The sequence below is a fragment of the Kitasatospora sp. NPDC001527 genome (genome assembly GCF_040298605.1).
Lineage (GTDB): Bacteria > Actinomycetota > Actinomycetes > Streptomycetales > Streptomycetaceae > Kitasatospora.
In genome coordinates this window covers 1-57,671 of the sequence record NZ_JBEPAM010000034.1, presented here as the reverse complement: position 1 = coordinate 57,671, position 57,671 = coordinate 1, and the positions used below count along the sequence as shown (strand labels likewise).

Sequence of the window (57,671 nt, the reverse complement as noted above, 5' to 3'; positions counted from 1 at the left end):
CCGGATGACCGCCGCCTGGAACCTCGCCGTCGGGCCGCCCGCCGAGCCCGCGCCCGTCATCGGAACGACCGCCGGAGCGACCGCCGGAACGACCGCCGGCGACCCGCCCGTGCCGGACCCGCTCGCCGCCGACCTGCAGCTGCGCGACGGCGACCTCGCCGCCGTCACCGGCCCGGACTGCGTCCTGCAGTCGGTGCGGCTCGCGCTGACCACCGCGCTCGGCACCGACCCGCTGGACCGGGGCTTCGGCTTCGACGGCCTGCGGGTGCTCGCCGAGGAGCGCACCCCCGAGCTGGTCCGCGAGCGGATCCGGGTCGCCGTCCTCGCCGTCCTGGGGCGCGACCCCCGGGTGCGGCGTGTGCTCGACGTCCGGGTCGACGACCCGTCCGGCGCCGACCGGGCCCTGGTGGTCGGCGCGGTCCTGGAAACCGACACCGGCGCGGTGCTGCCGGTGACCCTCACCACCGGAGTGCAGCGTGCCTGACCAGTCCGCCCCGACCGCCCCGTCCGCCCCGTCCGCCGCGGACCAGCAGCTCCAGCCCGGTGAGGCCCTGTACGGGGTCACCGACCGGGGCTTCGTGCCCAAGCCGTACGCCCGCCTGGTGACCGAGCGCTTCGAGCTGGCCCGCGAGGTGTTCGGCGCCGACCTCGACCTCGGCCCCGGCTCGGTGATCCGCCGCCTGCTGGAGGTCACCGCGCTGGAGGACGCCCGCACCTGGTCGGCCCTGGCCGGCTCCTACGACGACGCCTTCGTCTCCACCGCCGGCGGCGACGCGCTCACCGCGCTCGGCGCCGAACTCGGCCTGCCCCGCCCGTACCTGGAGGCGGCCGGCGAGCTGCGGCTCACCCTGCGCGGCACGCCGTCCGCGCCGGTCGTGGTGCCGCGCGGGGTGCGCCTGCTGACCCCGCGCGGCGACGACGTCGCCACCGACGCCCGGGCGGAACTCTCCGTCCAGCAGCGGCAGGTCACCGTCCCGGTGGTCGCCTTCCGCCCCGGGCCGGAGGGCAATCTCGACCCGGCCAGGACCGAGCAGCGGATCACCACCTGGAACCCGCAGGACCCCTGGCGCACCGAGTTCCTCGCCGGTCCGGGCAGGGCGGGCGCCGAGATCGAGATCGACGGCGCCGCCGCCCGGCTCACCGGCGGCGAACGGCACTGGCCCGACGACCGCTACCGCCGACTGCTGCTGCGCGCGCCGCGCTCGCTGTGGAACGCCGAGGCGATCCGGCTGGCCGCCGCGCTGGTGCCGGGCGTGCGCCAGGTCCAGGTCAGCGACGTCTACGGCGGCCTGGACATCCACCAGTCGATCTTCGGCACGCTCGACGGCAACTTCATCGACCGGCTGTTCGGCGACGAGGCCACCGCGGCCAGCCCGTTCGGGCTGAACGTCCTGGTGGCGCCGACCCCGGCCGCGATCTGGGGCGGCCCCGGCGGCGGCGGACTCCACGACGCCGTCCGCAAGGCGATCGACGACCTGCGCCCGCTCGGCGTGGTGCCGCGCATCCAGCCCGCCGTCGAGGTCGGCGTGCTGCTCTCCGCCCGGCTGGTGCTGCGCGGTTCCACCACCCCGCCCGACCAGCTGAAGGCCCGGCTGCTCACCCGGGTCGCCGAGTACGTCGACGGGCTCGGCTTCGGCGAGGAGGTCCGGCACGCGGCGGTGCTCGCCGCGATGATGGCCGAACCCGGCATCGCCGACGTCGCCGGCCTCACGCTCGCCAAGTACCCGCCCGCCCTCGGCGCCGCCGCGGCGCCCGCCGCCGGCCCCAACCTGCGGCTGGCGGCCAACGAGATCGCCGTGCTGGTCGAGGACGCGAAGGGGCTCACCCAGTGACTTCCCCGCCGATCCCCACGATCACGGAGGCCCCCGCCGCCGCCCACCGCGCCATGGCGGACCACCTGCCCGCCCCGCTGCGCGCCGCCGTGCAGGACGAGCCCCTCCCGCTCACCGCCGCGGACGGCCGCCTCACCGGCCGGCTGCCCGCCGGGCCCGGCCGCCCGCTGATACTGGCCGGAGCGGGCCGCGACCTCGCCGAACGCGGCCTGCGGCTGACCGCCACCGTGGCCGGCACCGCCCTGCCGCCCCTGCTGATCGCCCCGTACACCGAGGCCGACGCGCTGCGCCCGCTGCCGCTCGGCGCTACCTGGCCGCCCGGCGCGCCGTTCGAACTGGCCGCCGCCTGGCTGGACGGCGACGGCACCGCCCGCCCGCTGCCCGCCGCCGAGGCCGCCGACCTGCTGCGGGTGCGCTGCCTGGCCGGTACCACCGCCCGGCTGCTGTACGTGCTCGGCGCGCCCAAGGCCGAGATCCGCCGCACCGCCCGGCAGATCGCCGCCTCCCGCACCCTGACCGGGGCCCGCTCCGGAGCCCTCGACGGCCTCGGCGCCGAACTGGGCGCGCCCCGCTTCGCCGAGCGCCTCACCGTGCGCCCCGACGGCGCCGCCGTCGAGCCGGCCCGGGAGGGCGACGAGGACTACCGGGCCCGCCTCGCCGTGCTGCGCCCCTGGGCGGTCCCCTCGCCGCAGGGCCTGGCCGGGCTGCTCAACGGCGCGGCCGGGGAGGGCGGGGCGCTGGCCCGGTTCGCCGTCCCCGCGCCGTTCGGCGTCGAGGACAGCGCCAACGGCCTGGCCATGGCCTTCCGGGTGGTCGCCCCCGGTGGCGAGGCCGACCGGCTCGCGGTGCTCGACCAGGTCCGTGCCGTCCACCTGGTCCAGCCCGGCCCGGACGGCGACGCCGTGCACGCCGCCCGGCCGCGGTCGGCCGACCGCCGGGCCCGCGACGAGCAGCTGCGCGCCGCCCTGCGCACCGGCTGGACCTTCGCCGACCGCGCCGCCGTGCGGCCCGCGCTGGCCCGCGGCCTGGCCGCCGCCCTGGTCCGGCTGGCGGCCTGCCGCCGGGCCCTCGGCCTCGCCGCGCCCGGCACCGTGCTGAGGGTCCAGGACGCGGCCGGCGGTAGCCGCTACGAACTCGGCGTCGGCGCCGACCTGACCCCGCTCACCGCCGCCGAACTCACCGCGCTCGCCGCCCGGCTCCGCGCCCCAGGCCCGGCCGTGGACCCGTCCGTCGCCCCGGAGATCCGCGCGCTGATCGCCGAACTGCGCCCGCCCGCCGACCCGGCCGACGACCCCGACGGCCGCTGGCTGCTCGCCCCCTGCGGCCTGGCGACCGTGCACCGGCTCGCCGAGGACCGCCTGTTCGTCTCCCACCTGCCGCTGCACGGCATGGCCGTCGACCTCGACGCCGACCTGCTGCGGGCCCGGTACGCCGCCCGGCAGGACGAGCGCACCCACGCCGTGCTCGGCGACGGCCTGGCCGCCGCGCTGCGGGCCTGGGCGCCGGACGGCGCGGGGACGGCCGTCCCCGCCGACCGGGCGGCGGCCGTGCAGCGGCTGCGCGCCGAGGCCCAGCAGCTGGGCGCCGCCGACCCGGCGGTCGCCGCGTTCCGGGCGGCCGGGCTGCCGGCGGTCGCCAACCCGGTCCCGGCCCTCGAACAACTGCCGTCGCTGCCCGCCGAGTTGTACACCGTGATCACCCTGCCCGGGCAGCTCGGCACCGACCTGCTCGCGGGCCGGGCCGAGGCGGTCGCCAGGCTCCGCCGGCTGGTCGGCCTGCTGCGCGACCAGTGGCTGGTCTCCGCCCTGCCGGTGGTGCTCGCCCCGGCCGGCGGGGTCCGCACCCTGGCCCTGGTGCTCGGCGCCGTCCCGCTGCCGCAGGTCGGCACCAACCTCAACCGCCGCCGCGCGGTGGGCTTCCGCTGGCAGACCGTGCCGCTGCGCGGCTCGCTGACCCTGTCCGCCACCACCGGCCCCGGCACCACGGTGCGCACCGCCGACGGCGGCGCCGGCGTCGTGGTCGCCCTCGGCTACGCCCGCCGACGGCGCACCGACCCCTACGAGTTCAGCGTCGACCTGCCCGGCGGCACCCTCGGCCACCGCGAGTACGAGGCGCTGATGAACCTGCTCGACCGGGTCCACCCGGCCGGCATCGCGGTCGACACCTCGCCGATCCGGCGCGGCCGGGTCGTGCTGGGCAGCGGCCCCGACCCGACCCCGCTGAGCCCCGAACAGTCCCGGCTCTACCGGGACTACCGCCCCGGCCGGGGCCGCCTCGCCGACCGGGTCTTCAAACCGATCACCGCGGGACTCCAGGTCGGCGTGCGCGCCACCGTCCGCGTCGACACCTACCTCAAGCCTCGCCAGGGGGAGAAGCCGTGACCCAGCCCGTCCCGCCGATGCAGCGGCCCCGCTACTTCGACTACCAGTTCCTGCGCGCCGACGACTTCGACACCGAGCAGCGCTACCACCGCTCCCGCCGCGAGCTGCTCACCGCGCTGTTCTACAGCCCGGGCGTGGTCACCGGCCTCACCGTCACCTGCACCGACGCCGGCGTCACCGTCGCCGCCGGGCACGCCGTCGACCGGCAGGGCCGGCTGATCGTCCTGCCGGCCGCCGCGCAGGTCCCGGTGCCGGGCGCGGGCGACCTCACGCTGCTGGTCACCGTCCGCTACAGCGAGCGGGCCACCGACCCGAGCGACGAGACCGGCGTGCCCGGCGAGACCCGGTGGACGGAGGAGCCCAAGGTCGAACTGACCGGCGCCGCCGGAGCGGACCAGATCGTGCTCGGCACCTTCCGCCGGGCGGCCGGCAAGGGCACGGTCAGCGCCACCGGCCGGGTCGCGGCCGGCCTGGTGATCCCCGGCCAGTACACCGTGAAGGGCACGCTGACGGCGGAGGGCGACATCACCGGCGCCAACCTGGCCGGCAAGGACGTCCGGGCCACCGGCGCGATCGTCCCCTCGGTCGGCGGCACCGCCGCCAACGGCATCATGTTCCCCCGCGACCCGGGCGGCGGCACCGGTGACGAGGCGTTCCTGCGGTACTTCCCCTACAACGGGGAGAACACCCAGCTGGTGCTCGGCAACGGCAACGACCCCGACGACCTGATCGACTTCTTCCAGGCGGCCAGGACCCGCCTGCGGATCGGCGGCGGCATGCTGCACACGGGCAAGCTGGACGGCAACACCGCCGTGCAGGGCGAGGTCCTCGGCGCGCTCGGCTTCCACGGCAGCGGCGTCCAGCACGCCCAGTTCTCCTTCCGGGCCGGCCGCGGCTTCGAGTTCGTCGACCGCAGCGCCGACTGGCCGTCCCTGGACTACGCCGCCGACAGCAAGCCCTACGCCGACGTCTACGCCCGCAACCTCGCCGTCAACGACGTCACCGCCCGCAACCTCGCCGTCAACGACGTCCGCGCCACCGGCGACGTGTACGTGGGCCGGGACAAGACCCTGGTCGGCAGCGGCAACCTGCACCTCGCCGGGCCCGGCAAGACGGTCGTCAGCAACCAGTACTTCGGCAGCAGCGGCCTGCTGCACGTCCAGGGAGGCCTGTCGGTCGGCGACTACGAGCCGGCGCTCAACCGGGTCACCGCCTGGGACGCCAACTTCGGGGGCGGCATCTACCTCGGCGGCACGATCGGCGACCTCGGCAGCGCCGCCGTCCGGATGTACAACAACGGCGACATCCGCTGCACCGGGATCGTCTACGCCAAGGAGAAGAAGTTCCTCATCGACCACCCGCTCGCCCCCGAGGAGAAGTACCTCCTGCACACCGCGCTGGAGGGGCCCGAGAACGGCGTCTACCAGCGCGGCGAGGGCCGGCTCGCCGACGGCCGGGCCGTGGTCGAACTCCCGGACTACTTCGAGGCGTTGACCCTGGCCGAGGGCCGCACGGTGCAGCTCACCCCGGTCTTCGAGGACGACGACGAGCCGCTCTGCGCGCTGGCCGCCTCCCGGGTGCGGGACGGGCGCTTCACCGTCCGCACGGTCGACGGCTCCAAGGCCTCGCACGCCTTCTGCTGGGAGGTCAAGGCCGTGCGCGCCGACATCGAGCGGCTGGAGCCGGAGGCCGACAAGGCCGCGTTCGACCGCCGGCACGAGGCCGCGGCGGCGCCCTCCGGGGAGCCGGCATGAGCGCCGCCCCCGGAGCGGGCTCCGTCACCGCCACCCCCGGCACCACCCCGGCCAACGGCACCTGGGCCGCCGTCAAGGTCACCACCGAGGCGGCGTCCAGGCTGCGGGTGGACGGCACGGCGCCGCTGCTCGCGGCGAGCGGCGCCTTCCACTTCACCTCCAACAGCGGCGCGCTGGACAGCACCGTCGCCCTCGCCGCCGCCGACACCCGGCTGCGCTGCGACGGCCGGCCGGTGCTGCTGGCCGGCGACGCCAGGTCCGACACGTACGGCAACACCCTCACCGCGGCCTCGCCCGGCCGCCTGCGGACGGAGCGGCGTCCGGCATGATCCCCCAGGTCACCGTGCCGGTCCGGCTGCGCCTCGACGCGACGGCCGCGGCCGGGGGCTCCTACCGCCCCCGGCTGCGGGCCGCGCTCGTCCGGGCGCTGGCCCGGGCCACCGCCACCGCGCCGGTCGGGACGGCGGCGGCGCCCTCCTTCCGCTGGTCCGGACCCGGCACGGCCGGGCTGCCGGCCGGCGTCCGCGCCCGCGTGGAGCGGGAAGTCAGCGCGCTGATCGAGGAGTTGACGGCGCCGGCCGCCCTGCCGGCCGCGGCCGCACCGGTCGCCGGGGGCACCTCGGCGGACCCGGCGGCGGACCGGGCGGCGGACCGGCCCGGTGCCCTCCCGCGCGGCTTCAGCCTGCGCCCCAACTCCGCGTACGACCTCGCCGAGGAGGGCCGCCCCGCCCTCTGGCTCACCGAGTCGATGAGCGTCCGCGAGGCGGCCCGCCGCCTCTACGGCCGCCCGGACGACTGGCGGCTGCTCGTCTACTGGTACAACCGCGACCTCTGGGCCGCCGAACACGACCTCTCCCGCCGCCCGCCGGAGGTCGCCGACCGCCCGCTGCCGGCCGGCGCACGCCTGCGCGTCGAGCCGGGCCTGCTGCCCGCGCCGCTGCGCGCCGGGGTGCTCGCCGCCGCGGCCCTGCGCGAGGCCGGCGAACTCGACCACACCGGCGGCGTCCGGCTGGTGGTCGAGGGTTCCGGCGGGCCCGGCGGCGGCCCGGTCCCGCGCGGCAGCACCGTGCGGATCGGCCTGCGGCTGCCCGAGGACGCCTACCCCGTCCGGGCCGAGTGGCGGCTGCGCCCCGACCCGGCCTACCGGGCGCTCGGCGGCGGCCTGGTCGACGCGGTCCGCACCGGACCCTCCGGCGACCTCACCGGCCCGCGGAACACCGAACCCCACCGGTGGGACCTGCCCGCCGACGCCACCGGTGTGCACGTCGTCTCCTGCCGGCTCTTCCGGGACGGCGAGTTCTGGCAGGAGGTCTGGACCTCCCTGCTGGTGCTGGACCCCGGGGACCTCGCCCGGATCGTGCTGCGCTCCGGCGCCGCCGCCCCGCCCGGCCTGGCCGCGCTCCGCGCCGCGCTGCAGTCCGCGTACGACGAGCGGATGCGCGTCCTCGCCGGGCCCCGGGAGAAGAACGGCCCGGGGCCCTACCTGGCCGCCGAACCGCAGGGCCCGGCGACGCCGGGCAGCGAGGTGCGCTACCAGCTGCTCTGGACCGACCACCCGGGGGAGGAGGTGCGGCTGCGCTGGCAGGTCCGCGCCCTGGACCCGCCGCCGCCCGGGGAGGTGCGCAGCCCGCTCGGCCGGGGCGAGGCGGCCGTCTCCCCGGGCCTGCTCAGGCCCGGGATCCCGACCGGACGGCTCGCACCGGGCCGGGCCTTCAACGACTTCTGGCAGGTCCGCTGGGCCGACCTGCCCGGCCGCTACGAGATCGGCTGCGAGCTGACCTGGAGCCAGGGCTCGCACCGGGTGGTGCTGGAGCAGCGGGTCGCGGTCGAGCCCGGCAGCCGCCCGGGGGCCGCGCCGGAGAGCCCGCGCGCCGCCCGGCAGCGGCTGACCGAGGACCTCGCCCTCGTCGACCGCACCCTCGCCCGCGGTGAGGCGGTGCCGCTGCGCGCCGCCTGGGTGGCGGGCGAGGGCGAGCCGACGGCCGTCCCGCTCCAGCTGTACGTCACCACCGCCCCCGACGCCCCGGCCGCCGGGGTTCACCTGCGGATCTGGGACCTCTCGCCCTCCGGGCGCCGCCGGTACTACGAGGGCGGCGGCGACACCCCGCAGGAGGCGCTGGACCGGGCGCTCGCCGACCTCGCCCGGGTGCCCTACCCGAAGGGCGCCGTGCTCGCCGAGACCGACGGCTTCACCCTCGCCGGGCAGGCGTTCCCGGCCCGCGCCGTCGCGCTGCGCTGCTCCGGGGACATCCCGCTCGCGTCCTTCCTGTCCTCCGCCTCGACCTTCCTGTTCGTCGGCGGCGCCGTGCTGTCGATCGCCGGCGCCCCGTACGCCGGCGCCCCGCTGATCGCGCTGTCGCAGGTCGGCGGGGCCGCGGCGGCCGTCGTGCGGCTGCGCGACCGGGCGCTCTCCGGGGAGCTGCACGCGGACCAGCAGACCCTGCTGGACGCGCTGGACCTCGGCGGCAACCTCACCGGGGCGGTCGGCAGGGGGGCCCAGGTCCTGCGGATCACCAGGGGAGCCGGGGCGCTGGCCTTCGTCGCCCGGGTGGACGGCGCCCTCGGTACCACCCAACTGGTGGTCGCCGACGTGGACCTGGCGCTGCGGCTGGACGCGGCGGTGGCGCGCGGCGAGCAGCGGGAGGTCCTCGGCTTGCTGGGGGAGGCGGCCGCGTCGGGCGCCCTGCTGAAGCTGGGCGCGTCGGCCGAGGGCGCCGCGCTGGACGGCGGCGGCGCCGCCACCGGCTCCCCGGTGGTGCTGCGGCAGGCCACCCCCGACCCCCGCTTCGTCGCGGCGCTGCCGGCCGAACTGCGGGACGGCGTCGAGGTGTTGGAGGGCGGCGGGCGCACCGTCCGGGTCCACTACGAGTACGACGCCCTGGGCCGCGCCAGGGTGCGGATCGCCGCCGGCCCGGACGCCACCCCCGAGGACGCCGCGGCCCACCTGGCCACGATCCGCGAGGTGCGGAAGTACCAGGGCCTGTCCGGCGGGACGGCGATCGTCATCGAGCAGGTCAGGGCCCTGATCACCGGCGAGTTCGTGCCGGAGCCGGGCACCCGGGCCTGGGACGCCAGGGAGGAGATCAGGAAGCTGACCCCGATGATCGCCGCCGAACGGGACCCGGTCAGGGCCGCCCACCTGCGACGCCAACTCGCCCGGCACGAGAGCGTCCTGGCCGCCCGGAGCACCGGGCAGGGCGGCGTGATCGCCGCCGAGGACCGGCCCGGCCGCAAGCGCGGCGAGGGCCCGGTGCGGCTCTACTCGTCCGAGGGCCAGGCGCTGGCGGTGGCGCGCAAGCAGCGGGTCGACCAGGCCCTCGGCCGTTCGCGGGCCGCGGGCACGGAGCACTTCGCGGACGCGGACGCGGCCCGCCGGGCCCTTGAGGCCCATGCCGCGGCCCGGCCGCCGCGCCCCGCCGCGCTGGCGGAACGGATCACGCAGATCGGCAGGCTCGCACCGGAGGACCGCTTCGAGGCACTCGACGCACTGTCGGCGGAGGGAGGCCGTTCGGCCGGGGAGGTGACGTACCTGGAGTGGCTGGGACGTTCCTGGCGGCTGCGGCAGGCGGTCGACGAGGCGGAGGGCGCGGCGAGGTCCGCCGCGGCGGAACAGGTCAACCTGCGGACGGTGAGCGAGGCCCTCGCCGACGAGGTGCGGGAGAAGAGCCGGTCACTGATCGACGTGATGCGCAAGGAGGGACGGAACTACCGTGACCGGAGCCGGACCTCGTTCGACGAGGTGATGGGCGAGAAGGCCTGGAAGCGCCTGGTCGACCGGGAGGTCGAGGCGAAGAAGCCACGGCCCGGGCTGGCCACCGACCACCTCGTCGCCCTCGACCGGATCACCAAGCTGGACGAACTCGTCCCGCTGCTGCGCCTGTACGCCGAGGCCGCGCCCGCCGTCCAGGAGGAGCTGTACCGGGCGCTGCAGGCCCTCGGAGACCACAAGGACAACCTGCGCCGGATGGGCCACTCCGCCAACAGCAGCAAGAACAACCGCAGCTGGCACGAGATCACCTACGACGAGGCGGCCCGTTTCGGCTACACCACGCGCCAGGTGGACGAGATCCGGGTGGCGGAGGACAAGGCACTGGCGGCGCTGCTGCGGCGGATCGAGGAGCTGCGGACGCACTACACGCCCCTGGTGCGCGGGGACGCCGCCGGGCGCTGAGCCCGGCCCGCTGCACGCGCTCTGCACGCGCTCTGCACGGCCCGGGCGGCACGCTCGGCGGAGCACGGACGCGGGCCGGGGGACGGCCGCGCGGCACGGAACGAAGGGGGAAGTACCGCGATGAAGTTCGTCAGTCGCGCCGAGTGGGGCGCCCGGGCGGCCCGCAACGGCCACCCGGCGGTGCCGGCCAACCGGGGCGTCAAGGTCCACTACCTGGGCGGCCCGTACAGCGCCGACGAGCACGGCACCTGCGCGGGGTACATGCGCAAGGTCCAGAACAGCCACATGGACGGCAACGGCTGGTCGGACTTCGCGTACAACCTCGCCGTCTGCGAGCACGGCTGGGTCTTCGAGGGCCGCGGCCGGAACGCGCAGAACGCGGCCAACGGCAACACCGCGCTCAACCGCGACCACTTCGCGGTGCTCGCCTTCGTCGGCGACAGCGGCCACACCGGCCCGACCGCCGACCAGGTCGCCGGACTGCGCGACGCCATCGCCTACCTGCGCGCCAACGGCGCCGGCCGGGAGATCCGCGGCCACCGGGACGGCTACGCCACCGACTGCCCGGGGGCGCCGCTCTACCACCTGGTCACCTCCGGCGCGCTGGAGCCGGGCGCGGGCCCCGGTGCGGGCACCGGCACGCCCGGCGAGGGCGGCTGGGCGCCGTTCCCGGGAGCGGAGTGGTTCCGCACCGGCCCGCGCAGCCCGCTGATCACCGCGATGGGCCGCCGCCTGGTGGAGGAGGGCTGCGGCGCCTACCAGCGGGGTCCGGGCCCCCAGTGGAGCGAGGCCGACCGCCAGAGCTACGCCCGCTGGCAGCGCAAGCTCGGCTACGCCGGCACCGACGCCGACGGCTGGCCCGGCGCCTCCTCCTGGGCGCGCCTGCACGTCCCGAAGTCCTGATCTCCCGCCGCCCGTTCCGCCGTACGGACCCTAGTCCTCCGGGAGGTGGGCGAGCATGCGCTCCATGCCGCCGATCCAGTTGGCCCGCAGGGCGGCGATGGCGCCCGGCAGGTCGTCCTCCAGGAGGCGGCGGGCGATCTCGCAGTGCTCCTCCGACTCGCGGGCCACCGGCTCGTCCTCGGCGACGACCAGGTTCTCGTAGCGCCGCATCCCGGCCTTGACCCGGGTGAGCAGGTCCAGCAGGCGTTCGTTGGCGCAGCCGCTGAGCAGCAGGCCGTGCCACTCGTCGTCGCGCCGGTCGACCGTGGCGTGCTCGGCCACCTGGTCGGGGAAGCCCTGGGCGAGGTCCAGCAGCCGGGGCGCGATGGTCCGCAGGTGGTCCGGGTCGGAGGACTCCAGCGCCAGCGCCTCCAGGGCCGCCACGATGGCGACCAGTTCGCGGAACTCCTTGCGGCTGACCGGCGCGAAGCGGAAGCCGCGCCCCTGGCTGCTCTCCAGCACGCCCTCGCCCGCCAGCGCGATCAGCGCCTCGCGCAGCGGGGTGCGGCTGACGCCGAGTTCGGCGGCCAGCACGGCCTCGTTGACATCGGTTCCCGCCGCGAACTCGCCGCGGGTGAGCCGGTCCATCAGCTCGTCACGGATCTGCTCGCGCAGCGGACGGCGTTCGATCGCCATCGCGTCCCCCAACCTCCGGATTCGAAGCACACCTCTTGACCCGCCCCAGTGTACTGCACTATGCATTTTGAATACAAAATGCGGGACGACGCGGAACGGGGTCTCCACGACCCCGGGGGAGAGGCGCAGCATGGGCCTGACACGGGTGCCGGGTCTGCTGTTCGGCGGTGACTACAACCCCGAGCAGTGGCCCGAGGAGGTGTGGCGGGAGGACGTCCGGCTGATGGCCGAGGCCGGCGTCAACCTGGTCACGGTCGCGGTGTTCTCCTGGTCCCGGCTCGAACCGGCGCCGGGGAGCTACGAGTTCGGCTGGCTGGACCGGGTGCTGGACCTGCTCCACGCGCACGGCATCGCCGTCGACCTCGCCACCGCGACCGCGACCCCGCCGCCCTGGCTGGTCCGCGACCACCCGGAGGTCCGGCCGGTCGACGCCGCCGGCACCCGGCTGGAGTTCGGCTCGCGCCAGGGCTACTGCCCCTCCTCCCCGGTGTTCCGCGCGGCCACCGTCCGGCTGGCCCGCGCGATGGCCGAGCGCTACCGGGCGCACCCGGCGCTGGCGATGTGGCACGTGAGCAACGAGTACGCCGACCACACCGCCGAGTGCTTCTGCGAGGAGTCCGCCCGGGACTTCCGCCGCTGGCTCCAGGAGCGCCACCACTCCCTGGACGGCCTCAACGCCGCCTGGGGGACGTCCTGCTGGGGCCAGCACTACACCGACTGGACGCAGGTGGAGCCGCCCCGCAAGGCGCCGGGGCCGGTCAACCCGGCCCAGCTGCTGGACTGGCGGCGGTTCTCCAGCGACGCGCTGCTCGCCTGCTTCGAGGCCGAGCGCGCCGTCCTCAAGGAGCTCACCCCGGACGTCCCGGTGACCACCAACTTCATGAGCGTCCTGCGCGACCTCGACTACTGGACCTGGGCCGCGGCCGAGGACGTCGTCAGCGACGACGCCTACCCGGACCCGGCCGACCCGCGCGCCGCGGTGAAGGCCGCGCTCAGCTACGACCTGATGCGCTCGCTCAAGCGCGGGCCCTGGCTGCTGCTGGAGTCGGCGCCGAGCGCGGTCAGCTGGCGCGCGGTCAACGTCCCCAAGGACCCGGGCGTGATGCGGCTGCACGGCCTGCAGGCCCTCGCCCACGGCTCGGACGGCGTGATGTTCTTCCAGTGGCGCCAGGCCAGGTACGGCCCGGAGAAGTTCCACTCGGCGATGCTCCCGCACGGCGGCACCGGGACCCGCCAGTGGCGCGAGACGCTCGCGCTCGGCGCGGACCTGCGGCGGCTGGCCGAGGTGGCCGGCACCACCACCCGGGCCGAGGTCGCGCTGCTGCTCGACTGGGACAGCTGGTGGGGGCTGGAGGCCCCCGAGTCGATGCCCTCCGACCGACTGCGGCTGCACGAGCTGCTGCTCTCCTGGTACGCGCCGCTGCACGCCCGGGGCATCGCCGTCGACCTGGCCCCGCCGGGGCGCGACCTGTCCGGCTACCGGCTGGTGATCGCCCCCAACCTCTACCTGTGCACCGCCGAGCACGCCGCCGCGCTGGCCGCCTTCGGCGGGCAGTTGGTGGTCGGCCCGTTCAGCGGGGTGGTCGACCCCGACGACCAGGTCCACGACGGCGGCGCGCCCGGGCCGCTGCGCGAGCTGCTCGGGGTGCGCGTCGAGGAGTGGCGCCCGCTGCCGGACGGCGTCACCCAGGAGATCGTCACGGCGGACGGCACCCGGCTGCTCGCCCGCACCTGGACCGAGTGGCTCTCCACGGACGAGGCGGACGTGCTGGCCCGCTACCGGGGCGGTCCGCTGGACGGCCGCCCGGCCGTCACCCGGTGCGGCGCCGCCACCTACCTGTCCTGCCTGCCCGAGGACGTGACCCCGCTGCTGGACGGGCTGCTGTCCGCCGCCGGCGTCACCGGGGCGCACCTGCCCGCGGGCGTCACCGGGCCGCACCTGCCGGCCGGCGTCGAGGCCTGCCGCCGCGGCCCCTACCTCTTCCTGCTCAACCACGGGACCGAGCCGGCCACCGTGTCCCTGCCCGAAGCCGGGACCGACCTGCTGACCGGCCGTCCGCTGCCCGGCGGCCCCGTGACCGTCGGACCACGCGACGCCGTGGTCCTCAAACCCCGACCGACGACGCCCTGAGGAGTGTTCGTGGCCCACCCCTACATCCCCAACGCGGGGCCCGAGACGCGGGCGGCGATGCTCGCCGAGATCGGCGCCCCCGACGTCGCGGAGTTCTACCGCGACATCCCCGCCGACCTGCGGCTGGACCGCCCGCTGGAACTGCCCGCGCCGTTCGCCGACGAGCACGGCCTGACCCGGCACGTGCGCGGCCTGCTGGCCCGCAACACCGACCCCGCCGCGCTGCTGAGCTTCCTCGGCCACGGCTGCTACCCGCACTACGTCCCGGCGGTCTGCGACGAGGTCAACGGCCGCGGCGAGTTCCTCACCGCCTACGCCGGCGAGCCCTACGAGGACCACGGCCGCTTCCAGGCCCTCTTCGAGTACGTCTCGATGATGGCCGAGCTGCTGGAGATGGACGTCGTCAACGTGCCCACCTACGACGGCTACCAGGCGGCCGGCACGGCGCTGCGGATGGCCGCGCGCCGCACCGGCCGGGCCCGGGTGATGGTCAGCGGCGCGCTCGCGGCCGACAAGCTGGCCAAGATCCGCGACTACCTCGCCCCGGACGTCGAGGTGCTGCTCGCCCCGGTGGCGGACTCCGGCGAGATGGGCGAGGTCCGCCTCGACGACACCTTCGCCGCCCTCTACCTGGAGACGCCCACCGTGCACGGCGTCGTGGAGACCCGCGGCCGCGAACTCGCCGAACTGGCGCACGGCGTGGGAGCCCTGCTGGTGGTCGGCACCGACCCGGTCTCGCTCGGCGTGCTCGCCCCGCCCGCCTCCTGGGGCGCCGACCTGGTCTGCGGGGACATCCAGTCGCTCGGCATGCACCCGCAGTACGGCGGCGGGCAGGCCGGCTTCATCGCGAGCCACGACGACGAGCGGATGGTCGCCGAGTTCCCCTCCCGGCTGTTCGGCATCGCCCCGACCGCCGTCCCCGGCGAGTACGGCTTCGGCGACGTCTTCTACGACCGCACCTCCTTCGCGGTGCGCGAGGAGGGCAAGGAGTGGGTGGGCACCGCGGCCGCCCTGTGGGGCATCACCGCCGGCGTCTACCTCGCGCTGATGGGCCCGCAGGGGCTGCGCGAGCTCGGGGAGACGGTCCTCGCCCGCACCCGGTACGCGATGGGCGCGCTGGCCGCCGCCGGGGCCGTGGTGCGCCACCAGGAGTCCGTGCACTTCCGGGAGTTCGCCGTCGAGGTGCCGGACGCCGACGCGCTGCTCGCCGCCCTGCTGGAGCGCGGCATCCTCGGCGGGGTGCGGCTCGGGCCCCGGGAGGTGCTGGTCTGCGTCACCGAACAGCACTCCATCGCCGACATCGACACCCTCGCCGCGGCCGTCGGGGACGTCCTCGCCGCCGCCCCCTCCGCCCCCGCCGCCCCCGCCGCTCCTGGAGACGCCAAGTGAGTTCGCACGACGCACCCGAGCCGTTCGCCACCCTGCCGGTGGCGCCCAAGCCCGCCCTGCGCCGCTTCCACCAGGCCCGCTGGGACGAGGAGATCGTCTTCGAGCTGTCCCGGCCCGGCCGGCGCGGCGTGGGCGTGCCCGCCCCGGACGCGCCCCTGGTCGAACTGCCCGAGGCGGTCGCCCGCCGCACCCCGCCCGCGCTGCCCGAGCTCTCCCAGAACCAGGTGGTCCGGCACTACCTGCGGCTCTCCCAGGAGACCCTCGGCGCCGACTTCAACATCGACGTCGGCCAGGGCACCTGCACCATGAAGTACAGCCCCAAGGTCAACGACTCCTTCGCCCGCGACCCCCGGGTGGCCGCCCTGCACCCGCTGCAGCCCGAGTCCACCGTGCAGGGCGTGCTGGAGATCTACTGGCGGCTGGAGCAGATCCTCAAGGAGATCTCCGGCATGGCCCGGGTCTCCCTGCAGCCCGGCGCCGGCTCCGCCGCGATCTACGCCAACATCGCGATGATCCGCGCCTACCACGCCGCCCGCGGCGAGGGGCACCGGCGCGACCAGGTGATCACCACGATGTTCTCGCACCCCTCGAACGCGGCCTGCGCCAAGGTCGCCGGGTACGAGGTGATCACCCTGATGCCGGACGCCGACGGCAACCCGGACATCGAGGCGCTGCGCGCCGCCGTCGGCCCGCGCACCGCCGCCCTGCTGATCACCAACCCGGAGGACACCGGGATCTTCAACCCGCGGATCCGCGAGTTCGTCGAGCTGGTGCACGCGGCCGGCGGCCTGGCCTGCTACGACCAGGCCAACGCCAACGGCATCCTCGGCATCACCCGGGCCCGGGACGCCGGCTTCGACCTGTGCCACTTCAACCTGCACAAGACCTTCTCCACCCCGCACGCCTGCGGCGGCCCGGCGGCCGGCGCGTGCGGCGTCTCCGAGGCACTGGTGCCGTTCCTGCCCGGCCCGGTGGTCGACCGGGTCGCCGGCGACCGGGCGGGCGGGTCCTTCACGCTCACCGCCCCCGAGCGCTCGGTCGGCAAGATCCGGCCCTTCCTCGGGGTGACCCCCAACGTGGTGCGCGCCTACGCCTGGGTGATGGCGCTCGGGGCCGAGGGCCTGCGCGAGGTCGCCGAGACGGCCGTGCTCAACAACAACTACCTGCTGGCCAGGGTCGCCCGGATCCCCGGTGCCTCGGTGCCCTGGGCCGAGCGCCGGCGGGTCGAGCAGGTCCGCTACTCCTGGCAGCAGCTCGCCGAGGAGACCGGTGTGCACTCGGAGGAGATCGGCATCCGGGCGGCGGACTTCGGCGTGCACTACTGGACCAGCCACCACCCGTACGTGGTGCCCGAGCCGTTCACCCTGGAGCCGACCGAGTCCTACTCCCGGGAGGACCTCGACGAGTACGCGGCGATCCTCGCGCACGTCGCCGACGAGGCCCGCAAGGACCCGGAGTTCGTCCGGGGCGCGCCCTACCGGCAGACCGTCCACAAGACCGACCCGGTCACGCTGGACGACCCGGCCCAGTGGTCGCCCAGCTGGCGCGCCTACCTGCGCAAGCACGGCGCGAAGCGGCCGGGATGATCGTCGGCCTGATCGTGAACCCCGTCGCGGGCCTCGGCGGCGAGGTCGCCCTCAAGGGCAGCGACGGGGCCGACGTCCAGGCCAGGGCGCTCGCGCTGGGCGCCGTCCCCCGGGCGCGGGCCCGGGCCGCCGCCGCGCTGCGGGCCCTGCGCCTGCGGCGCCCGGACGCGGTGGTGCGCACCGTGGCCGGGCCGATGGGGGAGGACAGCGCGCTCGCGGCGGGTGTGCGCCACGAGGTCGTCCACCGCCCGGCGGGCCCGGCCACCGGCGCGGCCGACACCCGGGCGGCGGTGGCGGCGCTCGCGGACGTGGACCTGCTGCTGTTCGCGGGCGGCGACGGGACGGCGCGCGACGTCCTGGACGCCGGGCCGCGCCCGCCGGTGCTCGGCGTGCCGGCCGGGGTGAAGGTCTACTCGGGCTGCTTCGCGGTCAGCCCGGCCGCGGCCGGCGCGGGCGCCGCCGCCTTCGACGGGCGCACCGCCGAGGCCGAGGTGGTCGACCTCGACGAGGAGGCGCACCGGGCGGGCGGCGTCGGCGCCCGGCTGTACGGGACCGTGCGGGTGCCGGCCGCCCGGGCCCGGCTGAGCGGGCGCAAGACCGGCTCCTCGGCGGCGCCGCCGGGCTCGGCGGAGTCCATCGCCCGGGCGGTGGTGGCGGCCATGCGGCCCGGCACCGCGTACGCGCTCGGGCCCGGCGCGACCACGCTCGCCGTGGGGCGGGCGCTCGGCCTGGAACTGACGCCGCTGGGCGTGGACGTCGTGCGGGACGGCGCCGTGCTCGACCGCGACGTGACGGAGCAGCGGCTGCTCACCCTTGCCATGTCACAGGTGACGCATGGCGTGCTGTCGGTGATCGGCGGCCAGGGCTTCGTCGTCGGGCGCGGCAACCAGCAGTTCAGCCCCCGGGTGCTGGACGCGCTCGCCGGGATCGTCGTGCTCGCCACCCAGCAGAAGCTCGCCGCGCTCGGCGGGCGGCCGCTGCTGGTGGACACCGGCGACCCGCTGGCCGACGCCGCGCTCGCCGGCCACGTCCGGGTGGTCACCGGACACCGTGAATCCGTGCTGTACCGCATCCAGTCGGCGAGTGAGGAGCTCCCATGAACAACCCCACCGGAACCCTGCGCAACAAGGTCGCCATCGTGACCGGCGGTGCCTCCGGCATCGGCCGGGCCACCGCCAGGCTGTTCGCCGCCGAGGGCGCCGCCGTGGTCGTCGCCGACCTCGCGGACGCGGGCGAGGTCGTCCGCGAGATCGAGGCGGCGGGCGGCCGGGCCGTCGCGGTGCGCGCCGACGTCTCCTCGGAGACCGACTGCGAGCGGGTCGTCACCATCGCCGTGGAGACCTACGGCGCCCTGCACGTGCTGTTCAACAACGCCGGGATCATCCGCCGCCAGACGGCGCTGGAGATCTCCGCCGACGACTGGGACCGGGTGATGGCGGTCAACGTCCGCTCCGTCTACCTGATGTGCCGCTTCGCCGTGCCGGCGATGACGCAGGGCGGCTCGATCATCAACACCGGCTCCGGCTGGGGGCTGAAGGGCGGCGCCAACGCGCTCTCCTACTGCGCCTCCAAGGCCGCGGTCGTCAACATGACGCGCGCCCTGGCGATCGACCACGCCGCCGCCGGGATCCGGGTCAACTCGGTCAACCCGGGCGACACCATGACGCCGATGCTCCGCGACGAGGCGCGCCAGCTCCAGGAGGAGTGGGCGGCCTTCGAGAAGGACGCCGCCGACCGGCCGATGGGCCGGGCCGGTGCGCCGGAGGAGATCGCCGCCGCCGTGCTGTTCCTGGCCGGGGACGCCAGCAGCTACATGACCGGCTCGGCGCTCGTCGTCGACGGCGGCGGCCTCGCCTGACCCCACCCCCGCACGTCTGACCCCACCCCCGCACGTCCCACCCCACCCGTACCACCCACCTCATCCCCTCACGAAAGCCCAGGAGGCATCCGATGTCCGCTTTCAGGAGAAGAACAGCCCTGGTCGCCGCCGCGCTGGCACTGGCCACCACCGTCTCCGCGTGCAGCGGCACCAACGGCGCGGGCGGCGCCGGCGGCGGTGACAAGGCCGACGGCGGCAAGGTCACCCTGCGCTGGTCGACCTGGGGCTCGGCCGAGGACACGGCGGTCTTCAAGGCCTTCACCGACGAGTTCGCCAAGAACCACCCCGAGATCACCCTCAAGCTGGAGCAGGTCGCCTCCTACGACGACTACCAGCCCAAGCTGCTCACCCAGCTCACTTCGAAGACCGCCCCCGACGTCTTCTACGTCGGCGACGACTACATCGGCAAGCTCGTCGCCGACGGCGTGCTCTCCCCGCTCGACGACAGGCTCGCCGGGCCGGACAGCCGCAGCAGGCCCGCCGACTTCTTCGAGGGCATCTACGGCGGTGCCAAGAAGGACGGCGTCACCTACGGCGTCCCCAACGACACCAACCCCGAGGTGCTCTGGTTCGACAAGAAGGCCCTGGCCGCCGCCGGCATCACCGAGGACCCGGCCGCGCTCAACGAGGCCGGCCAGTGGACCATGGCCAAGTACCTGGAGATGAACGCCAAGCTCAAGGCCGCCGGCCTGATCGGCTCGATCTTCTGGAACTGGTACGGCGCCAACTACAGCGTGGTCAACGGCTTCGGCGGCAAGGTCTGGGACGGCGGGAAGTTCGTCGCGACCACCGACCCGAAGACCCGCCAGGCGCTCAAGACCCTCGCCGACGGCTACCGGGACAAGACCTTCGCCTCCGCCGACCTGCTGCCCGAGGGCAACGGCGCGGCCACCCAGTTCGTCAAGCACAAGGCCGGCTTCTACGCCGGCGGCCGCTGGGTGATCGAGGGCATCGACAAGGGCGGCGACCGCGCGAACTACGACATCGTGCCGTTCCCGTCCGAGTCCGGGCAGCCGATCCCGGGCGCCGTCGCCGCCTCCTACCTGGCCATCAACAAGGACAGCAAGCACCAGAAGGAGGCCTTCACCTTCCTGACCGAGTTCGTCAGCAAGGAGGGCCAGCAGCTGCGGCTCAAGGGCGGCAGCGGCGTGCCGTCCGTGCGGGGCGCCGAGAACCTGGTGACCGACGCCAACTACCCGCCGCACGCCAGGACCTTCCTGGACGTGCGCGACCGGGGCTTCGCCAACTTCCCGGACGAGGTCGCCGTCCCCGGCCTGACCAAGGCGATCAACGACCAGCTGATGAAGATCTGGGAGGGCAAGACCGGCTTCGACGAGGGCATGGCCCAGCTGCAGACCCTGGTCGACGGCATGAAGGGCAAGCAGGGGTGAGCGCCGTCACCGAGACGGCGGCCCGGCGGCGCAAGCGCTCCGCCGCCGGGCCGGCCCCGGCCGCCCCCGCCGCGCGCGGCCGCGAGCCGCTCTGGCGCCGCCGTGACCGCCGGTGGGCCCTGGTCTTCCTCGCCCCCCAGCTGCTCGGGCTGCTGGTCTTCCTGGTCGGGCCGCTCGGCTTCGCCGTCGTCCTCTCCTTCATGCGCTGGGACGGCCTCGGCGACGCGACCTGGGTCGGCCTGGAGAACTTCCGCACCCAGCTGACCGACCCGGAGTTCGGCCGGGCGGTGTGGAACACCCTCAAGATCGGCCTGATCACCGTGCCCGGCGGCCTCGCGCTGGCGCTGCTGATCGCGCTCGCCCTGCACGGCGTGCGCGGGCGCACCGCCTACCGGGTGGTCTACTTCCTGCCCGTGGTGACCAGCTCGGTCGCGGTCTCGGTGATCTGGCAGATGATCCTCGGCGGCGGCGCCGACGGCATCCTCAACGGCACCGTCCACGACCTGTTCGGCATCACCCTGCCCGACTGGCTGGCCGACCCGGACTGGGTGGTGGTCGCCGTGGCGGTGGTGACCGTCTGGTCCTCGCTCGGACTCAACGTGGTCATCTTCCTGGCGGGCCTGGCCACCGTCCCGGTCAACCTGCTGGAGGCCGCCCGGATCGACGGCGCCGGGCCCTGGCAGACCCTGCGCTCGGTCACCCTGCCGCTGCTGTCGCCCACCGTCTTCTTCACCGTGGTGGTGTCGGTGATCAGCTCCTTCCAGGCCTTCGACCTGGTCTACGTGCTGGTCAACCCGGACCACAACGAGGGCGCCCAGACCATCGTCTACAAGGTCTACCAGCAGGGCTTCCGGGAGTTCCACTTCGGCCTGTCCAGTGCCGCCGCGCTGCTCCTGCTGCTGCTCACCCTGATCGTCACGGCGGTCCAGTTCCAGGCGCAGAAGCGCCTCGTCCACTACGAGTCCTGAGGCGCCGCCATGACCGTCCGCCACACCACCGCCCCCCGGCAGCTCCTGCTGCACACCGGGCTCGTCCTCGGTGGCCTGCTGATGCTGTTCCCGTTCGTCTGGATGGTGCTGACCTCCTTCAAGGGCGTCAGCCAGATGATCAACGAGCCGCTGTCCTGGCTGCCCTCGCCCTGGCGCGCGCGCAACTACCCGGACGTGCTGAACGAGGTGCCGATCGGGCGGGCCTACTGGAACAGCATGTACATCGCGGCGGTCACCGTCGCCGCCACCCTGCTCACCGGCGCCATGGCCGCCTACGCCTTCGCCCGGATCCCGTTCCGCGGCTCCGGGCCGCTGTTCGGTCTCTTCCTGGCCACCCAGATGGTCCCGGCCCAGGTCACCATCGTGCCGCTGTACATCATGCTGGCCAAGCTCCAGCTGATCGACTCCCACCTGGCGCTGATCCTGCCGGCCATCGCCAACCCCTTCGCCGTGTTCCTGCTGCGCCAGTTCATCCGGGCCGTCCCGGTGGAGCTGGAGGAGGCGGCCCGGATCGACGGCGCCGGCCGCTGGACGATCTTCTGGCGGATCGTGCTGCCCAACATCCGGCCCGGCCTGTGGACGCTCGGCATCATCGTCTTCCTGGCCAGCTGGAACAGCTACTTCTTCCCGCTGGTGTTCCTCAACTCCTCGGAGCTCTTCACCGTCCCGCTGCTGCTCGACTCCTTCAACTCCCAGCGCGGCGGCATCGACTACGGGCTCACCGCGGCACTGTCCGCGATGACCGTGGTGCCGATGCTGATCGCCTTCCTGGTCGGGCAGCGCAAGATCCTCAACAGCATGGCCTCCTCGGGCCTGGGAGGGCGCTGATGTCCCCGTCCCCTTCGTTCGGCGTCGAACTCGACCTCGTGGAGCGGCCGTTCACCGAACGCGGCGCGCGTCTGCTGGTCACCGCCGGCCCCGGCCCGGCGGACGGCCTGCGGGTCGCCCGGGCCGAGTACGAGACCCCGCTCGCCGAGACCACCGAACTCACCGGACTCCTGGTGCACGACGCCGACGGGCGTCCGCTGCCCGTCGTCTCGGCCACGCCCGTCGAGGTGGCCTTCGCCGGCGGCGTCTCGCTGCTGTTCGCCGACCCGGCCACCCTGGTGATCGCCGGGCACGGCGCTCGGGTCTCCTGGCGGCTGCCGGACGGCACCGGGCGCACCCTCGCGCCGGACGGCTGCCACGTGCTGGCCGGCCCGCCCGGGCGGTGGTCCGCCCCCGCCGTGCGGGCCGCCGCCGAGGCCCGCTGGGCCGACTGGTTCGCCCGGATGCCGGCCGTCCGCCCCGACCTCGCCGAGCGGGCCCGGATGGCCTGGTGGACGCTGGCGGTCAACCTGCTGCCGATCGCGGGCCGCGAGGGCCTCGTGCCGTCCAAGTACGGCTACGTCGGGGTCTGGAACTGGGACGCGCTGTTCCACGCCGTCGCGCTGCGGCACGGCGACCCGGCGCTCGCCCGCGACCAGATCCTGCTCTTCCTGGACCACCAGCTGCCCGACGGCCGGCTGCCCGACGTGGTGCACGAGCACGGCGTGCTCGCCGACACCACCGACCTGCCGCGCGCCGACCACGCCCGGCTCGCCGAGCACGTCGGCAGCGCCAACGGCGCGCGCCCCGAGCGCGCGCCGGTCCCGGTCACCAAACCGCCCCTCGCCGCCTGGGCCGTCTGGAAGGTCCACCGCAGCGACCCGGACCCGGCCTTCCTGGAGGCCGTCTACCCGCGGCTGGTGCGCGCGCACGCGTGGTGGTTCACCGCCTCCGACCCGGACGGCGACGGCCTGCCCGAGTACCTGCACCCGTACTCCTCCGGGCTCGACGACAGCCCGGTCTGGGACTACGGACCGCGGGCCGAGCCGCCCGACCTCAACTCCTACCTCGTCCTGGAGGCCGACCGGCTGGCCGACATCGCGGCCGCCCTCGGCCGCCCCGCCGAGGCCGCCGGCTGGCGCGAGCGCGCCGCCGCGCACGCCCGGCTGCTGGTCGACCGGCGCTGGGACGGCACCCGCTTCACCACCCTGGCGGCCGGCGCGCCGGTGCCCGTGCGCACCGCGCTGGACCTGATGCCCCTGTTCACCGGCCGGCTGCCCGCCGGGATCGCCGCCGTCCTGGAGCGGACCCTGCGCTCACCCTCCTACTGGGGCGAGCGGCCGGTGCCGACCGTGGCCTTCGACGACCCCGCCTTCGACCCCGAGGCGATGTGGCGCGGACCGGTCTGGCTCAACGTCAACTACCTGCTGACCGAGGGGCTTCATCGTTCCGGCTTCCCGGAGACCGCCGCCGAGCTGCGCGAGCGCACGCTCGCCATGGTCCGCGACGGGGGTGGCCTCTACGAGTACTGGAACCCCCTGACCGGCGCCCGCGCGCCCCGCGCCACCTCCGGCTTCGGCTGGTCGGCGGCGCTCTTCCTGGACCTCGCCAGGGCTGTCCGATAATCCGACTGTCCCTATTCTCCCTTCATCGCCCGACGCACCGTCACTACCCTTTGCCTGCGAACGGAGGCCCACCTCGACAGGGACGGAGCACCGACCATGCGAACCCGGCTCAGGCACACCCTCGTCCTCCTCGTGACCACCCTGCTGGCCGGGGCGGCGGCGCTGACCGCCGCGGCCCCGGCGAACGCCATCGTCGGCGGCACGCCGGCGAGCGCCGGACAGACCCCCTATCTCGTCTCGCTGGCCCGCGGCGCGCACGTCTGCGGCGGCACCGTCCTCGACGCCACGACGATCGTCACCGCCGCCCACTGCGTCGCGGGCACGGACGCCGGCGTGCTCACCGTGCGGGCCGGCAGCCTCCAGCACGCCTCCGGCGGCGCGCGGGTCAAGGCCGCCGCCGTCGTCGCGCACCCCTCCTACAGCTCCGCGACGCTCGACTACGACCTCGCCCTGGTGCGCCTGGCCGCCCCGCTCGACGCCACCGGCATCGCCGCACTCCCGCTCGCCGCCACCGGCAGCGACCCCTCCTCCGGCCGGGCCCAGGCCTCCGGCTGGGGCGCCACCGCCGAGGGCGGCCCGCTGTCCGCCGCCGCCCGGATCGTCACCGTCCCCCTGATCGGGCGCGACGCGTGCCGCCGGGCGTACGGGCCCTCCGTCGTCACCGACCGGATGATCTGCGCGGGGGAGGACGCCGGCGGCAAGGACGCCTGCCAGGGCGACAGCGGCGGCCCGCTCGTCCAGGGCGGCGTCCTGGTCGGCGTCATCTCCTGGGGCGCGGGCTGCGGGCGGCCCGCCACCGCCGGCGTCTACACCCGGATCGGCGCGCTGCGCCCCTGGATCGACGCCCACCGCAACGGCTGACGGCCCGGCGGCCCCGGCGGCCCGGCGGCCCGGAATCCCGTTGCGCGGGCGGCGGCGGGCCGGTGATGATCCGTGGCATGACCGCCGACGGCACCGCGCAGGACCTGCGCCCCTACCCCAAGATCCCGGCCCGCGGCGGCGTCGCGGCCTCCGGCGCCCGCGTCTGGGCCGCGGTGGAGAAGGTGCACGGGGCGCACTTCGCCGTCGTCTGCGACCGCGGCGGCGTGCGGCCCGCCAAGCGGCGCGAACTCCTCGCCGACGAGGCGCTCGACGACTTCTTCGGGGTCAGCCGGATCTGGCCCGCGCTCGCGGTCGCGGCGGCCCGCTTCGCGGCGGCGGCGCGGGCGGGCGCGGGCGCGGACCCCGGCGCGGTGGTGACCGTCTACGGCGAACTCGCCGGCGGCGGCTACCCGCACCCCGGGGTGCCCGCCGTCGACGGGGTGCGGCCGGTGCAGACCGGCGTCTGGTACGCGCCCGGCCTGCACTGGCTGCCCTTCGACGCCACCGTGGAGACCGCCGGCGGCCCGTGCTGGCTCGCCGACGACGCGCTGCGCGGGGCCGCGGCCGCCGCCGGGCTGCCGTGCGTCCCCGCCCTCGGCCGGGGCGGGCTGACCGCGCTCCAGGAACTGCCCGCCGTGTTCCCCAGCCGGGTCCCGGCCCTGCTGGGCCTGCCCGCGCTGGACGGCAACCCGGCCGAGGGCTACGTCCTCAAGCCGGCCGGGGCCTGGCCGCCGGAGGCCGGGGCGCGGCCCCTGCTGAAGGTCAAGCAGCCCGCCTTCGCCGAGGACGAGCGCTTCGGCGGCGCCCGCCCCTACCTGCCGCCGCCGGACGGCGCGGCCGGCGTCCCCGCCTGGCTCCTGGTGCGGGCCACCGCGCTGCTCACCCCCGCCCGCGCGGCCGCCGCCGTCAGCAAGCTCGGGCCCCGCACCCCGGCGGCCGCCGTCGCCGAGGAGATCGCCGCCGACCTCACCGGGGAACTCGCCGAGGCCCTCGGCGGCCTGCCGCCCGAGACCGGGCGCGCCCTCCGGCGGGCCCTCGCCCCGGCCGCCCTCGCCCTCGCCCGCTTCGACGCCGAGGACCGGCGCGCCGCCTGACCCGGCCGCGCCCCGCCGCGCTCGCGCGCGGCCCTTCTCAGACCGGCACGGCCGTACGGTGGCGTGCGCGGGGTTCCGGTGGGCGGACCCAGGCGTCGAGGACGGCGGCGGAGAACAGGCCCAGCCCCCGGGCGCGGGCCCGGAGCAGGTCGCCCGGGGTGTCGACGTCCAGCCGCAGACCGGGACCGGCGGCCAGCAGCGGCTCCCCGGCGCCGGCCGCCCGGTCGAAGGAAGGGGCCAGGTCGGCGGCGCGCAGGGCCGTCACCGCGGCGGCGCCGGTGCCGGTGTGGTCGGCGACCCGGGCCCGCCGGTGGCGCCGCGCCTGCGTCAGTGCCTCCGCCAGCTCCTGGGGCCGCAGGGTGGGCAGGTCGGAGGCGAGCACGGCCACCGGACGGTCCGGGGCGAGCGCCGCGGCCCCCGCGAGGGCGGCCGCGTTCGGCCCGGCCCGCCGCCCCTCCGGCACCACCGCCGCCCCGAGCGTCTGCGCCTGCCGGGCGGCCAGCGGATCGTCGGTCACCACCAGCACCGGCCCGACACCGGGCGTGGCCCGCACCGCCCGCAGCGTGTCCAGGTAGAACGCGTGGGCCAGCTCCGCGTGGTGACGCCCACTGTGCCGGGCCAGCCGCTGCTTCGCCACCCCGAAGGGCCGCACCGGCAGCACCACCGACCAGAGCACACTCTCCCGATACGGCTCAGCTGTCATGCGCCCACCCTCCGGCCCTCCGCTGGAGGCCGCCTCCATCTCCGCTGGAGTCCCGGTCGTGCCCGGCCCGCCGGGCGCGAACCGTTGCGTCGGCGGGCCGCTTCCATTTACCTTTGCTTTCAAAGCAAACGATGGGAGCGCCCTCATGAGCTGGAACGAACGGATCATCAAGGAATTCCGGGAGAACAACGGGAAGGTGGGCGGCATGTTCGAAGGCGCCCCGATGGTGGTGCTCACCACCGCCGGCCGCCGCACGGGCAAGCCGCACACCACCCCGGCGGTCCACCTGTACGACGACGGCCGCTACCTGGTGTTCGCCTCCAACGCCGGCGGCCCGGAACACCCCGACTGGTACCTCAACCTGGTCGCCTCGCCCCAGGTCACCGTGGAGACCGGCACCGACGAGGGGCGGGTGAAGCCGTTCGCCGCCCGCGCCGTCGTGCTGGAGGGCGAGGAGCGCGACCGGCTGTACGAGCGGCAGTGCGCCGTCGACCCGGCCTTCCGCGAGTACCAGCGGAAGACCGACCGGATCATCCCGGTGGTCGCCCTGTACCCGCTGGACCTCGCCGGCGACGAGGAGCGCAACCGGATGATCGGCCGTCAGCTGATCGCCCACCACGACGAGTTGCGCGCCGAGATCGCCGAGGTCCGGGCCGCCGTCGAGAGCGCCCTGAACGGCGGGGCCGCCGACCGCCCGGGCGCCGACCTCGCCCGGCAACTGCACCGCCGCTGCCTCGGCTTCTGCTACGGACTGCAGATGCACCACACCCGCGAGGACGGCGCCTTCACCGCCTTCGAGCGGCAGTTCCCGCACCTGGTGCCCGCCGTCACCCGGCTGCGCGAGGAGCACAGGACGGTCGAGCGGGCCCTCGCCCGGCTGGAGGAGCTGCTGGAGCGCGGCCCCGCGTCCGACGGCGGCGACGTCGCCGCCCTGCGGGCGGAGGTCGACGGGGTGATCGACGGCCTGGAGGAGCACTTCGCCTACGAGGAGGAACACCTGCTCCCGGCGCTGGACGTGCGCCGGCCCTCCTGACCGCTCCCGTCCGCCCGCGCCGTGACGGCCCCGCGCCGTGACGCGACCGGGCCGTGACGGGGCGTCGGCCGGCGGTCATACTGGGCGCCGGACGCGGGGAGGAGCGGTCGGTGGAGCGGACGTTGCGGGGGGTCGCGGCACTCGCCGAGGCGGTCGTGGAGGTCGGCGCCGCCCCGCTGGGCCTGGACGTGCCGGTCACCGGGCTGGACGTGTTCGACCGGGCGGAGCCCGGCGCCGAACCGGGCGCCCTGGTGGTCGCCGTCGGAGTCGACCCGCGCTCGGAGCGGGCCGAGGCGCTGGTCCGGGCGGCCGGACGCGACCGGGCGGCGGCGGTGGTGTTCCGCGAGGAGGGCGCCGGTGCGCCGAACGAGGCGCTGCGGGCCGCCGCGGCCGAGGCCGGCACCGCGGTGCTGCTGCGCCGGCCGTGGGCCGACTGGGCGCAGCTGATCGGCACCCTGCGGGCCGGGCTCGCGGTGGCCGGGGAGGCCGAGGTGGCCAACGTGCCGCTCGGCGACCTGGACGCGCTGGCCGAGGCGCTCGCCGCGCTGGTGGGCGGCGCGGTGACCATCGAGAGCCCGGACTCCCGGGTGCTCGCCTACTCCTCCGACAACCGGGACGTCGACGACATCCGCCGCTCCACCATCCTGGCCCGCCGGGTGCCGGCCGAACGCCGGGCGGCGATGCGCGAGGACGGCTTCCTCGCGCTGCTGCGCCGCACCCCGGGCGCGCTGCACCGCCGGGCCGACGGCACCGCCCCCGAACGCGCGGCCGTCGCGGTGCGGGCCGGCGAGGAGGTGCTCGGCTCGCTGTGGGTCGCGCCGACCGGCCGCCCGCTGCCGCCGACCGTCGCCGAGGCGCTGCGGGCGGCGGCCCGGATCGCGGCCCCGCACCTGCTGCACGACCGGGCCCGCCGCGGCGGGGAGCGCGCACTGGTGCGGGAGGCGGCCCGCGCCCTGATGGCCGGTCGCGGCTCGGCGGACCTGCCGGCCGCCCGCACCGGACTGCCGCCGGCCGAGCCGTGCGCCGTGCTGGCGCTCGCCGTCGCCGCCGGGCCCGGGCCGGACCCGGTCGCCGGCGGGCGGCTGGCCCGCTCGGCGCTCGCCGCCTGCGCGCGGCGCGGCCACCCCGCCGTGGCGGTGGCCGCCGACGACGGCGCCCGGGTGCTGCTCGGTGGTCTGGACCCCGACCCGCGGCTCGCCGCCGACCGGCTCTCCCGGCTGGCCGGCGCGCTCGCGCGGGACCTGTCGGAGGAGTTCGGCCGGCCGGTGCGGATCGGCGTCGGCGAGGTGCGCGCCGCCCTCGACCGGGCGGCGGAGTCCGCCCGCACGGCCGCCCAGGCGCTGCGCGCGCTGCGGCTGGGCCGCTCCCCGCGGCTTCCCCCGGCCGCCGGGATCGGCGAAGTCGCCGACACCGTCGCCCTGTTGGGTTTCCTGGACGCGCTGCGCGAGCACCCGCCGCCCGGGCCGGACGGCTCGGTGGCGCGGCTGGCGGCGCACGCGGCGAAGCCGGGGGAGGAGGTGCTGCTGGACACGCTGCGCGCCTACCTGGAGCACGCCGGGGACGGCGCGCGGGCCGCCGCCGCGCTGGGCGTGCCCGCCAGCACCTTCCGCTACCGCCGGCAGAAGGCCGAGCGGCTCAGCGGCATCGACCTGGACGACCCGGACGCCCGGCTGCTCGCCCAGCTGCAGCTGCGCCTGCTCGCCCTGGACGCCGCCGAGCGCGACTGACGTGGTCGTGGGCGGCGACGATCCGGCCCCGCCTTCACCTCCGCACGCCAACCCCGGCGGGCCGGCCCGCGGGCGGCGCCGTCCGGTCGGGTGACGCGGGGCCGTCGCCGGGAATCCGCGCCGTGGGACGAAGACGCGGCCCTCGCCCGCCCGGCAGCCTGGTGCCGTACCCGGGGCGATCCCGTCCCCCGCTCCGGGCGTCCGCCCGCCCGCCGAGCCCGTGGAGCGTGACCCGATGACCCTGCCCCAGCCCGCCGCCCCCGGACCGGACGCCGCCGGACCGGCCGCCGGACCCGCCGAGGTCGGCCCGGACGCCGCCGCCCGCCGGGAACTCGTCCTGCGCGAGGCCGTCCGCCGCCGGCTGCTCGACCCGGAGGACGCCCTGCTCGCCGCCTTCGTCGACCTCGACGGCGTCGCCGCGAGTGTCGCCGCCCTGCGCGGCGCCTTCCCGGCCGAGGCCGACGTCCTGCACGCCTTCGCGGCCAAGGCCAACTGCCTGGTGCCGCTGCTGTCCCGGCTGCGCGAGCTCGGCATGGGCTGCGAGGTGGCCAGCCCCGGCGAGCTCGCCCAGGCCCTCGCCGCCGGCTTCGACCCCGCGCGGATCGTCCTCGACTCGCCCGCCAAGACCCGCCGGGAGCTGGTCCGGGCCCTGGAGCTCGGCGTCGCCGTCAACATCGACAGCTGGCAGGAGCTCGACCGGGTCGACGACCTGCTTCGGGCTGGCACCTCCGCCTCCCGGCTGGGCGTGCGGGTCAACCCGCAGATCGGCGGCGGGACGATCGGCGCGATGAGCACCGCCACCCCCACGTCCAAGTTCGGCATCCCGCTGGCGGACGAGGGCAACGCGAAGCGGCTGGTGGAGGCGTTCCGCGCCCGCCCCTGGCTCAGCTGGATCCACGTCCACGTCGGCTCGCAGGGCTGCCCTCTGGGCCTCCTGGCCGAGGGCGTCGGCCGGGCCGTCGCCTTCGCCGAGCGGGTCAACGCCGAGCTGGGCCGCCGCCAGGTGACGGGCATCGACCTCGGCGGCGGACTGTCCGTCAACTTCGCCGACGACACCACCGCCCCCACCTACGCCGACTACGTCGGACGGCTGCGCGCGCACGCTCCTGAGCTGTTCGACGGCCGCTACCGGGTGGTCACCGAGTTCGGCCGCTCGCTGCTCGCCAAGAACGGCTTCACCGCCGCGTACGTCGAGTACACCAAGGTCGCCGGGGGCCGCTCGATCGCCATCACCCACGCCGGCGCCCAGGTCGCCACCCGCACGGTGTTCATGCCGGACGCCTGGCCGCTGCGGATCACCGCGCACCACCCCTCGGGCGCCGCCAAGGAGAGCGGCGAGCCGGTGCCGCAGGACGTCGCCGGGCCCTGCTGCTTCGCCGGCGACCTGCTGGCCAGGGCCCGGCCGCTGCCGCCGCTGGAGCCGGGCGACCTGGTCGCGCTGCTCGACACCGGCGCGTACTACGCGAGCACCCACTTCCAGTACAACAGCCTGCCCGAGCCGGCCGTGCACGGCTTCACCGTGGACGCCGGGGGCGCGGTGCACTTCGAGCCGCTGCGCCGGGCCCAGCCCGTCGAGGAGCTGATCCGGCCGGTCGGCTGACCCACGACCGGGGTCACGATCCGGTGACGGAGCGTCAAGACAGCAGACCGGAAGGGGTTCCCGGACGGCGCGGCGCGGGTATCACCCTGCCGCGACCGCCGTCCCCTGCCGCGGTGCGACAGCCTCAGCTCGTCGAAGGAGGCCCCGTCATGTCCACCCGAACCCCCACCGGTGCCCGACCCCCCGCCGATCCCGAGGCCCAGGACGTGCGCACGGTGCGCCGCCTGCGCCTCGGGATCGGCCTCCTCGGCTTCCTGCTGCCGATCGTGCTGCCCGTCGGCAACAGCCTCACCTCCGCCCGGATCGCGCTGCTCAGCTCGATGAGCGCCTCCTACTACACCCACATGCGCAACGTCTTCGTCGGCGGCCTGTGCGCCATCGGCGTCTTCCTGATCTGCTACCGCCACGACCGCCGGGAGGACCGGCTGAGCTCGGTGGCCGGGGTGCTGGCGATCGGGGTGGCGCTCTTCCCCACCGAGCCGCCGGACTCCGTCACCGCGCACCCCAGCGGCGCGCAGACGGCCGTCGGCATGGTCCACCTCGCCTTCGCCGCGGGGCTGTTCGGCGTGCTCGCGTACTTCTGCCTGCGGCTGTTCGCGGACTCGCCGGCCGGCGGAGGGCGGCGCCCTGCCCGTGACTGGGTCTACCTGGTCTGCGGCTGGGTGATCGTGGCGGGGATGGCGACGGTCGCCGCGGCCGGGCTGCTCCACCTGGCCCGGGACTGGCCGCTGACCCTGCCCTACCTGGGCGAGGCGGTCTCCGTGCTCGCCTTCGGCGTGGCCTGGCTGGTGAAGAGCGAGGCGCTCACCGGCCTCGCCCCGCGCCCCGCCCGGGCCGCCACCGCGGGCCCGTAGGTGCCGGTGCCCCCGGGTGCCGATGGCAGGATGCTTGCGGCCGGTGTCGGACCGGCCGGGGCGTGCCGCGGCGCCCGTCGGCACCGCGGGGGAGCGGAGGAGAGGCCGATGGGCCGCAGGAAGCACCACGTGGCCGTGCTGGTCCTGGAGGGCGCCAAGCCGCTGGACGTGGGCATCCCGGCCCAGGTGTTCTCCAGCCGGCCGAGCATGCCGTACACCGTGCGGGTCTGCGGCCCGGCGCCCGGGCTGGTGGCCGGCGGCGACGGCCTCTCCTACCACGTGGCCGAGGGGCTGGAGGCGGTCGAGCACGCCGACACCGTCTTCGTGCCCGGCTACCGCGACCCGGCCACCACCGAACCCCCGGCGGCCGTCGTCGAGGCGCTGGTGGCCGCGCACCGGCGGGGCGCCCGGCTGGCCGCGATCTCCACCGGCGCGTTCGCGCTCGCGGCCACCGGACTGCTCGACGGCAAGCGGGCGACCACCCACTGGCACTACGCCAAGGCCCTGGCGGAGCGCCACCCCCGCATCCGGGTCGACGAGAACGTGCTGTTCGTCGACGAGGGCGCCGTGCTCACCTCGGCGGGCGCGGCCTCCGGCATCGACCTCTGCCTGCACCTGGTGCGGCGCGATCACGGCGTCGGGCTGTCCAACCACGTGGCGCGGCGGCTGGTCGCCGCGCCCTACCGCAGCGGCGGCCAGGCCCAGTACGTGCCGCGCAGCGTGCCCGAGCCGCTGGGGGACCTCTTCGCCGACACCCGTGAGTGGGCCCTGGAACACCTCGCCGAGCAGCTGACCCTGGAGGGGCTCGCCCGGCACGCCCGGGTCTCGGCGCGCACCTTCTCGCGGCGGTTCGTGGAGGACACCGGCTACACGCCCATGCAATGGGTGCTGCGGGCCCGGGTGGACCTCGCGCGCGAGCTGCTGGAGCGCACCGACCTGGGGGTCGAGCAGATCGCCGACCGGGTCGGGCTCGGCACCGGGGCGAACCTGCGGCTGCACTTCCACCGCGTCCTCGGCACCTCGCCCACCGAGTACCGGCACACCTTCGCGGCCCGCTCGGAGGACTGAACGCGGCGCGGGCCGGCGCCGTCGCGGTCCGGGCGCCCGTGCGGGGTGTGCCCGATCGTGCAAAAGCGGGGCGCATTCCGCCCCTTCGGGGGCCGCGCTGACTATCGTTGGCGCCAGAAGTGGTCTAGTCCAACCCTCAGCGCTCTCAACTGGACGCCACCGCAAAGAATCTGACGATCCGACGGAGAAGCCCGCGCCATGCAAAGAGTCTGCCTCGCCCTGCCCACCATGCGGACCTGTCCCGACACCATCGTGGACCTCGCCGAGGAGGCGGCCTACGCCGTCGCGAACTTCGGGGTCGAGGTGCACCTCCTCGTCCTCGACACCACCGACACCACCGACGCCGCCGGATTCGCGAAGAACGCGGAGGCGGTGGCCTCGCTGCCCCCCACCCCGGGCGTCTTCGTCCACCACCTCGGCGAGGCGCGGCAGCGGGAGTTCTTCCGCCGGGTGACCGAGCGCTCCGGCGCCGCCGACCCCGAGGTGCTGCTCGACATGATGGTCCCGCAGGACGTCGCGTACGGCTCCTGCGTCAACCGGATCTTCCTGGGCGCGGCCGCCCTGGGCTGCACCTCGGCGCACCTGCGCAACGACGACGCCGACTTCCAGGTCCTCGACGGGCAGAAGGTCTTCCCGATCCACCACGAGCTGCTCTCGATCGGCAAGCCGGCCGGCGAGGCGGTGGCCGGCGTGACCCGCTCCGAGCTCGACCCGGCGGACGCGGACAAGCCGGTGATGCTGGTCAGCGGCTCCTTCATGGGCGAGCTCAACGTGGACATCGGCGAGATCCGCGAGCTGGACCCGGAGGTCTACCGCGACATCGTGCGCCTGTGGACCCCGCCGGTGTGGCCGGACGAGGACCGGGACGCGATGGTGGACGTCTCCTTCAAGGGCACCGGCACCGAGCCGTTCACCGCCGACCATTCCGTCCTCGGCGTGCCCGACATCTGGGACGTCTTCATGTGCAACGTCGCCCTGGACCACCGGGGCTACGAGGTGCTGCCGCTGCTGCCCTCGGTCCGCACCCTCGGCTGCGACTACGCCCTGCTGCACTCCCTGGTCCACGCCAAGCTGCCCGGCGTCGTCCACAACCGCCACATCGTCAACTACTACACGCCCGAGCGCCGCACCGGCGCCGGCTTCGTCCCCTACCAGCTGGGGTTCGTCAAGCTCCTGCTCTCGATGCTGTACCTGTACCCGGTCTACGGCGGGATGATCGACCTCGGCCGAGGGCTGCTGGACGAGCGGCACGGGCTGAAGGGCGAGGCGATCCTCGACCTGGTGCGCGGCAGCGTCGACTGGGACCGGGCCGGGAACGAGCACTGCCTGGACGTCCTGGACCGCTCCTACCGCAAGCTGGGCGGCAAGTACGCCGAGCTCGCGGACGTGGTGGCCGGGCGGCGTGAGCAGCTCCTGGACGAGGCGCAGGAGGACGCCCGGCGCTGGGCGGTCCTGATCGAGGCCTGGGCGCCCCTGGTCGCCGCCGCCCGCGCGGAGGGGCTCGCCACCGCCTAGCCAGGCGGAACCGGCAGGTGGCCGTCCGGGCGGTTCCGGGGCGGCCACCGGGTCGTGCTCGTCCGCAGGGCCGCCGGAGGGTGGCGGGATCCTTGCGGTCGTTGGCGGGGATGCTGGCGGGATCCTTGCGCACCATGTCGATCCGGCCCCTGTCCGGTCCGCTCCGACCGGTCGATGATTGAACCGTCATCAAACGACCGGAAGATCCGGAACGTCCGGAGCGCACCGGAACGACCGAGGGAGCCCTCATGACCCGCATCGCCATCAACGGCTTCGGCCGCATCGGCCGCAACAGCCTGCGCGCCCTGGTGGAGCGCGGCAGCGAGCTGGAGGTGGTCGCCGTCAACGACCTCACCTCGATCGACTCGCTCGCCCACCTGCTCCGCTTCGACAGCTCGCTCGGCCGCTTCCGCCGCCCGGTGCGGGTCGAGGGGGACGAGCTGGTCGTCGACGGCCGCCGGATCAAGGTGCTCGCCGAGCGCGACCCCGCCGACCTGCCGTGGGCCGGACTCGGCGTGGACATCGTGCTGGAGGCCACCGGCCGCTTCACCTCCGCCGAGGCCGCCCGCGCCCACCTCAAGGCCGGGGCGCGCAAGGTCCTGGTGAGCGCCCCGTCCGACGGCGCCGACGTCACCCTGGCCTACGGCGTGAACACCGACGCCTACGACCCGGCCGGGCACGTGATCGTCTCCAACGCCTCCTGCACCACCAACGCGCTCGCCCCGCTCGCCTCCGTGCTGGACGAACTCGCCGGCATCGAGCACGGCTTCATGACCACCGTGCACGCCTACACCCAGGAGCAGAACCTCCAGGACGGCCCGCACCGCGACCCGCGCCGTGCCCGCGCCGCCGGCGTCAACATCGTGCCGACCACCACCGGCGCCGCCAAGGCCATCGGCCTGGTCCTGCCGAACCTCGACGGCAAGCTCTCCGGCGACTCCATCCGGGTGCCGGTCCCGGTCGGCTCCATCGTCGAGCTGAACACCACGGTCGAGCGCGAGGTCACCCGCGAGGAGGTGCTCGCCGCCTACCGCGCCGCCGCCGACGGCCCGCTGAAGGGCATCCTCGACTACGCCGACGAGCCTCTGGTCTCCAGCGACATCACCGGCGAGCCGGCCTCCTCGATCTTCGACGCCGCCCTGACCCGGGTCGACGGCAAGCACGTCAAGGTGGTCGCCTGGTACGACAACGAGTGGGGCTTCTCCAACCGGGTCATCGACACCCTGGAGCTGCTCTCCCGGGGCTGACCCGCCCGCGCGCCGGTATCGCTGCGGTGATGTGACACGGGTGTTGCGTCCCCGTGGCGATCCTCCGGCGGCCCTTGAGCGGCCCCGGCCGCTGTGTGACGGTGGACGGCACGCCCGGCGGGACACCCGCCGGGCGGGCAGAGCCGACGAAAGAGGACACCGTGCCGACCCGTGAACAGCCCCTGCGGAAACTGGGATTCCTGACCATCGGGCTGTTCGATCCGGCCGACCCGGCCCAGGGCCACGAGTCGACGCTGCGGCTGATCGAACTCGGTGAGCGGCTGGGCTTCGACAGCGCCTGGGTGCGCCACCGCCACCTGCAGTACGGCATCTCCTCCCCGGTCGCCGTGCTCGCGGCGGCCACCCAGCGCACCAGCCGGATCGAGCTGGGCACGGCGGTGATCCCGGTCGGCTGGGAGAACCCGCTGCGGCTGGCCGAGGACCTCGCCACCACCGACCTGCTCTCCGGCGGCCGGCTCAACCCGGGCGTGAGCGTCGGGCGTCCCGGTCACTGGGAGCGGGTGGCCGGCGCGCTCTACCCGGACACCGCCGAGGCCGAGGACTTCGGCTACCGGCGGGTGAGCCGGCTGCTGGACTTCCTGCGCGGCGAGCGGCCGGCCACCGACTTCAGCGGGGTCGAGGGCATCGAGGTGTACTCGGACAAGGTCCAGCCGGTCTCGCCCGGCCTGGCCGACCGCTTCTGGTACGGCGCCGGCAGCCTGCGCTCGGCCCGCTGGGCCGGCGAGCAGGGGCTCGGCCTGCTCACCAGCAACGTGGTGCGGGCGGAGGAGGCGGAGGACTTCGCCGAGATCCAGCGCTCGCAGATCGCCGCCTTCCGCGCCCACCACCCGCTGGGCGCGCGGGCCCGGGTCTCCCAGGGGCTGGTGGTGATCCCCACCGACAGCGCCACCGCCGACCAGCGGGCCCGCTACCACGAGTACGTCCGCGGCCGGACGGCCCGCACCACCTCCCCGCAGGGCCCGGCGCGGGTGATGTACGCGCGGGACCTGGTCGGCGGCTCCGCCGAGATCGCCGAGCGGCTGTACGCCCACGCCGCCTTCCGGGAGGTGGACACGGCGGTCTTCGCGCTGCCGTTCACCTTCGGCCACGAGGACTACGTCCAGATCCTCACCGACATCGCCACCGTCCTCGCCCCGCTCCTCGGCTGGAAGCCCGCCGCCGGGGCCTGAGCCGGCCCGGCGGCCGACCGGTCGCCCCGGCGCGCGGACCGTCAGAGGCGCTCGGGCACCGGGTTGCCGACGGCCTCGATCGCCCGCCGCACCGGGACCTTCAGGAGCACGGCGAAGCCGATGACGAAGAACACCAGCAGCGAGACGATCGCCGAGCGGTAGCTGCCGGTGACCTGGTAGGCGAGGCCGAAGACCAGCGGCCCCATCCAGCTGGTGCCGCGGTCGCTGATCTTGTAGAAGCTGAAGTACTCCGCCTCCTTGCCGGGCGGGATCAGGTGCGAGAACAGCGACCGCGACAGCGCCTGGCTGCCGCCGAGCACCAGGCCGATCATGCACGCCAGGACGTAGAACCAGAGCGGCTGGTGAGCCGGCATGAAGTAGCCCAGCGCGAGGATGACCACCCAGCCGGCCAGCGAGCCCAGGATGGTCCGCTTGGCGCCGTGGCGGTGGGCGATCCGGCCGAGCAGCAGCGCGCCGCCGATCGCCACCACCTGCACCAGCAGCACGGCGGTGACCAGCGCGGTCTGGTCCAGGCCCAGCTCCTCGCTGCCGAAGAGCGAGGCCTGCGAGACGACGGTCTGGATGCCGTCGTTGTAGCAGAGGAAGGCGGCCAGGTAGAGCAGGGTGAGCGGGTGGCGCCGCATGCCGCGCAGGGTCCGGCCGAGTTCCCGCAGGCTGCCGGCGGCGGGCTCGTCCTCGGCGGCCCCGGCGGCGCGCCCCGGGAGCACCCCGGCCCGGGACGGCAGGCGCAGCATCGGCACGATGGTGAACAGCGCCCACCACAGGCCCGCCGAGGCCAGGCAGATCCGCACCGCGGTGCCGGAGGAGATCCCGAACGCGTCGTGCCCCTGGAACAGCACCAGGTTGGCGATCAGCAGCAGTCCGCCGCCCGCGTAGCCGTACGCCCAGCCCTTGGAGGAGACCGCGTCGCGCTCGTCGGGCGTGGCCAGGCCCGGCAGGTAGGCGTAGGAGAGCGCCACCGACACCGCGTAGGCGAGGTTGGCGACGACCAGCAGACCGCCGCCGAGCAGGTAGCGGTCGCCGTCGAGGAAGAACATGCCCATCGTGGCGGCCGCGCCGAGGTACGCGAAGCCGCCCATCAGCTCCTTGTGCCGCCCGGTGCGGTCCGCGACCGTCCCGGCGACCAGCATCGCCGCGACCGAGAGCAGCACCGAGAAGGAGACCGTGTAGGGGTAGAACGAGCCGGCGCGGATCGACAGCCCCAGCGGGTGCACGTCGCCCTGCGCGTCGGCGGCCTCCTTGGCGATCGAGGTGAGGTACGGCCCGAGGAAGACCGTCAGGACGGTCGAGGAGAAGGCCGCGGTGGCCCAGTCGTTGACGTACCAGCCGAACTGTATGCGGCGCAGTGCGCGGCCGTCCTCGCCGGTGGCGGCCGCCGGGTGCTCCGGGCGGTGGGTCGTGGTGCTCATGGTGTTCCAATCCCCGTGCTGGAGCCGGTGCCGCCGGGGTGCCAGCGGCCGCGCTCGCGGAGGACGTCGCGCAGGACGTCGATGCGATCGGCCATGATGCCATCGACCCCCAGGTCGAGCAGAGAGCGGATGCGTGTGGCGTCGTCCACAGTCCAGACGTGAACCTGCAGGCCGAGGCGGTGCGCGGCGCGCACGAAGGCCCGGTCGACCACGGGGACGCCCCGGTGCCGCTCGGGCACCTGCGCGCAGACGCCGGCCCAGGGCGCCCCGGTGCCGCGCAGCAGCGGCCCGGCCAGCGAGCGCAGCCGCAGCCGGGCGACCTCGCGGGGGCCCAGCGAGGTGGCCAGCCGGGGTCCGGCGGCGGCGCGGACGGCGGCGAGCCGGCTGTCGGAGAAGCCGCCGACGCAGACCCGCTCCCAGGCCCCGGTGCGGCGGATCGCCTCGACCAGGGGTGCGACGGCCGGCGCCGCCTTGACGTCGATGTTGAAGCGGGCCGCGGGGAACGCGCCGAGCAGGTCCTCCAGCAGCGGGACCGGCTCGGTACCGCCGATCCGGGCCTGCCGGACGGTGCGCCAGGGGAGTTCGGCCACCGCTCCGGCGCGGTCGGTGACCCGGTCGAGCCGGTGGTCGTGGAACGCCACCAGCACGCCGTCGGAGGTGGTGTGCACGTCGGTCTCCAGGTACCGGTACCCGAGGGCGACGGCGGCCTCGAAGGCGGCGAGCGAGTTCTCCGGACGGCCGAGGTCGCCGCCGCGGTGCGCGAAGGCGAGCGGCCCCGGATGGTCGAGGAAGGGGTGCATAGGGGCTCCGTGGTGCGAGGGTCGCGTGACATTTTTACACCTGGTGTCAAGCTGTAACGCCCACCGGGGCCCCGGGGCCGCCTATCATGCCGGTGCGGCGGGGCCGTCCGGTGTCCGCCGCGTCCATTGCCCAGGTACCGCCCCAGAGAGGAGCCCCGCGAGTGGGTAGCACTGTCGAGACGCTGGAATTCCAGGCCGAGACGCGCCAGTTGCTCCGGTTGGTGATTCACTCGATCTACTCGAACAAGGACATCTTCCTGCGCGAGCTGATCTCGAACGCCTCCGACGCACTGGACAAGCTGCGGCTGGAATCACTGATCGACTCCGGCCTCGACGCCGACACCTCCGACCTCCACATCGCCCTGGAGGCCGACCCGCAGGCCCGGACGCTGACCGTCCGCGACAACGGCATCGGCATGAGCCGTGACGACCTCGTGGAGCTGATCGGCACCATCGCCAAGTCCGGCACGGCCGGTCTGCTGGAGAAGATCAAGCAGACCGAGGACGCCGCCGCGGCGCAGAGCCTGATCGGGCAGTTCGGCGTCGGCTTCTACTCGGCGTTCATGGTCGCCGACCGGGTCACCCTGCTGACCCGCCGGGCCGGCACCGAGGCCGGCACCCGGTGGGAGTCCGACGGCGCGGGCACCTACGAGATCCAGGCCGTCGACGGCCTGCCCGTGGGCACCTCGGTCACCCTGCACCTCAAGCCGGCCGACGGCGAGGACGGGCTGGCCGACTACCTGGCGGAGTGGAAGATCCGCCAGATCGTCAAGCAGTACTCGGACTTCATCCGCTGGCCGATCCGGATGGAGAGCGAGCGCACCGACGCCGAGGGCGCCACCGACCGGCAGGTCGACACCCTCAACTCGATGAAGGCGCTCTGGGCCCGCCCGCGCAGCGAGGTGACCGAGGCCGAGTACACCGAGTTCTACCAGCAGATCAGCCACGACTGGCTGCCCCCGGCCGAGACCGTCCACATGCGCGCCGAGGGCACCTTCGAGTACGAGGCGCTGCTGTTCATCCCCTCCCAGGCGCCGTTCGACCTGTTCTCCCGGGACGCCAAGCGCGGCGTGCAGCTGTACGTCAAGCGGGTGTTCATCATGGACGACTGCGAAGCGCTGATGCCCGACTACCTGCGCTTCGTCAAGGGCGTCGTGGACGCCCACGACCTCTCGCTGAACATCTCCCGCGAGATCCTCCAGCACGACCGCCAGATCCGCGGTGTGCGCCGGCGCCTGGTGAAGAAGGTCCTCGGCGCGCTGAAGGACGTCCAGGCCAAGGACGCCGAGCGCTACGCCAAGCTCTGGGACCAGTTCGGCCGGGTGCTCAAGGAGGGCCTGATCGAGGACGGCGACAGCACCGAGGCCCTGCTGGAGCTGGTGTCCGCCGCCTCCACCCACGACGCGGAGCGCACCACCACCCTGCGCGAGTACGTCGGGCGGATGAAGGAGGGCCAGGAGGCGATCTACTACCTGACCGGCGAGGACCGCGCCACGGTGGAGAACTCCCCGCACATGGAGGCGTTCGCCGCCAAGGGGTACGAGGTGCTGATCCTCACCGACCCGGTCGACGAGGTGTGGGTCGAGCGGGTGCCCGCCTTCGACGGCCACCGGCTGCAGTCCATCGCCAAGGGTCAGGTCGACCTCGACGAGCCGGCCGACGGGGACGAGGCGGCCGGGACCGAGAAGGCCCGCCGGGAGCAGGAGTTCGCCGCCCTGCTGCCGTGGCTGACCGAGACGCTGTCCGGGCAGGTGAAGCAGGTCCGGCTCTCCTCGCGGCTGACCACCTCGGCGGCCTGCGTCGTCGGCGACGCCCAGGACATGACGCCGACCCTGGAGAAGATGTACCGCGCGATGGGGCAGCAGGTGCCCCCGGTCAAGCGGATCCTGGAGATCAACCCCGGGCACCCGCTGATCACCGCGCTGCGCGCGGCGCACGAGGCCGACCCCGGGGACCCGGCGCTGCCGGAGATCGCCGAACTGGTCCACGGCGGCGCGCTGCTGGCCGAGGGCGGCGACCTGCCCGATCCGTCGCGCTTCACCAGGCTGCTCACCGACCGCCTGGCGCGCGGCCTCTGACCGCACCCCGCCCGTACCGGCTTTGCCACGACGACCCGGCCGCCTCCCGCGGCCGGGTCGTCGTGCGTTTCTCGGCTCAGCCGTCCGGGGTGGGCAGGCGGAAGAAATCCCGGTAGAGGGGGAGTTGCTCGGTCAGCATGGGGGCGCCCGGGTGGGTGGGGAGGCCGAGGGCGGCGGCGGTGCGCAGCAGCGGGGTCTCGGCGGGCGTCATGACGATGTCGGCGACCAGCGCGCCCGGCGGGAGCCGGGCCGGGTCGAAGGGGAGCGGGTCGGCCGGGTCGAGGCCGAGCGGGGTGGCGTTCACGGCGAGGTCGGTGTCGGACGGGGGTTCCGCGGCGGCGCTCACGCGGCCGGACCGCCCGCCGCCGAGCCGCTCCAGCAGTGCGTCCAGCCGGCCCCGGTCGGGGTCGCTGACGGTGAGCCGGGCGACGCCCGCGTCGAGCAGGGCGGCGGCGACGGCGAGCCCGGCACCCCCGGCGCCGGCCAGGGCGACCCGCAGCCCGGCGGGGTGGTGGCCCCGGGCGGTCAGGCCGCGGACGAACCCGGCGCCGTCGAAGTTGTCGCCGTACCAGCGGCCGTCCGGCTCCCGGCGCAGCGCGTTGGTGGAGCCCAACAGGGCGGCGGTCGGGCTGAGTTCGTCGGCGTGCGCGCACATCGCCAGCTTGTGCGGGACGGTCACCAGCAGCCCGTCCAGGTTGCCGGTGGCCTTCAGCCCGCGTACCACCTCGTCGAGCCGCTCCGCCGGGGCGTGCACGGGGACGAGCACGGCGTCCACCCCGCTCGCGGCGAACAGCGGGTTGAGCAGGGCGGGCGCCCTGACCTGGGCGACCGGGTCGCCGAGGACGGCGAACAGCCGGGTGCGGCCGGAGACCGGCGGCATCTCAGGCCTCCCTCACGGCGGCGCGCGGCATGGCGTCCAGGGTGCGGGCGACGAGTTCCTCCGGGACGTCGCGGACGAGTTCGGCGCCGCGCGGGCCGTCCAGCACGAAGGAGAGGCCGTCGACGGCCTTCTTGTCCAGCCGCATCAGGGCGATCAGCGCGCCGGTGGCGACCTCCGGCGGCAGCGCGGTCGGCAGCCCGTAGTGGGCGACCACCGCGTGGTGCTCGGCGACCCGCTCGGGCCCGATCCGGCCGAGCGCGCCGGCCAGCCTTCCCGCGAAGACCGTGCCGACGGCGACCGCCTCGCCGTGCCGCAGCCGGAAGTCGGTGGCGCGCTCCAGCGCATGGCCCAGCGTGTGGCCGTAGTTGAGGATGTGCCGCAGTCCGGCGTCGCGCTCGTCGGCGGCCACCACGGCGGCCTTGCGGGCGACGCTCGCGGCGATCTGCTCCTCCAGCGGCAGCCGGCGCAGGTCCCCGGCGCCGATGAAGTGGCAGCGGGCGATCTCCCCGTAGCCGTTGGTCCGTTCGCGCGGCGGCAGGGTGGCCAGGTAGTCGGTGTCGCAGAGCACGGCGGCGGGCTGCCAGTAGGCGCCCACCAGGTTCTTGCCCTCCGGGAGGTTGACGGCGGTCTTGCCGCCCACGCTCGCGTCGACCTGCGCCAGCAGCGAGGTGGGCAGGTGCACCACCGGGACGCCGCGGTGGTACAGCGCGGCGGCCAGTCCGACCGCGTCGGTCGTGGTGCCGCCGCCGCAGGAGACCACCGCGTCCGCCCGGCCCAGGCCGAACCGGGCGAAGCGGCTGCACAGTTCGGCGATCCAGGCGAGCGACTTGCCTTCCTCGCCGTCCTTCGCGGGGACCACCAGGGTGTCCAGCCCGGTCTCGGGCAGCCACGCGCGGGGCCGGGCGCTGACCACGGCGACCCGGCGGGCGCCGAGGCCGGCCAGTACCCCGGCCAGCCGGTGGCGGGCGCCGGGACCGATCAGCACGGGGTAGCCCCGCGCGCCCAGCTCCACGTCGATGCGCCGCAGTCCGCCGTCCGTGCGGACGGACGTTGCTGTCGTGGTCAACTCGGGTCTCCCGGTGGTTGGGGGTGCGGTGGCCGGCGCGCCAGGGCGAGGGCGCCGTGCAGCGAGGACAGCCCGCCGAGCGCGGCCGGGCGGATCGCCGGGACCGGCCCGCCGGGGCGGGCCAGTGCGGCGGCGTGGGCCTCCACCCGCGCCGCGAGGCCGGGCAGCCCGTCGGCGAACCCGCCGCCCAGCACGGTCAGTTCGGGGTGGACCAGCTCCGCCAGCGAGACGGCCGCCGCCGCCAGCGCGGAGCAGGTCTCCTCGACGGCCTCCTCGGCCCAGGGCGCGCCCTCGGCGAGCGCGGTGCGCAGCCCGGCGAAGTCGACCGGCGCGCCGCGCAGCCGCGCCGCGCGCCGCAGCGTCGCCGGACCGGAGGCGCTCGCCTGCAGGCAGCCGCGCCGCCCGCAGTCGCAGCGCGGGCCCCGGCGGTCGATCACCAGGTGGCCCGTCTCGCAGGAGCCGCGCGCCGGCCCGGGCAGCGGCGCGCCCCGGTGGACGATGCCGCCGCCGACGCCCGTGCCGACGCCCAGGTAGACCAGATGGTCACACCCGGCGTGCTCGGCTTCGGCGAGCGCGGCGAGGTCGCCGTCGTCGGCCCAGGCCACCGCGGCGGCGGGGAACAGCCGGCGCAGGGCCGGGGCGAGCGCGAAGCCCTCCCAGCCGGGGCGCCCCGGCCAGGCCAGCACCCGGCCGTCCGGGCCGACGGTGGCGGGCACCGCGACCCCGACCGCCGAGAAGGTGCCGCCCCACCGCTCGCCCAGCCGGGCGACCGCCCCGGCCAGCGCGGCCCAGTCGGCGTCGGCGCCCCGCGCGGCGGGCCAGCGCAGCACCGCCTGCGCCGTGCGCTGCGGCCCGCCGGGCGGGCCCGCCTCGGCGCGCAGCGCCACCTTGGTGCCGCCGACGTCGATGCCGAGCACGCCCCGGGCGGCCGTCGCGGTGCCCATCAGGACGCCGGCACCTTCGCCAGCAGCGCCTGGGCGGCGAGCCGGTAGCCCAGCGCGCCGAGGCCGACGATGACACCCGAGGCGAGCGGCGCCAGCACCGACTCGTGCCGGAAGGACTCCCGCGCCCAGACGTTCGACAGGTGCACCTCGACGAACGGCCGCGGATAGGCGGCCAGCGCGTCGCGCAGGCCCCAGCCGGCGATCATCAGCGCACCGGGGTTGACGATCGCCCCGACGCTGCCGTCCCAGGCGTCCTGCACCGCCTCGATCAGCTGCCCCTCGGACTCGCGCTGGACGGAGACGACCTTCCAGCCCCGGCCGGCCACCTCGGCCGCCACGGCCGCCTCGATGTCGGCCAGCGTTTCGGTGCCGTAGACCTCCGGCTCGCGGCGGCCGAGAATCCCGAGATTGGGACCGTTCAGCAATAGCAGTTCGCTCATATTCCGGTTATAGCAGCGAGCCCGCCGGGAATTCCCGGAAGCGGGCGTCGGTGCACCAGGACAAGGGAGGGATAGGGGGGTGCCTAGGGGAGGTGACGGGCCGCTTTTCCTGGGTTAGCGTGCCGTTCCACCACCCCCCGAAATGGAAAGGCTGCGCGTAATCATGAGCGCCCAAGGACGTCCGGCCCCGGTGTTCCCGGTCTGGCCGCAGTACGACGAGGCCGAGCGCGAAGGACTCATCAGGGCCCTGGAACAGGGCCAGTGGTGGCGGATGGGCGGCAAGGAGGTCGACACCTTCGAGCAGGAGTTCGCCGACTACCACGGCGCGCCCAAGGCCCTCGCCGTCACCAACGGCACCCACGCCCTGGAGGTCGCCCTCCAGATCCTCGGCGTCGGCCCCGGCACCGAGGTGATCGTGCCCGCCTTCACCTTCATCTCCTCCTCCCAGGCCGCCCAGCGGCTCGGCGCCACCGCGGTGCCGGTCGACGTCGACCTCCACACCTACAACCTGAGCCCCGCCGCGGCGGCCGCCGCGATCACCCCGCGCACCCGGGCGATCATGCCCGTCCACATCGCCGGCCAGATCGCCGACCTGGACGCCCTCGGCGCGCTATCCGCCGAGACCGGCGTACCGATCGTCCAGGACGCCGCGCACGCCCACGGCGCCCAGTGGCGCGGCCGCCGGGTCGGCGAACTCGGCTCGGTCGCCGCGTTCAGCTTCCAGAACGGCAAGCTGATGACCGCCGGCGAGGGCGGCGCCATCACCTTCCCCGAGGCCGCCCAGTACGAGGAGGCGTTCCTGCGGCACAGCTGCGGCCGCCCGCCGACGGACCGCAAGTACTACCACCGGACCTCCGGCTCCAACTTCCGGCTCAACGAGTTCTCGGCGAGCGTCCTGCGCGCCCAGCTCGCCCGCCTGGACGGCCAGATCGCCGTCCGGGAGCAGCGCGCCGCGCTGCTGGACCGCCTGCTGGCCGAGATCCCCCGCCTGGTCCCGCAGGGCCGCGACGAGCGCGCCGACCGCGTCCCGCACTACATGGCGATGTTCCGGGTGCCCGGCCTCGGCGAGGAGCGGCGCAACGCCCTGGTCGACGACCTGATCGCCCGCGGCCTGCCCGCCTTCGTGGTCTTCCGCGCCATCTACCGCTCGGACGGCTTCTGGGAGTCCGCCGCGCCCGACACCACCGTCGACGAGCTGGCCAGGGCCTGCCCCAACAGCGAGGCGCTCACCGCCGACGGCATCTGGCTGCACCACCGCACCCTGCTCGCCGACGAGTCGGCGATCGAGGACACCGCCCAGATCATCGCCGACGCCCTGGCCGCGGTGTGAACGCGGCACCGCGGGAGCCGGACGCGCCGGTGCGGGTCGCGGTCGTCGGCCTCGGCTGGGCGGGGCGCACCATCTGGCTGCCCCGCCTGACGGCGCACCCCGGCTACCGGGTCACCGCCGTCGTCGAACCCGGCCCCGGCGCGGCCGGGCACCTCCCGCCGGGCGCGGCCCTGCTCACCGACGCCGACCGGCTCGGCCCCGACACCGACCTCGCCGTCGTCGCGGTGCCCAACCACCTGCACACCCCGGTCGCCGAACGGCTGCTCGCCCGCGGCGTCCCGGTGTTCCTGGAGAAGCCGGTCTGCCTCAGCGCCGCCGAGGCCGACCGGCTGGCCGCCGCCGAACGCGCGGGCGGGGCCGTGCTGCTGGCCGGCAGCGCCGCCCGCTACCGCGAGGACGTCGCCGCCCTCACCGGGCTGGCGGCGGAACTCGGCCCGATCCGCCATGTCGACCTCGCCTGGGTGCGCGCCAGCGGCGTCCCCGACGCCGGCGGCTGGTTCACCAGCCGCCGGCTCTCCGGGGGCGGCGCGCTGGTCGACCTCGGCTGGCACCTGCTCGACACCGCCCAGAGCGTGCTCGGCGGCCCGGTCCGCTTCCCGGCCGTGCTCGGCTCGCTCTCCGCCGACTTCGTCAACGACGGCGGACGCGGCGCCGGCTGGCGCGGCACCGAGCGCCCGGCCGGCGCGGGCGACGTCGAGGACACCGCCCGCGGCTTCCTGGTCACCGACACCGGCGTCTCGGTCGCGGTCCGGGCGAGCTGGGCCTCGCACGACCCCGTCGACACCACCCGGATCACCGTCGAGGGCGCCACCGGCTCGGCGACCCTGACCTGCACCTTCGGCTTCAGCCCCAACCGCCGCGCACCCCGGCTGACCCGCACCCGCGACGGCGTCACCACCGAGGTCCCGCTGCGCGGCGAGCCGGTCGGCGCCGAGTACGTGCGCCAGCTCGACGCGCTGCCCGCCCTGCTCGCCGACCCGGCCTCGCGCGGCGTCGCCGTGCGCGGCGCCCACCACACCATCTCGGTCATCGAACGCCTCTACGCGGCCGCCCGCGCCCCGCGGCCCCGGCTCGCCGACGAGGCCACCGCCCTCGCCGTCTGACCCTGCGCGCCCCACAGCCCCGGCCCGCAGGCCGCACCAGACCCGGTCACCCGTCCGGGCCGCCCCTCGTCCCATGGAGATCCCATGCCGCTCGACCCGCCCGTTCCCGCCGTACCCGACGGCCGCGCGCTCGCCGCGTTCTCCCCGGTCCGCGCCGTGGTCTTCGACCTGGACGGCGTCATCGTCGACAGCTTCGACGTGATGCGCCGGGCCTTCCTGACCGCCTACGAGGAGGTGGTCGGCGACGGCCGGCCGCCGTTCGAGGAGTACTGCCGCCACCTGGGCCGGTACTTCCCGGACATCATGCGGATCATGGGGCTGCCGCTCGCCCTGGAGGAGCCCTTCGTCCGGGAGAGCTATCGCCTCGCCCATCAGGTCACCGTGCACGACGGGGTGCGCGAGCTGCTCGCCGAGCTCACCGCGCGCGGCGTCCGGCTGGCCGTGGCCACCGGCAAGAGCGGCCCCCGGGCCCGCTCGCTGCTCGACCAGCTCGGCCTGCTCCACCACTTCGACCACGTGCTCGGCTCCGACGAGGTCGCCCGGGCCAAGCCCGCCCCCGACATCGTGCTGCGCGCCCTGGAGCTGCTGGGCGTGCCGGCCGGGCGGACCGTGATGGTCGGCGACGCCGTCACCGACCTGGCCAGCGCCCGGGGCGCCGGCGTCGGCGCGATCGCCGCGCTGTGGGGGGAGACGGACGAGCCGGCCCTGCTCGCGGAACGGCCCGACGCGGTGCTGCGCCGGCCCGACGAACTCCTCGCCCTGCTGCCCGAACCCGCCCCGGCCCACTGACCCGCCCCATCCCGCCGCCCCGCCGCCCCACCGCCTCACCGCCCCGCCGAGCCCTCCCGCCCGGCGGGGCGCCGCCGTTCCCGCCCCACCTCCCACAGGGCCCCGGCCCGCGGCCGCCGCGAATAGGGCCCGTCTAGGGGGTCGGATAGGGGCGGCCCGCAGCCCCCGCCGCAGGAGACTGGGACCGGCCGGAATGCGCACACGGTTGTTCCGGAACGGCCGCCCGGAAATCCACCGGCCCCTTTCCCGGTGAAACCCTCCCGGAAAAGGACCGCGCATTCCTCCCCGATCCCCTCCGCCCCGCCCGGCGGAAAAGGGAACGCACCCGCACCCGAACCCCACCGACCCGACGCAGAAGGAAGTGACGGCATGTTGCGCACCGAGCTGATCCGGCCGCTGCCCGAACTGCTGGCCGATCACGCCCGCGACAGCGCCGAGCGCACCGCGTTCCGCGACGCCGTCCGCGCCGTGACCTACGGCGAGCTGTACACCCGCACCGGCCGGATCGCCGGCCACCTCGCCGACCTGCGCCTGCAGCCGGGCGACCGGGCGGCGATCCTGCTCGGCAACAGCGTCGAGGTGCTGGAGAGCTACTTCGGCATCCTGCGCGCCGGCGCCATCGCCGTCCCGCTCAACCCGCACGCCTCCGGGCCCGAACTCGCCCACCTCCTCGACGACAGCGGCGCCCGCGTGGTGATCACCGACGCCGCCCGGGCGGCCGGCCTCGACGCCCTCGCGCGCGGCCGGGCCGACCTGCGGGTGATCGTCACCGGCGACGGCCCCGCCCCGCCCGGTGCCCTCTCCTTCGAGACCCTCGCCACCACCGAGCCCGCCACCCCCGCGCGTGACGACCTCGGCCTGGACGACCCCGCCTGGATGCTCTACACCTCCGGCACCACCGGCCGCCCCAAGGGCGTGCTGTCCACCCAGCGCAACGGCCTCTGGTCGGTGGCCGCCTGCTACGTGCCGGTGCCCGGCCTCAGCGCCGAGGACCGGGTGGTCTGGCCGCTGCCGCTGTTCCACAGCCTCTCCCACATCGCGTGCGTCCTCGCCGTCACCGCCGTCGGCGCCACCGCCCGCATCCTCGACGGGTTCGCCGCGCAGGACGTCCTGGAGGCGGTCCGCGAGGAGTCCGCGACCTTCCTCGCCGGCGTGCCCACCCTCTACCAGCAGCTGGTGCGCGCCGCCCGCGAGGACGGCTTCACCGCCCCGGCCCTGCGGATGTGCCTGGTCGGCGGCGCGATGACCACCGCCGCGCTGCGCCGCTCCTTCGAGGAGGCCTTCGGAGCGCCGCTCATCGACGCCTACGGCTCCACCGAGACCTGCGGCTCGATCACCGTCAACTGGCCCACCGGCGCCCGCGTCGAGGGCTCCTGCGGTCTGCCCGTGCCCGGCCTCGGCGTGCGGCTCGTCGACGTCGAGACCGGCCTGGACGCCGCCGACGGCGAGGAGGGCGAGGTCTGGGTGCGCGGCCCGAGCGTGATGCTCGGCTACCACAACCAGCCCGAGGCCACCGAGCAGGCGCTGCGCGGCGGTTGGTACCACACCGGCGACCTCGCCCGGCGCGACGGCGCCGGCTACTTCACCATCACCGGCCGGATCAAGGAACTCATCATCCGCGGCGGGGAGAACATCCACCCGGCCGAGGTCGAGGAGGTGCTGCGCGCCGTGCCCGGCGTCGCGGACGTCGCCGTCGTCGGCAAGCCGCACGAGGTGCTCGGCGAGGTGCCGGTGGCCTTCCTGGTGCCCGGCCCCGGCGGCCTCGACCCGGAGGCCCTGCTGGCCGCCTGCCGGGAGCAGCTCTCCTACTTCAAGGTGCCCGAGGAGCTGTACGAGACCGACCGCATCCCGCGCACCGCCTCCGGCAAGATCACCCGGCACGTCCTGCTCGACGCGCCCGCCCGGCTGCGGGCCGCCGGCGGCAGCCACTACGAGCACCTGTTCCGGGTCGACTGGCTGCCGCTGTCCTCCGTGCCCGGCGCCCGCCCGGCCGCCCCCGCCTGGGCGCTGCTCGGCGCCGACGGCTTCGGCCTCGGCGAGGCCCTCGGCGCCGGCCCCGCCCATCCGGACCCGGCCGCGCTGGCCGCCGCCGACCCGCTGCCCGACCTCGCCCTGCTCGGCTGCGGCGCGGGCCTGCGCACCCCCGGCCCGCTCGCCGCCGACGCCGAGCAGGCCGCGCACGGCCTCGAACGGCAGCTGGCGGCCTGGCTCGCCGAGGAGCGGCTGGCCGACACCCGGCTCGTCGTCACCACCCGCGGCGCCGTCGCCGGCGGCGGTGCCACCGACCTCGTCCAGGCCGCGCTCTGGGGCGTGGTCGGCGCCGCCCAGGAGCGGCACCCCGGCCGGTTCGTGCTGGTCGACCTCGACGGCGAGGAGGGCGCCGCCGCCGCGCTGGCCGACGCCGTCGCCTCCGGCGAGCCCCGGCTGATCGTCCGCTCCGGCGTCCCGCTGCGCCCGCGCGCCGCCCGGGTGTCGGCCGCCCTCGCCCACGGCGAGCCGCCGGCCCGCTTCGACCCGCGCCGCGCCGTGCTGGTCACCGGCGCCGACGGGCCGGCCGCCGCCGCCGTGGCCCGCCACCTGGTCGCCGGGCGGGGCGTCCGCCGCATCCTGCTGACCAGCACCCACGGCCCCGCCGACCGGGCCGCCGCCGAGCTCGCCGCCCGGCTCACCGAGGCCGGCGCCGAGGTCGCCCTCACCGCCTGCGACCTCGCCGACCGCGACGCCCTCGCCGCCTACCTGGCCGCCCCCGACACCCGGTTCAACGCCGTCGTGCACACCCCCGGCGCCGCCTTCCCCGGCCTGGGCGCCGCCCTCGCCGCCGCCGTCCACCTGCACGAACTCACCGCCGGCAGCGAGCTGTCCGCCTTCGTCGTGCACACCCCCGCCGGCGGGCTGTCCGGTGCGCCGGGCCCGGGCGAGGCGGCGGCCACGGCGTTCCTCGAAGCGCTCGTCCAGCACCGCGTCCGGCGCGGCCTGCCCGGACTCGCCCTCGCCACCGGCCCCGCCGACGGCGACGGCCGCACCGCCCCGCCCGGCCTCGGCCGGCTCACCGCCCAGGAGCACGCCGCCGCCTTCGACGCCGCCCACCTCGCCGAGCACACCTCCCTGCTGCTGCTCCGGCTGGACCCCGAGGGACTCGACGCGCTCGACCCGCAGGACGTCCCGGCCCTGCTGCGCGACCTCATCGACGCCCCGGCCGGCCCGCGCACCCCCGACAGCGCGACCGCCGCCGCGCTGCGCCGCCGCCTGGCCGGGCGCCCCGCCGCCGACCGGCAGCGCGAGCTGCTCGACCTGGTGCTCACCGAGACCGCCCGGCTCGCCGCCGACCGCCCCGAGGCGATCCGCCCCGACGGCCCGTTCAAGGACCTCGGCTTCACCTCCGCCACCGCCGTCGACCTGCGCGGCCGGCTCACCGCCGCCACCGGCCTGCGGCTGCCCGCCACCCTCGCCTTCGACCACCCCACCCCGGCCGCCGTCGCGGCCCACCTGCTCACCCGGCTGACCGGCCGGCCCGCCCCCGCCAGGCCGGCCCCGGCGCCGCGCAGCGCGCCGCCCGCCGACGACCCCGTGGTCATCGTCGGCGCCGCCTGCCGGCTGCCCGGCGGCGTCGCCTCCCCGGCGGACCTGTGGCGGCTGGTCAGCGAGGGCACCGACGCCATCACCCCGTTCCCGCGCGACCGGGGCTGGGACCTCGACGCCCTCTACGACCCGGACCCGGCCGTCCCCGGCACCTCCTACGCGCGCCACGGCGGATTCCTGCACGACGCGGGCGAGTTCGACGCCGCCTTCTTCGGGATCTCGCCGCGCGAGGCGCTGGCGACGGACCCGCAGCAGCGGCTGCTGCTGGAGACCTCCTGGGAGCTGCTGGAGCGGGCCGGCATCGACCCGACCTCGCTCAAGGGACAGCCGGTCGGCGTCTACGCGGGCCTGATGTACCACGACTACGCCACCGGCCTCGCCGAGGTCCCCGACGGCCTGGAGGGCTACCTCGGCACCGGCAACGCCGGTTCGGTGGCCTCCGGCCGGATCTCCTACACCCTGGGTCTGGAGGGCCCGTCGGTGACGGTGGACACGGCGTGCTCGTCCTCGCTGGTCGCGCTCCACCTGGCCGCGCAGGCGCTGCGCGACGGCGAGTGCACGCTCGCCCTGGCCGGCGGCGCCGCGATCATGGCCCGGCCCACCTCCTTCGTCGAGTTCTCCCGCCAGCGTGCCCTGTCCGCCGACGGCCGGGCCAAGGCCTACGCCGACGCCGCCGACGGCACCGCCTGGGCCGAGGGCGTCGGCCTGGTCCTGCTGGAGCGGCTGTCGGACGCGCGGCGGCTGGGGCACGAGGTGCTGGCCGTGGTCCGCGGCTCGGCCGTCAACCAGGACGGCGCCTCGAACGGCCTGACGGCGCCCAACGGCCCCTCCCAGGAGCGGGTCATCCGGGCCGCGCTCGCCAACGCCGGACTGACCACCGCGGACGTCGACGCCGTCGAGGGCCACGGGACGGGGACGTCGCTCGGCGACCCGATCGAGGCGCAGGCGGTGCTGGCCACCTACGGGCAGGGGCGGTCGGCCGAACAGCCGCTCTGGCTGGGCTCGTTGAAGTCCAATCTCGGCCACGCGCAGGCCGCCGCCGGCGTGGCCGGGGTGATCAAGATGGTGGAGGCGCTGCGGCACGGCGTCCTGCCCAGGTCGCTGCACATCGACGCGCCCAGCTCCCAGGTGGACTGGGAGTCGGGGGCGGTCGCCCTGCTCGCCGAGGAACGCCCCTGGCCCGAGGTGGACCGGCCGCGCCGGGCCGCCGTCTCCTCCTTCGGCGTCAGCGGCACCAACGCCCACGTCGTGCTGGAGCAGGCCCCCGCGCAGCAGACCCCCGTGCAGGAGGTGACCGCCGAACTCGACGCCGGCCCCGGAGCGCCGGTGCCCTGGCTGCTCTCCGCCCGCACCGTCGAGGCGCTGGGCGAACACGCCGCCCGGATCGCGGAGTTCACCGACTCCCGCCCGGCCGCCGAGGCACCGGCCGTCGCCCGCACGCTCGCCGCCTCGCGCGCCGTGCTCGAACGGCGGGCCGTCGTGGTCGCCGCCGACCGGGCACAGGCGCTGGGCGGGCTGCGGGCGCTGGCCGCCGGTGAGGCGGTGCCCGGGCTGGTGACGGGCCGGGCGGAGGTGAGCGGGCGTTCGGTGTTCGTCTTCCCGGGTCAGGGTTCGCAGTGGGCGGGGATGGGGCGGCGGCTGCTCGCCGAGTCCCCGGTCTTCGCCGAGGCGCTGGCCGAGGTCGAGGAGGCGCTGAAGCCCTATGTCGACTGGTCGTTGCTGGACGTGGTGAACCAGGGCGCCGCCTCGCTGGAGCGGGTGGACGTGGTGCAGCCGGTCTCCTTCGCCGTCAACGTGGCCCTGGCCGCCGTGTGGCGTTCCCTGGGCGTGGTCCCGGACGCGGTGGTGGGCCACTCGCAGGGCGAGATCGCGGCGGCCCACGTCGCCGGGATCCTGTCGCTGGACGACGCCGCCGCCGTGGTCGCCCTGCGCTCGCAGGCGATCGCGCGCGGCCTGGCCGGGCGCGGCGGCATGGTCTCGATCGCTCTGCCCGCCGCCGAGGTCACCGGCGCGCTGCCGGACGGCGTGGAACTGGCGGCCGTCAACGGTCCTTCCTCCGTCGTGGTGGCCGGGGACCCGGCCGGACTGGACACCGTGGTCGCCGCGTTCGAGCAGCGCGGAGCACGGGTGCGCCGGATCCCGGTCGACTACGCCTCCCACACCGCGCACGTGGAGTCGATCGAGCGCGAACTCGCCGAGCTGCTCGGGGCGGTGAAGCCCCAGCAGGCCGCGATCCCGTTCCTGTCCACGGTCGAGGGCCGCTGGCTGGAGGGCCCCGAGCTGGACGCCGGCTACTGGTACCGCAACCTGCGCCGGACCGTCCGATTCGCCGACGCCGTGGGGACCTTGGCCGCCGAGGGCTTCCGGGCGCTCGTCGAGGTCAGCGCCCACCCCGTGCTCACCCACGCCGCCGCCGAGGCGCTGGAGGAGGCCGTCGACGCCCCGGTCGTGGCCACCGGCACCCTGCGCCGCGACGACGGCGGCTGGGACCGCGTCCTGCTCTCCGCCGCCGAACTCCACGTCCACGGCGTCCCCGTGGACTGGTCGACGGCCCACACCGGCGCCGGCCGCGTCCGCCCCGCCGACCTCCCCACCTACCCCTTCCAGCGCGAGCGGTACTGGCTGCACCCCGGCCGCGCCGCCGGTGACCTCGCCGCCCTCGGCCTGGACGAGGCCGGCCACCCGCTGCTGGAGGCCGGGCTGCTGCTCGGCTCCGAGGAGGGCGCCGTCTTCACCGGCCGGATCGGCGAGCGCACCCTGCCCTGGCTGGCCGACCACCGGGTCGGCGGCACGATCCTGCTGCCCGGCACCGCCCTGCTGGACGCCCTGGCGCACGTCGGGCACCGGCTCGGCGCGCCCACGGTCGAGGAACTGACCGTCTCCGCCCCGGTCGTCGTGCCCGACGGCGGCGGCGTCGACCTCCAGGTCCACGTCGGCGAGGCCGAGGACGGCCGCCGCGCCGTCCGGGTGCTCACCCGCACCGGCCCCGGCCGGCCGTGGAGCGCGCACGCCACCGGAACCCTCGCCCCCGAGGGCCCCGAGCCCGCCCCCGCCCCTGACGGGCCGACGGCCTGGCCGCCCGCCGGCGCCCGCCCGCTCGACCTCGACGGCCTCTACGACCGGCTCACCGTCGACTACGGCCCCGCGTTCCACGCCGTCGAGGCCGCCTGGCTCGCCGACGGCCGCCTGTTCGCCCGGCTCCGCCTGCCCGAGGGCACCACCGACGCCGGCGCGTACGGGCTGCACCCGGCACTGCTCGACGCCGCCCTGCACCCGCTCGGCGAGGCCGGGCTCCTCCCGGGCGCCGACGTGCCCCGGCTCGCCTTCTCCTGGTCCGGGGTGCGCCTGCACGCCACCGGGGCCGAGACGCTGCGCGTGGTCGTCGGCGTCACCGGGCCCGACACCCTGACCATCCGGGCCGCCGACGAGACCGGCGCCCCCGTCCTGGACGTCGAGGCCCTCACCGTGCGGCCGGTGGACCCGCGCAGCCTGGCCGGCGCCACCGGGTCCGAGGACGCGGCCCTGTTCGAGGTCGCCTGGGTCCCCGCACCCGAGCCGGCCGGCGCCGGCACCACCGCCTGGGCCCCGCACGCCGAACTGCCCGAGGACGGACCGCTGCCACCCCTCGTCGTCCTGCCCGCCGGCTCCGGCGCGCCGGACGAGGCCGTCCCCGAGCGCGCCCACGCCGTCGGGCACGAGGTCCTGCGAGCCCTGCAGGCCTGGCTGGCCGACGAACGGACCGCCGACTCCCGGCTCGCCGTCGTCGTCCGCGAGGGCGACCTCGTCCAGGAACCCGTCCGCGGCCTGGTGCGGACCGCGCAGTCCGAGAACCCCGGCCGCTTTGTCCTGGTCGAGGCCGAGGACCCGGCCACCGCCGCCGAGGCGGTCGCCGCCGCACCCGTCGACGAGCCCCAGCTCGCCGTGCGCGACGGCCGCCGCCTGGTCGCCCGCCTGCGGCGCACCCCGGCCGGCGCGCCGGCCGCCCCCGCCGCAGACGCGCCGTCCCCGCTCGCGGGCGGCACCGTCCTGGTCACCGGCGCCACCGGCGGCCTCGGCGGCCTGGTGGCCCGTCACCTCGCCGCCGTCCACCGCGTCGCCGAACTCGTCCTGGTCTCCCGCTCCGCCGTGCCCGCCGACCTGCTCGCCGACCTCGCGGCCCACGGCACCCGCGTCCGGGCCGAGGCGGTGGACGCCGCCGACCGGACGGCGCTGGCGGCCGTCGTCGAGGCGGTCGCGGACCGCCTGACCGGCGTCGTGCACGTCGCCGGGATCGTCGACGACGGCGTGATCGAGGCGCTGGACGACACCAAGTGGCACACCGTGCTGCGCCCGAAGGTCGACGCCGCCTGGCACCTGCACGAGCTCACCGCCGGCCTCGGCCTCGCCGCCTTCGCCCTCTACTCCTCCGCCTCCGGCGTCCTCGGCGGCTCGGGCCAGGGCAACTACGCGGCGGGCAACGCCTTCCTGGACGGCCTGGCCGCCCACCGCCGCGCCCTCGGCCTGCCCGCCGTGTCGCTCGCCTGGGGCCTGTGGGCCGAGGCCGCCGGCATGGGCGGCCGGCTCAGCGACACCGACCTCGCCCGGATGGCCCGGGTCGGCACCCGGCCGCTCTCCGCGGACCAGGGCCTGGCCCTGTTCGACGCCGCCCTGAGCGGTGAGCGGGCGGCCGTGGTGCCGATCCGGCTGGACGTCACCGGCGTCCGCGCCGAGGACCTCCCGCCGCTCCTGCGCGACCTCGCACCCGCCGCCCGCGCCCCGCGCGCCCTGCGGCGGGCCGCCGCCCGGTCCGCCGCGGACGGCGCCGGCGCTCTCGCCCGCCGACTGGCCGGGCTCACCGCCGCCGACCGCGACGAGCTGCTGCTCGCCCTGGTCCGCGACACCGCCGCCGCCGTGCTCGGCCACGGCACGGCCGGGACGCTGGACGTCGACAAGGCGTTCAAGGACCTGGGCATCGACTCGCTGACCGCCGTCGAACTGCGCAACGCGCTCGGCACCGCCACCGGCCTGCGGCTGCCCGCCACGCTGGTGTTCAACTACCCGACCCCGAAGGCCCTCGCGGCCCACCTCGCCGGCGAACTCGTCGGCGACCTCGCCGCCCCCGAGCCCGCCGGCCCCGCTGCCGTGGTGCGTTCGGCCGCCGATGACGAGGCCGTCGCGATCGTCGCCATGGGCTGCCGCTTCCCCGGCGGCCTGGACTCCGCCGAGGACCTCTGGCGCTTCGTCGCCGCCGGCGGCGACGCCGTCTCCGCGCTGCCCACCGACCGGGGCTGGGACCTCGACGGCAGCTACGACCCCGACCCCGACGCACCCGGGCGCACCTATGTGCGCGGCGGCGGGTTCCTGCCCGGCATCGCCGACTTCGACGCCGCCTTCTTCGGGATCAACCCCCGTGAGGCGCTGGCGATGGACCCGCAGCAGCGGCTGCTGCTGGAGGTCGCCTGGGAGACCCTGGAGCGGGCCGGCCTCGACCCCACCGCCCTGCGCTCCACCCCCACCGGCGTCTTCATCGGCACCCACGGTCAGGACTACGGCACCCAGGGCACCGGCGGCCGGGCCGACGAGGGCTACCTGGTCACCGGCAACGCGGGCAGCGTGCTCTCCGGCCGGCTCTCCTACACCCTCGGCCTGGAGGGGCCCGCGATCACCGTCGACACCGCCTGCTCCTCCTCGCTGGTCGCCGTCCACCTGGCGGCCCAGGCGCTGCGCAGCGGCGAGTGCACGCTGGCCCTCGCCGGCGGCGCCTCGGTGATGTCCACGCTGGAGGGCCTGGTCGGCTTCTCCCGGCAGCGCGGCCTGGCCGCCGACGGCCGGAGCAAGGCCTTCGCCGACGCCGCCGACGGCTTCGGGATGTCCGAAGGGGTGGGCCTGCTGCTGCTGGAGCGGCTGTCGGACGCGCGGCGGCTGGGGCACGAGGTGCTGGCCGTGGTCCGCGGCTCGGCCGTCAACCAGGACGGTGCCTCGAACGGCCTGACGGCGCCCAACGGCCCGTCCCAGGAGCGGGTCATCCGGGCCGCGCTCGCCAACGCCGGACTGACCGCCGGCGAGGTCGACGCCGTCGAGGCCCACGGCACCGGCACCCCGCTCGGCGACCCCATCGAGGCGCACGCCCTGCTCGCCACCTACGGCAGGGGCCGCGTGGCCGAACAGCCGCTCTGGCTGGGGTCGGTGAAGTCCAACATCGGGCACACCCAGGCGGCCGCGGGTGCGGCCGGGGTGATCAAGATGGTGGAGGCGCTGCGGCACGGCGTCCTGCCGAGGACGCTGCACATCGACGCGCCCTCCTCGCACATCGACTGGTCGTCGGGCGGCATCGCCCTGCTCACCGAGCAGCGGGCCTGGCCCGAGGCCGACCGGCCGCGCCGGGCCGGCGTCTCGGCCTTCGGGGTCAGCGGCACCAACGCCCACGTGATCCTGGAGCAGGCGGAGCCGGTCGCGGCGGACGAGAACGCGCACGACGTGCCGGGCGCGGTCCCGTGGGTGCTCTCGGGCGCCTCGGAGCCGGCCCTGCGCGAGCAGGCCGCGCGGCTGGCGGCGCACGCGGACGGGCACCCGGCGCTGGACCGCGCCGCGACCGCCCGCGCCCTGGTCACCGCGCGCACCCGGTTCCCGGAGCGGGCCGTCGTGGTCGCCGCCGACCGGGCGCAGGCGCTGGGCGGGCTGCGGGCGCTGGCCGCCGGTGAGGCGGTGCCCGGGCTGGTGACGGGCCGGGCGGAGGTGAGCGGGCGTTCGGTGTTCGTCTTCCCGGGTCAGGGGTCGCAGTGGGCGGGGATGGGGCGGCGGCTGCTGGCGGAGTCCCCGGTCTTCGCGGAGGCGCTGGCGGAGGTCGA

40 protein-coding genes (1 of these 40 running past the window's edge) are annotated in these 57,671 nt (G+C 75.9%); 32 read left to right on the top strand and 8 right to left on the bottom strand.

Annotated features, from left to right (window positions below; genetic code table 11):
- The 8 genes from ABT238_RS26300 to ABT238_RS26265 all read left to right on the top strand — a co-directional run.
- On the top strand, positions 1–8 hold the final stretch of the coding sequence (locus ABT238_RS26300; RefSeq protein WP_350793981.1) for a hypothetical protein. 1,642 nt of this gene lie to the left of the window's left edge; the window shows 8 of its 1,650 coding nt (coding positions 1,643–1,650); the start codon falls outside the window, past its left edge; its stop codon occupies positions 6–8.
- Complete coding sequence (locus ABT238_RS26295; protein WP_350793980.1) at positions 5–484, top strand: GPW/gp25 family protein; 480 nt, start codon at positions 5–7, stop codon at positions 482–484. The genes ABT238_RS26300 and ABT238_RS26295 overlap by 4 nt, the downstream gene beginning before the upstream one ends.
- Positions 477–1,832 carry a baseplate J/gp47 family protein gene (locus ABT238_RS26290; RefSeq protein ID WP_350571077.1) on the top strand — a complete coding sequence of 452 codons (1,356 nt, stop codon included), beginning with the start codon at positions 477–479 and terminating at the stop codon, positions 1,830–1,832. Before ABT238_RS26295 ends, ABT238_RS26290 begins: the two co-directional genes overlap by 8 nt.
- Positions 1,829–4,213 (top strand): hypothetical protein, encoded by a 2,385-nt coding sequence (locus ABT238_RS26285; RefSeq protein ID WP_350793979.1) that lies wholly within the window; start codon positions 1,829–1,831, stop codon positions 4,211–4,213. The genes ABT238_RS26290 and ABT238_RS26285 overlap by 4 nt, the downstream gene beginning before the upstream one ends.
- Positions 4,210–5,967: a hypothetical protein gene (locus ABT238_RS26280; protein ID WP_350570508.1), complete on the top strand. Its 1,758-nt coding sequence runs from the start codon at positions 4,210–4,212 to the stop codon at positions 5,965–5,967. The genes ABT238_RS26285 and ABT238_RS26280 overlap by 4 nt, the downstream gene beginning before the upstream one ends.
- Positions 5,964–6,296 carry a hypothetical protein gene (locus ABT238_RS26275; protein WP_350570509.1) on the top strand — a complete coding sequence of 111 codons (333 nt, stop codon included), beginning with the start codon at positions 5,964–5,966 and terminating at the stop codon, positions 6,294–6,296. The genes ABT238_RS26280 and ABT238_RS26275 overlap by 4 nt, the downstream gene beginning before the upstream one ends.
- Entirely contained in the window at positions 6,293–10,138 is a 3,846-nt protein-coding gene (locus ABT238_RS26270) for a hypothetical protein (protein ID WP_350793978.1), read from the top strand. The genes ABT238_RS26275 and ABT238_RS26270 overlap by 4 nt, the downstream gene beginning before the upstream one ends.
- Before the next feature lie 120 nt (positions 10,139–10,258).
- Positions 10,259–11,041 (top strand): peptidoglycan-binding protein, encoded by a 783-nt coding sequence (locus ABT238_RS26265; RefSeq protein ID WP_350570511.1) that lies wholly within the window; start codon positions 10,259–10,261, stop codon positions 11,039–11,041.
- Positions 11,042–11,071: 30 nt separating this feature from the next.
- On the opposite strand, the gene ABT238_RS26260 is transcribed toward ABT238_RS26265, so the two are convergent.
- Positions 11,072–11,716 carry a GntR family transcriptional regulator gene (locus tag ABT238_RS26260; RefSeq protein WP_350793977.1) on the bottom strand — a complete coding sequence of 215 codons (645 nt, stop codon included), beginning with the start codon at positions 11,714–11,716 and terminating at the stop codon, positions 11,072–11,074.
- A 130-nt stretch (positions 11,717–11,846) separates the two neighbouring features.
- Between ABT238_RS26260 and ABT238_RS26255 the strand changes: the two genes are divergently transcribed.
- The 11 genes from ABT238_RS26255 to ABT238_RS26205 all read left to right on the top strand — a co-directional run bounded on the left by ABT238_RS26255 (position 11,847) and on the right by ABT238_RS26205 (position 25,468).
- The gene (locus ABT238_RS26255) at positions 11,847–13,847 is read left to right on the top strand and encodes a beta-galactosidase (RefSeq protein ID WP_350570514.1); all 2,001 of its coding nucleotides are present in this window, start codon (positions 11,847–11,849) and stop codon (positions 13,845–13,847) included.
- Between the two features lie 9 nt (positions 13,848–13,856).
- Entirely contained in the window at positions 13,857–15,236 is a 1,380-nt protein-coding gene (gene gcvPA, locus ABT238_RS26250; protein WP_350570516.1) for an aminomethyl-transferring glycine dehydrogenase subunit GcvPA, read from the top strand.
- On the top strand, positions 15,233–16,822 hold the full coding sequence (gene gcvPB / locus ABT238_RS26245; RefSeq protein WP_350570518.1) for an aminomethyl-transferring glycine dehydrogenase subunit GcvPB: 1,590 nt from the start codon (positions 15,233–15,235) through the stop codon (positions 16,820–16,822). The genes gcvPA and gcvPB overlap by 4 nt, the downstream gene beginning before the upstream one ends.
- Positions 16,819–17,922 carry an ATP-NAD kinase family protein gene (locus ABT238_RS26240; protein WP_350570519.1) on the top strand — a complete coding sequence of 368 codons (1,104 nt, stop codon included), beginning with the start codon at positions 16,819–16,821 and terminating at the stop codon, positions 17,920–17,922. The genes gcvPB and ABT238_RS26240 overlap by 4 nt, the downstream gene beginning before the upstream one ends.
- A complete protein-coding gene (locus ABT238_RS26235; RefSeq protein ID WP_350570520.1) occupies positions 17,919–18,680 on the top strand; it encodes an SDR family NAD(P)-dependent oxidoreductase in 762 nt (253 codons plus the stop codon). The genes ABT238_RS26240 and ABT238_RS26235 overlap by 4 nt, the downstream gene beginning before the upstream one ends.
- A 92-nt stretch (positions 18,681–18,772) precedes the next feature.
- Positions 18,773–20,092, top strand: a complete 1,320-nt coding sequence (locus tag ABT238_RS26230) for an ABC transporter substrate-binding protein (protein ID WP_350793976.1) — start codon at positions 18,773–18,775, stop codon at positions 20,090–20,092.
- Entirely contained in the window at positions 20,089–21,060 is a 972-nt protein-coding gene (locus ABT238_RS26225) for a carbohydrate ABC transporter permease (RefSeq protein ID WP_350570524.1), read from the top strand. Before ABT238_RS26230 ends, ABT238_RS26225 begins: the two co-directional genes overlap by 4 nt.
- Before the next feature lie 9 nt (positions 21,061–21,069).
- Positions 21,070–21,909 (top strand): carbohydrate ABC transporter permease, encoded by an 840-nt coding sequence (locus ABT238_RS26220; protein ID WP_350570526.1) that lies wholly within the window; start codon positions 21,070–21,072, stop codon positions 21,907–21,909.
- Positions 21,909–23,513 carry an amylo-alpha-1,6-glucosidase gene (locus ABT238_RS26215; protein WP_350570527.1) on the top strand — a complete coding sequence of 535 codons (1,605 nt, stop codon included), beginning with the start codon at positions 21,909–21,911 and terminating at the stop codon, positions 23,511–23,513. Before ABT238_RS26220 ends, ABT238_RS26215 begins: the two co-directional genes overlap by 1 nt.
- Before the next feature lie 96 nt (positions 23,514–23,609).
- Positions 23,610–24,374 carry a serine protease gene (locus ABT238_RS26210; RefSeq protein WP_350570529.1) on the top strand — a complete coding sequence of 255 codons (765 nt, stop codon included), beginning with the start codon at positions 23,610–23,612 and terminating at the stop codon, positions 24,372–24,374.
- Positions 24,375–24,451: 77 nt separating this feature from the next.
- Entirely contained in the window at positions 24,452–25,468 is a 1,017-nt protein-coding gene (locus ABT238_RS26205; RefSeq protein ID WP_350570530.1) for an RNA ligase family protein, read from the top strand.
- Positions 25,469–25,505: 37 nt separating this feature from the next.
- On the opposite strand, the gene ABT238_RS26200 is transcribed toward ABT238_RS26205, so the two are convergent.
- On the bottom strand, positions 25,506–26,171 hold the full coding sequence (locus tag ABT238_RS26200) for an NTP transferase domain-containing protein (RefSeq protein ID WP_350570531.1): 666 nt from the start codon (positions 26,169–26,171) through the stop codon (positions 25,506–25,508).
- Positions 26,172–26,316: 145 nt separating this feature from the next.
- Here ABT238_RS26200 and ABT238_RS26195 point away from each other — a divergent pair, with 145 nt between their 5' ends.
- The 8 genes from ABT238_RS26195 (at position 26,317) to ABT238_RS26160 (ending at position 36,405) form a co-directional block, all read left to right on the top strand.
- The gene (locus tag ABT238_RS26195; protein WP_350570532.1) at positions 26,317–27,204 is read left to right on the top strand and encodes a nitroreductase/quinone reductase family protein; all 888 of its coding nucleotides are present in this window, start codon (positions 26,317–26,319) and stop codon (positions 27,202–27,204) included.
- A gap of 110 nt (positions 27,205–27,314) precedes the next feature.
- The gene (locus ABT238_RS26190; protein ID WP_350793975.1) at positions 27,315–28,931 is read left to right on the top strand and encodes a helix-turn-helix domain-containing protein; all 1,617 of its coding nucleotides are present in this window, start codon (positions 27,315–27,317) and stop codon (positions 28,929–28,931) included.
- Positions 28,932–29,166: 235 nt separating this feature from the next.
- Positions 29,167–30,531, top strand: a complete 1,365-nt coding sequence (locus ABT238_RS26185; RefSeq protein WP_350793974.1) for a type III PLP-dependent enzyme domain-containing protein — start codon at positions 29,167–29,169, stop codon at positions 30,529–30,531.
- Between the two features lie 149 nt (positions 30,532–30,680).
- A complete protein-coding gene (locus ABT238_RS26180) occupies positions 30,681–31,385 on the top strand; it encodes a DUF998 domain-containing protein (protein WP_350570537.1) in 705 nt (234 codons plus the stop codon).
- A gap of 108 nt (positions 31,386–31,493) precedes the next feature.
- Entirely contained in the window at positions 31,494–32,453 is a 960-nt protein-coding gene (locus tag ABT238_RS26175; RefSeq protein ID WP_350570538.1) for a GlxA family transcriptional regulator, read from the top strand.
- Between the two features lie 198 nt (positions 32,454–32,651).
- Positions 32,652–33,968, top strand: a complete 1,317-nt coding sequence (locus tag ABT238_RS26170; RefSeq protein ID WP_350570540.1) for a DUF6271 family protein — start codon at positions 32,652–32,654, stop codon at positions 33,966–33,968.
- A 248-nt stretch (positions 33,969–34,216) separates the two neighbouring features.
- Positions 34,217–35,215, top strand: a complete 999-nt coding sequence (gap, locus tag ABT238_RS26165) for a type I glyceraldehyde-3-phosphate dehydrogenase (RefSeq protein ID WP_350793973.1) — start codon at positions 34,217–34,219, stop codon at positions 35,213–35,215.
- Between the two features lie 161 nt (positions 35,216–35,376).
- Positions 35,377–36,405: an LLM class flavin-dependent oxidoreductase gene (locus ABT238_RS26160; RefSeq protein WP_350570543.1), complete on the top strand. Its 1,029-nt coding sequence runs from the start codon at positions 35,377–35,379 to the stop codon at positions 36,403–36,405.
- 41 nt (positions 36,406–36,446) lie between these two features.
- Here ABT238_RS26160 and ABT238_RS26155 read toward each other — a convergent pair whose 3' ends face one another.
- Both ABT238_RS26155 and ABT238_RS26150 read right to left on the bottom strand, forming a co-directional pair.
- Positions 36,447–37,835 (bottom strand): MFS transporter, encoded by a 1,389-nt coding sequence (locus tag ABT238_RS26155; protein WP_350570544.1) that lies wholly within the window; start codon positions 37,833–37,835, stop codon positions 36,447–36,449.
- The gene (locus ABT238_RS26150) at positions 37,832–38,635 is read right to left on the bottom strand and encodes a glycerophosphodiester phosphodiesterase family protein (RefSeq protein ID WP_350570546.1); all 804 of its coding nucleotides are present in this window, start codon (positions 38,633–38,635) and stop codon (positions 37,832–37,834) included. Before ABT238_RS26150 ends, ABT238_RS26155 begins: the two co-directional genes overlap by 4 nt.
- Positions 38,636–38,796: 161 nt before the next feature.
- Here ABT238_RS26150 and htpG point away from each other — a divergent pair, with 161 nt between their 5' ends.
- Positions 38,797–40,713: a molecular chaperone HtpG gene (gene htpG / locus ABT238_RS26145; protein WP_350793972.1), complete on the top strand. Its 1,917-nt coding sequence runs from the start codon at positions 38,797–38,799 to the stop codon at positions 40,711–40,713.
- A gap of 76 nt (positions 40,714–40,789) precedes the next feature.
- Here the strand turns inward: htpG and ABT238_RS26140 are convergent, their stop codons facing one another.
- Genes ABT238_RS26140 through ABT238_RS26125 form a run of 4 tightly spaced genes read right to left on the bottom strand, consistent with a single transcriptional unit; the run spans position 40,790 to position 44,043 of the window.
- Positions 40,790–41,593 carry a shikimate dehydrogenase family protein gene (locus ABT238_RS26140; protein WP_350570548.1) on the bottom strand — a complete coding sequence of 268 codons (804 nt, stop codon included), beginning with the start codon at positions 41,591–41,593 and terminating at the stop codon, positions 40,790–40,792.
- 1 nt (position 41,594) lies between these two features.
- Positions 41,595–42,659: a 3-dehydroquinate synthase family protein gene (locus tag ABT238_RS26135; RefSeq protein ID WP_350570549.1), complete on the bottom strand. Its 1,065-nt coding sequence runs from the start codon at positions 42,657–42,659 to the stop codon at positions 41,595–41,597.
- Entirely contained in the window at positions 42,656–43,603 is a 948-nt protein-coding gene (locus tag ABT238_RS26130) for an ROK family protein (protein ID WP_350793971.1), read from the bottom strand. Before ABT238_RS26130 ends, ABT238_RS26135 begins: the two co-directional genes overlap by 4 nt.
- A complete protein-coding gene (locus tag ABT238_RS26125; RefSeq protein WP_350570552.1) occupies positions 43,603–44,043 on the bottom strand; it encodes a type II 3-dehydroquinate dehydratase in 441 nt (146 codons plus the stop codon). Before ABT238_RS26125 ends, ABT238_RS26130 begins: the two co-directional genes overlap by 1 nt.
- A gap of 163 nt (positions 44,044–44,206) precedes the next feature.
- Here ABT238_RS26125 and ABT238_RS26120 point away from each other — a divergent pair, with 163 nt between their 5' ends.
- The 4 genes from ABT238_RS26120 to ABT238_RS26105 all read left to right on the top strand — a co-directional run.
- A complete protein-coding gene (locus ABT238_RS26120) occupies positions 44,207–45,373 on the top strand; it encodes a DegT/DnrJ/EryC1/StrS family aminotransferase (RefSeq protein WP_350570554.1) in 1,167 nt (388 codons plus the stop codon).
- Entirely contained in the window at positions 45,370–46,476 is a 1,107-nt protein-coding gene (locus tag ABT238_RS26115; protein ID WP_350570556.1) for a Gfo/Idh/MocA family protein, read from the top strand. Before ABT238_RS26120 ends, ABT238_RS26115 begins: the two co-directional genes overlap by 4 nt.
- Before the next feature lie 84 nt (positions 46,477–46,560).
- Positions 46,561–47,265: an HAD-IA family hydrolase gene (locus tag ABT238_RS26110; protein ID WP_350570557.1), complete on the top strand. Its 705-nt coding sequence runs from the start codon at positions 46,561–46,563 to the stop codon at positions 47,263–47,265.
- 369 nt (positions 47,266–47,634) lie between these two features.
- On the top strand, positions 47,635–57,671 hold a 10,037-nt coding region (locus tag ABT238_RS26105; protein ID WP_350793970.1), incomplete at its 3' end, for an SDR family NAD(P)-dependent oxidoreductase.

Bases quoted from the DNA above. Each gene is read 5' to 3' on its own strand.
- ABT238_RS26295 (WP_350793980.1), top strand. From the start codon at position 5: ATGACCGCCGCCTGGAACCTCGCCGTCGGGCCGCCCGCCGAGCCCGCG.
- ABT238_RS26275 (WP_350570509.1), top strand. From the start codon at position 5,964: ATGAGCGCCGCCCCCGGAGCGGGCTCCGTCACCGCCACCCCCGGCACC.
- ABT238_RS26270 (WP_350793978.1), top strand. From the start codon at position 6,293: ATGATCCCCCAGGTCACCGTGCCGGTCCGGCTGCGCCTCGACGCGACG.
- ABT238_RS26265 (WP_350570511.1), top strand. From the start codon at position 10,259: ATGAAGTTCGTCAGTCGCGCCGAGTGGGGCGCCCGGGCGGCCCGCAAC.
- ABT238_RS26260 (WP_350793977.1), bottom strand. From the start codon at position 11,716: ATGGCGATCGAACGCCGTCCGCTGCGCGAGCAGATCCGTGACGAGCTG.
- ABT238_RS26255 (WP_350570514.1), top strand. From the start codon at position 11,847: ATGGGCCTGACACGGGTGCCGGGTCTGCTGTTCGGCGGTGACTACAAC.
- ABT238_RS26240 (WP_350570519.1), top strand. From the start codon at position 16,819: ATGATCGTCGGCCTGATCGTGAACCCCGTCGCGGGCCTCGGCGGCGAG.
- ABT238_RS26235 (WP_350570520.1), top strand. From the start codon at position 17,919: ATGAACAACCCCACCGGAACCCTGCGCAACAAGGTCGCCATCGTGACC.
- ABT238_RS26230 (WP_350793976.1), top strand. From the start codon at position 18,773: ATGTCCGCTTTCAGGAGAAGAACAGCCCTGGTCGCCGCCGCGCTGGCA.
- ABT238_RS26220 (WP_350570526.1), top strand. From the start codon at position 21,070: ATGACCGTCCGCCACACCACCGCCCCCCGGCAGCTCCTGCTGCACACC.
- ABT238_RS26215 (WP_350570527.1), top strand. From the start codon at position 21,909: ATGTCCCCGTCCCCTTCGTTCGGCGTCGAACTCGACCTCGTGGAGCGG.
- ABT238_RS26210 (WP_350570529.1), top strand. From the start codon at position 23,610: ATGCGAACCCGGCTCAGGCACACCCTCGTCCTCCTCGTGACCACCCTG.
- ABT238_RS26205 (WP_350570530.1), top strand. From the start codon at position 24,452: ATGACCGCCGACGGCACCGCGCAGGACCTGCGCCCCTACCCCAAGATC.
- ABT238_RS26200 (WP_350570531.1), bottom strand. From the start codon at position 26,171: ATGACAGCTGAGCCGTATCGGGAGAGTGTGCTCTGGTCGGTGGTGCTG.
- ABT238_RS26195 (WP_350570532.1), top strand. From the start codon at position 26,317: ATGAGCTGGAACGAACGGATCATCAAGGAATTCCGGGAGAACAACGGG.
- ABT238_RS26185 (WP_350793974.1), top strand. From the start codon at position 29,167: ATGACCCTGCCCCAGCCCGCCGCCCCCGGACCGGACGCCGCCGGACCG.
- ABT238_RS26180 (WP_350570537.1), top strand. From the start codon at position 30,681: ATGTCCACCCGAACCCCCACCGGTGCCCGACCCCCCGCCGATCCCGAG.
- ABT238_RS26175 (WP_350570538.1), top strand. From the start codon at position 31,494: ATGGGCCGCAGGAAGCACCACGTGGCCGTGCTGGTCCTGGAGGGCGCC.
- ABT238_RS26170 (WP_350570540.1), top strand. From the start codon at position 32,652: ATGCAAAGAGTCTGCCTCGCCCTGCCCACCATGCGGACCTGTCCCGAC.
- gap (WP_350793973.1), top strand. From the start codon at position 34,217: ATGACCCGCATCGCCATCAACGGCTTCGGCCGCATCGGCCGCAACAGC.
- ABT238_RS26155 (WP_350570544.1), bottom strand. From the start codon at position 37,835: ATGAGCACCACGACCCACCGCCCGGAGCACCCGGCGGCCGCCACCGGC.
- ABT238_RS26150 (WP_350570546.1), bottom strand. From the start codon at position 38,635: ATGCACCCCTTCCTCGACCATCCGGGGCCGCTCGCCTTCGCGCACCGC.
- ABT238_RS26140 (WP_350570548.1), bottom strand. From the start codon at position 41,593: ATGCCGCCGGTCTCCGGCCGCACCCGGCTGTTCGCCGTCCTCGGCGAC.
- ABT238_RS26130 (WP_350793971.1), bottom strand. From the start codon at position 43,603: ATGGGCACCGCGACGGCCGCCCGGGGCGTGCTCGGCATCGACGTCGGC.
- ABT238_RS26125 (WP_350570552.1), bottom strand. From the start codon at position 44,043: ATGAGCGAACTGCTATTGCTGAACGGTCCCAATCTCGGGATTCTCGGC.
- ABT238_RS26120 (WP_350570554.1), top strand. From the start codon at position 44,207: ATGAGCGCCCAAGGACGTCCGGCCCCGGTGTTCCCGGTCTGGCCGCAG.
- ABT238_RS26110 (WP_350570557.1), top strand. From the start codon at position 46,561: ATGCCGCTCGACCCGCCCGTTCCCGCCGTACCCGACGGCCGCGCGCTC.